This window comes from Psychrobacter sp. APC 3426 (assembly GCF_030408035.1).
GTDB lineage: Bacteria > Pseudomonadota > Gammaproteobacteria > Pseudomonadales > Moraxellaceae > Psychrobacter.
The window spans coordinates 403,701-461,371 of record NZ_JASDCF010000001.1 but is presented as its reverse complement, the minus strand read 5'-3'; the positions used below and the strand labels follow the sequence as shown (position 1 = coordinate 461,371).

The 57,671-nt window shown below is 43.0% G+C and carries 53 protein-coding genes (2 of these 53 cut by a window edge); 35 read left to right on the top strand and 18 right to left on the bottom strand.

Annotation, left to right across the window (positions count from 1 at the left end; genetic code table 11):
* The 5 genes from QL919_RS02045 to QL919_RS02025 form a co-directional block, all read right to left on the bottom strand.
* Window positions 1-587, bottom strand: the 5' portion of a protein-coding gene (locus QL919_RS02045) for an SDR family NAD(P)-dependent oxidoreductase (RefSeq protein ID WP_290187922.1). It extends 217 nt beyond the left edge of the window; the window shows 587 of its 804 coding nt (coding positions 1-587); its start codon is at window positions 585-587; the stop codon falls past the left edge of the window.
* Window positions 587-1,711, bottom strand: coding sequence for a hypothetical protein (locus QL919_RS02040; protein ID WP_290187921.1), 1,125 nt, complete (start codon window positions 1,709-1,711; stop codon window positions 587-589). The genes QL919_RS02045 and QL919_RS02040 overlap by 1 nt, the downstream gene beginning before the upstream one ends.
* A 107-nt stretch (window positions 1,712-1,818) precedes the next feature.
* Window positions 1,819-2,724 carry a LysR family transcriptional regulator gene (locus QL919_RS02035; protein ID WP_290187920.1) on the bottom strand — a complete coding sequence of 302 codons (906 nt, stop codon included), beginning with the start codon at window positions 2,722-2,724 and terminating at the stop codon, window positions 1,819-1,821.
* A gap of 220 nt (window positions 2,725-2,944) precedes the next feature.
* Window positions 2,945-3,553 (bottom strand): YceI family protein, encoded by a 609-nt coding sequence (locus tag QL919_RS02030; protein ID WP_290187919.1) that lies wholly within the window; start codon window positions 3,551-3,553, stop codon window positions 2,945-2,947.
* Window positions 3,554-4,150: 597 nt separating this feature from the next.
* Entirely contained in the window at window positions 4,151-4,852 is a 702-nt protein-coding gene (locus tag QL919_RS02025; RefSeq protein ID WP_290187918.1) for an IS1 family transposase, read from the bottom strand.
* 140 nt (window positions 4,853-4,992) lie between these two features.
* Between QL919_RS02025 and QL919_RS02020 the strand changes: the two genes are divergently transcribed.
* On the top strand, window positions 4,993-5,931 hold the full coding sequence (locus QL919_RS02020) for a pirin family protein (RefSeq protein ID WP_290187917.1): 939 nt from the start codon (window positions 4,993-4,995) through the stop codon (window positions 5,929-5,931).
* Between the two features lie 257 nt (window positions 5,932-6,188).
* Window positions 6,189-6,800, top strand: coding sequence for a nitroreductase family protein (locus tag QL919_RS02015; protein ID WP_290187916.1), 612 nt, complete (start codon window positions 6,189-6,191; stop codon window positions 6,798-6,800).
* A 314-nt stretch (window positions 6,801-7,114) separates the two neighbouring features.
* On the opposite strand, the gene QL919_RS02010 is transcribed toward QL919_RS02015, so the two are convergent.
* The 3 genes from QL919_RS02010 to nadR form a co-directional block, all read right to left on the bottom strand.
* The gene (locus QL919_RS02010) at window positions 7,115-7,561 is read right to left on the bottom strand and encodes an Mpo1-like protein (RefSeq protein WP_290187915.1); all 447 of its coding nucleotides are present in this window, start codon (window positions 7,559-7,561) and stop codon (window positions 7,115-7,117) included.
* A gap of 176 nt (window positions 7,562-7,737) precedes the next feature.
* Entirely contained in the window at window positions 7,738-8,469 is a 732-nt protein-coding gene (gene pnuC / locus QL919_RS02005) for a nicotinamide riboside transporter PnuC (RefSeq protein ID WP_290187914.1), read from the bottom strand.
* A gap of 71 nt (window positions 8,470-8,540) precedes the next feature.
* On the bottom strand, window positions 8,541-9,587 hold the full coding sequence (gene nadR, locus QL919_RS02000) for a multifunctional transcriptional regulator/nicotinamide-nucleotide adenylyltransferase/ribosylnicotinamide kinase NadR (RefSeq protein WP_290187913.1): 1,047 nt from the start codon (window positions 9,585-9,587) through the stop codon (window positions 8,541-8,543).
* 549 nt (window positions 9,588-10,136) lie between these two features.
* Here nadR and QL919_RS01995 point away from each other — a divergent pair.
* The 4 genes from QL919_RS01995 to QL919_RS01980 all read left to right on the top strand — a co-directional run bounded on the left by QL919_RS01995 (window position 10,137) and on the right by QL919_RS01980 (window position 14,451).
* Window positions 10,137-10,349 (top strand): PspC domain-containing protein, encoded by a 213-nt coding sequence (locus QL919_RS01995; RefSeq protein WP_290187912.1) that lies wholly within the window; start codon window positions 10,137-10,139, stop codon window positions 10,347-10,349.
* A gap of 518 nt (window positions 10,350-10,867) precedes the next feature.
* Window positions 10,868-11,863: a glycine--tRNA ligase subunit alpha gene (gene glyQ / locus QL919_RS01990; protein WP_290187978.1), complete on the top strand. Its 996-nt coding sequence runs from the start codon at window positions 10,868-10,870 to the stop codon at window positions 11,861-11,863.
* A 9-nt stretch (window positions 11,864-11,872) separates the two neighbouring features.
* Window positions 11,873-13,966 (top strand): glycine--tRNA ligase subunit beta, encoded by a 2,094-nt coding sequence (gene glyS / locus QL919_RS01985; protein WP_290187911.1) that lies wholly within the window; start codon window positions 11,873-11,875, stop codon window positions 13,964-13,966.
* 152 nt (window positions 13,967-14,118) lie between these two features.
* On the top strand, window positions 14,119-14,451 hold the full coding sequence (locus QL919_RS01980) for a hypothetical protein (protein ID WP_290187910.1): 333 nt from the start codon (window positions 14,119-14,121) through the stop codon (window positions 14,449-14,451).
* Between the two features lie 169 nt (window positions 14,452-14,620).
* Here QL919_RS01980 and QL919_RS01975 read toward each other — a convergent pair whose 3' ends face one another.
* Together QL919_RS01975 and QL919_RS01970 are read right to left on the bottom strand one after the other, a co-directional pair.
* Window positions 14,621-15,046, bottom strand: coding sequence for a cell division protein ZapA (locus tag QL919_RS01975; RefSeq protein WP_290187909.1), 426 nt, complete (start codon window positions 15,044-15,046; stop codon window positions 14,621-14,623).
* Window positions 15,047-15,217: 171 nt separating this feature from the next.
* Window positions 15,218-15,658 carry a hypothetical protein gene (locus tag QL919_RS01970; RefSeq protein ID WP_290187908.1) on the bottom strand — a complete coding sequence of 147 codons (441 nt, stop codon included), beginning with the start codon at window positions 15,656-15,658 and terminating at the stop codon, window positions 15,218-15,220.
* A gap of 231 nt (window positions 15,659-15,889) precedes the next feature.
* Here QL919_RS01970 and QL919_RS01965 point away from each other — a divergent pair, with 231 nt between their 5' ends.
* The 4 genes from QL919_RS01965 (at window position 15,890) to QL919_RS01950 (ending at window position 19,230) form a co-directional block, all read left to right on the top strand.
* A complete protein-coding gene (locus tag QL919_RS01965; protein WP_290187907.1) occupies window positions 15,890-16,543 on the top strand; it encodes a UPF0149 family protein in 654 nt (217 codons plus the stop codon).
* A gap of 84 nt (window positions 16,544-16,627) precedes the next feature.
* Entirely contained in the window at window positions 16,628-17,110 is a 483-nt protein-coding gene (locus QL919_RS01960; RefSeq protein WP_290187906.1) for a nucleoside deaminase, read from the top strand.
* A gap of 33 nt (window positions 17,111-17,143) precedes the next feature.
* The gene (gene argE / locus QL919_RS01955; protein WP_290187905.1) at window positions 17,144-18,364 is read left to right on the top strand and encodes an acetylornithine deacetylase; all 1,221 of its coding nucleotides are present in this window, start codon (window positions 17,144-17,146) and stop codon (window positions 18,362-18,364) included.
* A 134-nt stretch (window positions 18,365-18,498) separates the two neighbouring features.
* Window positions 18,499-19,230, top strand: a complete 732-nt coding sequence (locus tag QL919_RS01950) for a LysE family translocator (RefSeq protein ID WP_290187904.1) — start codon at window positions 18,499-18,501, stop codon at window positions 19,228-19,230.
* 99 nt (window positions 19,231-19,329) lie between these two features.
* On the opposite strand, the gene miaB is transcribed toward QL919_RS01950, so the two are convergent.
* Complete coding sequence (miaB, locus tag QL919_RS01945) at window positions 19,330-20,823, bottom strand: tRNA (N6-isopentenyl adenosine(37)-C2)-methylthiotransferase MiaB (RefSeq protein WP_290187903.1); 1,494 nt, start codon at window positions 20,821-20,823, stop codon at window positions 19,330-19,332.
* 347 nt (window positions 20,824-21,170) lie between these two features.
* Here miaB and QL919_RS01940 point away from each other — a divergent pair, with 347 nt between their 5' ends.
* The 4 genes from QL919_RS01940 to QL919_RS01925 all read left to right on the top strand — a co-directional run bounded on the left by QL919_RS01940 (window position 21,171) and on the right by QL919_RS01925 (window position 26,254).
* Entirely contained in the window at window positions 21,171-23,300 is a 2,130-nt protein-coding gene (locus QL919_RS01940; RefSeq protein ID WP_290187902.1) for a lytic transglycosylase domain-containing protein, read from the top strand.
* 407 nt (window positions 23,301-23,707) lie between these two features.
* On the top strand, window positions 23,708-24,439 hold the full coding sequence (locus QL919_RS01935) for a hypothetical protein (RefSeq protein WP_290187901.1): 732 nt from the start codon (window positions 23,708-23,710) through the stop codon (window positions 24,437-24,439).
* Between the two features lie 364 nt (window positions 24,440-24,803).
* The gene (locus QL919_RS01930) at window positions 24,804-25,793 is read left to right on the top strand and encodes a malate dehydrogenase (RefSeq protein ID WP_290187900.1); all 990 of its coding nucleotides are present in this window, start codon (window positions 24,804-24,806) and stop codon (window positions 25,791-25,793) included.
* A gap of 221 nt (window positions 25,794-26,014) precedes the next feature.
* The gene (locus QL919_RS01925) at window positions 26,015-26,254 is read left to right on the top strand and encodes a DUF2789 domain-containing protein (protein ID WP_290187899.1); all 240 of its coding nucleotides are present in this window, start codon (window positions 26,015-26,017) and stop codon (window positions 26,252-26,254) included.
* Window positions 26,255-26,371: 117 nt separating this feature from the next.
* Here QL919_RS01925 and ribF read toward each other — a convergent pair whose 3' ends face one another.
* Window positions 26,372-27,415, bottom strand: a complete 1,044-nt coding sequence (ribF, locus tag QL919_RS01920; RefSeq protein ID WP_290187898.1) for a riboflavin biosynthesis protein RibF — start codon at window positions 27,413-27,415, stop codon at window positions 26,372-26,374.
* A gap of 354 nt (window positions 27,416-27,769) precedes the next feature.
* On the opposite strand from ribF, the gene QL919_RS01915 reads away from it, so the two are divergent.
* Window positions 27,770-28,399, top strand: a complete 630-nt coding sequence (locus QL919_RS01915) for a GNAT family N-acetyltransferase (protein ID WP_290187897.1) — start codon at window positions 27,770-27,772, stop codon at window positions 28,397-28,399.
* 39 nt (window positions 28,400-28,438) lie between these two features.
* On the opposite strand, the gene QL919_RS01910 is transcribed toward QL919_RS01915, so the two are convergent.
* Entirely contained in the window at window positions 28,439-29,086 is a 648-nt protein-coding gene (locus QL919_RS01910; RefSeq protein ID WP_290187896.1) for a hypothetical protein, read from the bottom strand.
* A gap of 202 nt (window positions 29,087-29,288) precedes the next feature.
* Here QL919_RS01910 and tnpB point away from each other — a divergent pair, with 202 nt between their 5' ends.
* Window positions 29,289-30,437: an IS200/IS605 family element RNA-guided endonuclease TnpB gene (tnpB, locus tag QL919_RS01905; protein WP_290187895.1), complete on the top strand. Its 1,149-nt coding sequence runs from the start codon at window positions 29,289-29,291 to the stop codon at window positions 30,435-30,437.
* A 99-nt stretch (window positions 30,438-30,536) separates the two neighbouring features.
* Here the strand turns inward: tnpB and murJ are convergent, their stop codons facing one another.
* Together murJ and ampD are read right to left on the bottom strand one after the other, a co-directional pair.
* On the bottom strand, window positions 30,537-32,087 hold the full coding sequence (murJ, locus tag QL919_RS01900) for a murein biosynthesis integral membrane protein MurJ (RefSeq protein WP_290187894.1): 1,551 nt from the start codon (window positions 32,085-32,087) through the stop codon (window positions 30,537-30,539).
* A gap of 175 nt (window positions 32,088-32,262) precedes the next feature.
* Window positions 32,263-32,862, bottom strand: coding sequence for a 1,6-anhydro-N-acetylmuramyl-L-alanine amidase AmpD (gene ampD / locus QL919_RS01895; protein ID WP_290187893.1), 600 nt, complete (start codon window positions 32,860-32,862; stop codon window positions 32,263-32,265).
* Between the two features lie 222 nt (window positions 32,863-33,084).
* On the opposite strand from ampD, the gene QL919_RS01890 reads away from it, so the two are divergent.
* From QL919_RS01890 to lpxC, 13 genes are all read left to right on the top strand, one after another.
* A complete protein-coding gene (locus QL919_RS01890) occupies window positions 33,085-35,238 on the top strand; it encodes a DUF4105 domain-containing protein (RefSeq protein ID WP_290187892.1) in 2,154 nt (717 codons plus the stop codon).
* A 9-nt stretch (window positions 35,239-35,247) separates the two neighbouring features.
* The gene (locus QL919_RS01885) at window positions 35,248-36,087 is read left to right on the top strand and encodes an SDR family oxidoreductase (protein WP_290187891.1); all 840 of its coding nucleotides are present in this window, start codon (window positions 35,248-35,250) and stop codon (window positions 36,085-36,087) included.
* A gap of 57 nt (window positions 36,088-36,144) precedes the next feature.
* Entirely contained in the window at window positions 36,145-37,200 is a 1,056-nt protein-coding gene (locus QL919_RS01880) for a hypothetical protein (protein ID WP_290187890.1), read from the top strand.
* A gap of 76 nt (window positions 37,201-37,276) precedes the next feature.
* Entirely contained in the window at window positions 37,277-38,005 is a 729-nt protein-coding gene (gene pyrE / locus QL919_RS01875; RefSeq protein ID WP_290187977.1) for an orotate phosphoribosyltransferase, read from the top strand.
* 126 nt (window positions 38,006-38,131) lie between these two features.
* Window positions 38,132-39,103, top strand: a complete 972-nt coding sequence (gshB, locus tag QL919_RS01870) for a glutathione synthase (RefSeq protein ID WP_290187889.1) — start codon at window positions 38,132-38,134, stop codon at window positions 39,101-39,103.
* A 179-nt stretch (window positions 39,104-39,282) separates the two neighbouring features.
* Window positions 39,283-39,726, top strand: a complete 444-nt coding sequence (locus QL919_RS01865; protein ID WP_290187888.1) for a DUF2147 domain-containing protein — start codon at window positions 39,283-39,285, stop codon at window positions 39,724-39,726.
* A gap of 220 nt (window positions 39,727-39,946) precedes the next feature.
* Complete coding sequence (gene murG / locus QL919_RS01860; RefSeq protein ID WP_290187887.1) at window positions 39,947-41,032, top strand: undecaprenyldiphospho-muramoylpentapeptide beta-N-acetylglucosaminyltransferase; 1,086 nt, start codon at window positions 39,947-39,949, stop codon at window positions 41,030-41,032.
* A gap of 99 nt (window positions 41,033-41,131) precedes the next feature.
* Window positions 41,132-42,568, top strand: a complete 1,437-nt coding sequence (gene murC, locus QL919_RS01855; protein WP_290187886.1) for a UDP-N-acetylmuramate--L-alanine ligase — start codon at window positions 41,132-41,134, stop codon at window positions 42,566-42,568.
* A gap of 171 nt (window positions 42,569-42,739) precedes the next feature.
* Window positions 42,740-43,708, top strand: coding sequence for a D-alanine--D-alanine ligase (locus QL919_RS01850; protein WP_290187976.1), 969 nt, complete (start codon window positions 42,740-42,742; stop codon window positions 43,706-43,708).
* Window positions 43,709-44,256: 548 nt separating this feature from the next.
* Window positions 44,257-45,051, top strand: a complete 795-nt coding sequence (locus tag QL919_RS01845; RefSeq protein ID WP_290187885.1) for a cell division protein FtsQ/DivIB — start codon at window positions 44,257-44,259, stop codon at window positions 45,049-45,051.
* Window positions 45,052-45,246: 195 nt separating this feature from the next.
* Window positions 45,247-46,539, top strand: a complete 1,293-nt coding sequence (gene ftsA, locus QL919_RS01840; RefSeq protein WP_290187884.1) for a cell division protein FtsA — start codon at window positions 45,247-45,249, stop codon at window positions 46,537-46,539.
* Between the two features lie 302 nt (window positions 46,540-46,841).
* Window positions 46,842-48,041 carry a cell division protein FtsZ gene (ftsZ, locus tag QL919_RS01835; protein WP_290187883.1) on the top strand — a complete coding sequence of 400 codons (1,200 nt, stop codon included), beginning with the start codon at window positions 46,842-46,844 and terminating at the stop codon, window positions 48,039-48,041.
* Between the two features lie 423 nt (window positions 48,042-48,464).
* The gene (gene lpxC, locus QL919_RS01830) at window positions 48,465-49,382 is read left to right on the top strand and encodes a UDP-3-O-acyl-N-acetylglucosamine deacetylase (RefSeq protein WP_290187882.1); all 918 of its coding nucleotides are present in this window, start codon (window positions 48,465-48,467) and stop codon (window positions 49,380-49,382) included.
* A 298-nt stretch (window positions 49,383-49,680) separates the two neighbouring features.
* Here the strand turns inward: lpxC and QL919_RS01825 are convergent, their stop codons facing one another.
* Window positions 49,681-50,196, bottom strand: coding sequence for a hypothetical protein (locus QL919_RS01825; protein WP_290187881.1), 516 nt, complete (start codon window positions 50,194-50,196; stop codon window positions 49,681-49,683).
* A gap of 246 nt (window positions 50,197-50,442) precedes the next feature.
* On the opposite strand from QL919_RS01825, the gene QL919_RS01820 reads away from it, so the two are divergent.
* Window positions 50,443-51,171, top strand: a complete 729-nt coding sequence (locus QL919_RS01820) for a CHAP domain-containing protein (protein ID WP_290187880.1) — start codon at window positions 50,443-50,445, stop codon at window positions 51,169-51,171.
* A gap of 110 nt (window positions 51,172-51,281) precedes the next feature.
* On the opposite strand, the gene QL919_RS01815 is transcribed toward QL919_RS01820, so the two are convergent.
* Together QL919_RS01815 and QL919_RS01810 are read right to left on the bottom strand one after the other, a co-directional pair.
* Complete coding sequence (locus QL919_RS01815) at window positions 51,282-52,058, bottom strand: hypothetical protein (RefSeq protein ID WP_290187879.1); 777 nt, start codon at window positions 52,056-52,058, stop codon at window positions 51,282-51,284.
* A gap of 268 nt (window positions 52,059-52,326) precedes the next feature.
* A complete protein-coding gene (locus tag QL919_RS01810; RefSeq protein WP_290187878.1) occupies window positions 52,327-52,638 on the bottom strand; it encodes a YhbY family RNA-binding protein in 312 nt (103 codons plus the stop codon).
* A gap of 371 nt (window positions 52,639-53,009) precedes the next feature.
* Here QL919_RS01810 and QL919_RS01805 point away from each other — a divergent pair, with 371 nt between their 5' ends.
* The 5 genes from QL919_RS01805 to folP form a co-directional block, all read left to right on the top strand.
* On the top strand, window positions 53,010-53,642 hold the full coding sequence (locus tag QL919_RS01805) for an RlmE family RNA methyltransferase (RefSeq protein WP_290187877.1): 633 nt from the start codon (window positions 53,010-53,012) through the stop codon (window positions 53,640-53,642).
* Window positions 53,643-53,938: 296 nt separating this feature from the next.
* Window positions 53,939-55,834 (top strand): ATP-dependent zinc metalloprotease FtsH, encoded by a 1,896-nt coding sequence (gene ftsH / locus QL919_RS01800; protein ID WP_290187876.1) that lies wholly within the window; start codon window positions 53,939-53,941, stop codon window positions 55,832-55,834.
* A gap of 87 nt (window positions 55,835-55,921) precedes the next feature.
* Complete coding sequence (locus tag QL919_RS01795; protein ID WP_290187875.1) at window positions 55,922-56,440, top strand: helix-turn-helix domain-containing protein; 519 nt, start codon at window positions 55,922-55,924, stop codon at window positions 56,438-56,440.
* Window positions 56,428-57,279, top strand: coding sequence for an IS3 family transposase (locus QL919_RS01790; RefSeq protein ID WP_290187975.1), 852 nt, complete (start codon window positions 56,428-56,430; stop codon window positions 57,277-57,279). The genes QL919_RS01795 and QL919_RS01790 overlap by 13 nt, the downstream gene beginning before the upstream one ends.
* A gap of 170 nt (window positions 57,280-57,449) precedes the next feature.
* Window positions 57,450-57,671 carry the 5' portion of a dihydropteroate synthase gene (folP, locus tag QL919_RS01785; protein ID WP_290187874.1) on the top strand. It continues 681 nt past the right edge of the window, so 222 of the gene's 903 nt are visible here — the first part of the coding sequence; the start codon lies at window positions 57,450-57,452; its stop codon lies beyond the right edge, outside the window.

Below are 57,671 nucleotides of genomic sequence, written 5' to 3'. Positions count from 1 at the left end.
CCGACCTCAGCTTGTGTCAGGGGGGTATCTATCGGCGGCGGCGCAAAGACAGTGATATCGATACCCAATGGTTTCCATTCAAAGCTTATCGACTGCATCATGCCCCAGATGGCAAACTTCGACGCACTATAAGAGCTGTAACCATAACTGCCTGTAAAAGAGGCCATGGAAGCGGTGACCATGACCTGATCGCCACGTGATAAAAACGGACGTACGGCGGCCAATACGTTGCGAGTGCCGAATAAATTGATATTCATAACACGCTCAAACTGCTCTTGGCTCATATCATCGAATGTCCAAGGTCCTGTAATTCCTACAAAATGCATCAAGATGTCAGGCGATAGACTTTCAGCAGCTGTCGCCATCTGCTGGCTGGTCATATCAGCATCGGTCACATCTAACTGATAGGTTGCAATTGAAGCGTCATTTTTATTCATATCTTGCAAGGTTGATAGCACCTCAGCAAGCGATTGCACATCAAACAGTACCAGGTTTGAACCTTGTTTGATGAGCTGCTTGGCAGTTTCAAACCCGATGCCAGAAGCTGCGCCAGTGATGTAAACCGTCTTATTGCTAAAATAATCCATTAGGCACCTTCCTTCTGCAATGAGCGGCTTTTTGCCGATTTTTTCTGTAAGCTGCCAAACTTGGCTTCACCGATGAGATGGCTGACTTTATGACCAGGAATTAACCAGTAAGGGGTTGCTTCACTGCTTGAGGCACAGTTAGGAAAATCAGGATTTTTAGAAGGGCCGGCGATGGTTTTTTCAACGACCATCGAGATATATTGCTCATTGCTGCCTTCTAGTGTGTTGCCGTTTAGGATAACTTCCATACCTGTGTCTTTGGCATAGCGGCGGATTGCGTTTACTTTCGAATTCATCGGTGCATAAGCATCTGCGCCCACGCCATTCTCTGAAGTGACCCGTATGCCATCTGGTACGCGCGCGACTAGTGAGTGGTTGCCCTCGGTATGACCTGGGGTATGTACCAGTGCCAAACCTTCGCCTAACTGGATACTGCCAGTAAATTTAATCACTTTTCCAGGGTCGACACCTTCAATTCCGTTGGGGCAATACCAATCCGCTTGAACGGGCAGTAGAGCAGTGGTGCTTAACCATTCTTGTTCATGAACCAAGATTTTGGCATTAGGAAAGTAGGCAGCGGTATCTTTACCGCCTGTATTTTTAGTGCCAAGCCAGCGGCGTATATCTTGGGTATGTAGATGGTCGTAGCTGATATAGTCAACATCTTCTGGCGCCAATCCAACTTCGGCTAATGCGCCAGCCACATCACGAATGATGGGGGCGACTACATTTTCAAGAGGCGACCAGTTAGGCATCTTATCCGTTAAGCGTTTAAAAAAAGGTGTTTCTCGGTCTGCTTCGATATCAGAGGGAGAGAACAGCAAGGTTTTTAATTCACCCAAATAATCATGGTATTGGATGATAAAAATGCGATTGAGAATGTGGATATAAGGAAATTTATAGGTACTTTGCGTATAGACGCCACTATAAGCGTACCACGTTGGGTAGGGCACGCGCACCATATCTGCACTTTGGTAAAACTGTACAGGCGGCTCGTCCATAAAGCGTTCTCTGAAGGCGCTTGCTTGTTTGCGCGCCGCTTTTAGACGCTCTTGAGGTAATGGGCTTTGACGAATGTCATCGAACTCTTTGATGGCCTTCATACCTAACGATGATAAATCCATGATGCATTTCCTTATGACTGATGGATGTTTTAAAATAATACTAACAGTATTGTTTTAAGGTTTATAGCGACTTTAAAAAACTGCTCAGCTTTATAAATTAGGGCATATCAAAACTCATCCCAATAAGGGTTATCACCAAAGCGCTCAGCGATAAAGTCAATTAGATAACGGCAGCGCTGCGATAAAAATCGGTTTTTTGGATACACCGCATAGGCATTGAGTGTGGGTAATTGATACTGCTGAAGAATAGGCACCAGCTCACCTTTTGCCAGTCTTTTATAAGCGATAAAGGTTGGAATAAAAACAATACCTTGACCTTTTACAGCTAAGTCCACCAAGAACTCCCCATTGGTCGCTTTGATTTTGGCATCAATAGTATGGCTGTGTTTTTTCCCTTGCGCATCCGTTAGAGTCAGCGTGCTTGTTTTGCCGAGACCATATTGCAAGAACTCATGTTCTGTTAAGTCTTCTAAGGTTTCAGGTGTTCCTGTTTTTTTTAAATACTCGGGGCTGGCACAAAGTGCATAACGAATGAGAGCCAAGCGTTTGGCTTGATAACTGGAGTCTTGTAGCTCTCTGATACGAATGGCAAGCTCATATCCTTCTTCTATCAAATCAACATGCCGATCAGAAAAATCGAGCTCAAAGTTCAAGTTGGGATGCTGATTGGCATACTCATCGATGACGTCGTTGAGATGCATCAAACCAAATGACAGCGGTGCCGTCATCTTCAGCGTACCTTCTATACGTGTAGGTGCGCCACTGGCTTGCTCATTCAAGGCATCTACTTCGCTCAGTATATGAGTGACTTGCTGATAATACTGCTCACCAGCTTGGGTCAAGTTAGATTGGCGTGTGGTGCGGCTAATTAATTGGCTGCCCAAACGTGTTTCAAGCTCCTTAAGGCGACGGCTGACCGCTGACTTGGCAATATTTAGTTGCTCCGCAGCTTTGGTGATACTACCGGCTTCGACAATGCGTACAAACATTGCCATGTCTTCTAGTTGTCCCATCCTAGCTACCTTATTATTGACGTTCTGATATAGGGTGTTTTGAGCATTATATAAGACTATCATTTGCCAAATGCTCTATTTACTGCTTTTATTTGCCCAGTTTTCTATTTATAGCATTTCTGATGAGGCATAAATATAAAAAGCAGGCTAGGTTATAAAACCTAGCCTGCTTCTATTGAATAATAGGATATTCAAACTGTCTTAAGCGGATGACTGACCCTTATTTAAGAGCAGCCTTTTTGCTGCCTTCTACCTGAACGACCAGTTTGATGTTTTTCATCATACCGCCATCTGTAAAGGTATTGATACCCCATTTGGTTCTGTCAATAGTGGTTTCAAAATCGCCACCACAAGCTTCAGCCTTCAAAAGCGGGTTTTCATAGCAGTTAAACTTAGTAGCCGTTAACGTCACTGGGTGAGTTTTATCAAGCAGAGTCAAGTCACCTTTGATGGCCTTAACTTTATCGCCATCAAACTGCCATTCGGTAGATTTAAAATATGCCGTTGGGTATTTTTCTACATTAAAAAAGTCAGCAGATTTTAAATGGCCGTCAAAGGTTTTGAGGCCAGTGCTCAAGCTACCCATAGGAATGGTGATGCCCACAAAGCCTTTTTTCTTTTCAGGGGCATACTCAAGAATGCCAGAAAGATTATAAAAACCACCAGCGTTGGTAGAAGTACCAAAGTGATCGACAGAAAAGCGTACCGCAGTATGATGCGGGTCAAGCTGGTAAGTGGCAGCGTTACCTAGTGTACTAACCATGCCAAGTGCACCGATAGCAGCAAAAGCAAGCGCGCGATTTGCTTGTTTAATAGATTTTAAAGTCATTATAAATCATCCTTTTTTAGGTAATTGAATTCAATAGGTGGATAGAGGCAAATATAACGCCATTTATATATCAGCTCAAAGAGTGATGGTAGTTCAAAGTACTTTTTAAGTATTCTTGTTAAGTATGGCTTATCTATCAGAATGCTAAGTTTAGCAAAAAAATAGGGTGTTTGATGCTAAAAACCATCAAAAAATGTGTCTTTCCGTTGCTTTTTGTATTTTTTGTGCAATCGAAAAATCCCAATTATTAAGTCTTGATTGGTAGGGCTCGATATTTACAGCACCTTATGGTGATCTTATCACTTAAAACACTCATAGACTGTTCTCAAATAAAGAACTTACAATTGTAATTAACACTGTTTAACTATTTACAAGCAACGACTACAATATTGCCATTACCTAAATAAACAAAAGTCTTTTAAATGAACTTTCATATTATTGGAGAATAAACATGGACAAATTACAAGAAATCAGTGCCCCAATTGGTCGCCTATTTTATCAATGATTTCTCTGCACACGACAAAAAAATCATCCCCACCCTATTTTCATAGGTTTAGGGGTTAAAAAGCTGGTGGTGTTCTAAAAAGTATGCTGGCATCAGACATAGCCATAATTGATATAAAAGAACACCAAATCAAACACCTTAAAGTGATTATCGAGCTTCTTAGAGAAACAACAGGTTCTTCTAACGGCTCGTTTTAGTCGGTGTCTAAGACGGCAGTTATTACCTTCAATGCCTACGGTATGTTGTTTGCCAACTTGTTTGTTATCTGGTTTAAAGGCCGTTATGAAACTGTCCCAATTGTCCATACTAATAGAGTCATAGCTCACTTTAAGTTGCTTAAGACGGGCTCTTAGTTTCTGAGCCGTTTTTAGGTCACGTTTGCCCCAGACATAAGCGACAATCTCATTAGTAGCACGGTCATAAGCATAAATAAGCCAGACTTTACGCTTCTTGCGATACACGTAAGTCCAGAACTCATCAACCTCTAAGCGTTCATAATATCGCTTCTTAGGCGCGATCTTATAAACAGATGAGCCTATGGTGCTGAGCACTTTACCAATACTCACCGAGGTAATGATGGCTATGTCTCTAACACCGCAGCCTCTAACCGTCATTAGCCGTATGATGTCTTCTATTTGAGAGTGACAGCCTTGGTAGCTTAAGGCATGGTCGCCAATAAACTGACGTTTGCAGTCCTTACATTGGTAGTTCTGCTTGCCATAGCTTTTTATGCCATGTATCGAAAAACTGGGACTGTGACAGTCGGGGCAACTGATCTGTATTTGTGTCTTCATAACCTCAAATATATCATCTTGCTTCGGCTGTCACTCCTCCTTTTATTTCCTCAGCATACTTTTTGATACACCACCTGTGTTTTTTATAGCGTCATTTATACCGTATTGAATATCACATAATTGATAATAAGAGGTGAACCATGAGTATCAATATCCTAGAACCACGTTTAGCAGATGTTGGCGGCATTCCAATTGCTCGTCTTTTACCCAATACCGGTAAAAAGCCTATTGGCCCATGGTGCTTTTTAGATCATGCAGGTCCTGCTGAGTTTGGTCCAGATGAAACAGGTATGCAGGTTGGTCGTCATCCGCACACCAATTTGCAAACTTTTAGCTGGATGTTGGATGGCGAAGTGCTGCACAAAGACAGCTTAGGTAATGAGCAAGTCATCACCAAAAACCAAGTTAACGTCATGACGGCGGGTACAGGGCCGACTCGCGGCATCAGCCATACCGAACAAAGTGTCTTTCCAGATACTGGTGGCTCGCTAGATGCGGCACGCGCGCTGAGCATGGTACAGTTGTGGATTGCATTGCCTACCGATCAAGAGATTGAGCCAGGCTTCCATCATTATCCAGAGCTACCGACGTGGACGGAAGATAGCGTCGAGATGATACTGACCACTGGTAGCTATACGTCAGTGACCGGTGAGCACTATCAAGCGCCAACCATTCAATATTCAAAAATGGTTGGTATCGACGTGTACTGGCAGGAAGACGGCGAAGTGACACTGACGCTAGAGCCAGGTTTTGAGTACGGTATCTTAGTCAATGAGGGTGAGGTTGAGTCTGAGGGCAAAGTCTGCCCGCAAGATCAACTACTGCGCTTTCATGATCATGATGTTGCCAATAACGAGAGCATCAAACTGGTCGCCAAAAAAGGCACACGCGTGATGTTCATCGGTGGTGAGCCGTTGAATAACCAAGTATTACTATGGTGGAACTTTGTTGCAGACAATAAAGAAGAGATTGAGCTTGCAATCAAAGACTGGAATAACGGTCATGAGCGCTTTGGCAATGTCGACTCAGATATGAAGCGTCTGCCTGCACCAGAGTTACCAGAAGGCTTTAAAGGCTAGTTTTGGATACTTTTTCCCACCGATTTTGTTAGTTTTTATTGTTATAAATACAGATCTATTAAGTTTTTTTACAATTGATAAGTGGTGATTCGATGCTCATTTTCTTATAATGAGTATGTTGAAAAATAAATACATCGGTAGAGCTTGGAGTTCTAGAGTAGAACCTGATAAGTGCGACAACAGGTAACTAATAAAACCAGCAATCTTTGATAACTGTATTCATAAATTCACTAATTTTTTATAATTTGGAGACATTAATGTCAAATTTACAAGATCTGCAGCAACTGGCTGAAAACCGTCGTTCTGTTTATGCGTTAAACGATAATTTACCTGTATCAAAAGACGAAATCGTTAAGATGGTTGAACATGCTATCTTGCATACGCCGTCTGCGTTCAACTCACAATCAACGCGTATCGTTGTGCTATTCGATCAAGACCACAACAAGCTTTGGGATATAACCGAAGAGACTTTACGTGATATCGTCAACAATGACGAGCAGTTTGCATCAACCAAGCAGAAGATTGGTGGTTTTAGAGCAGCGGCAGGTACGATTCTATTCTTTGAAGATCAGAGAGTGGTTAGAAACTTACAAGAAGCGGCACCGCTATATGCTGATAGGTTCCCAATTTGGGCTGATCACACTAGCGCAATGCATCAGTATGTATTGTGGACTGGTCTTGCGAGTGCAAATGTTGGTGCCAACCTACAGCATTATAATCCTGTCATTGACAATAAAGTTTCTGAAACTTGGGGTATCGATGATCATTGGGATCTTATCGCACAGATGGTATTCGGCGGTATTGAGCAGCCAGCAGGTGATAAAGAGTTTCAGCCAGTTGAAGATCGTATGAAAGTATTTGGCAAATAAATGACTTTCTATTCGTTTAAAGTATCAAATGCGTGCTGAGTAATGGACCTGTTTGATGATTAAAGCGAATAAGTATTAAAGCCAAAAAAGCGCCACCCAACTAACAGTCGGGTGGCGCTTTTTGTATGGTACGTCATCAGTAGACATGCTTCTAAAGCAGAAGTTTTTAAATAATACCAAACCCAAAAAGCCCAATTAGCTTTGTCGAACTTGCTAAACCTACGAAGTGTCGTACTTGCGCAAGCTTTCCGCGTTACTCTCATTTTTGGAAATGGTATAACTTTTTAGAACGTGGCGGCATTACATCGTACGTACTAACTCTTTTTACGACCCATCAAGCTGTTGGCGACCCACGCTGGACCAATTAATAAGAACTGTAAATCTTCAAAAAACGAAGGTTTTTTGCCTTCAATCTTATGACCGATAAACTGTCCAATCCAAGCAACGATAAAAATACCTGCCCAGACTTTGAAGCCCCATGGTAACAGGGTCATGACTGACAAACATATTAAAATAAACATACCCATTGCTAAAAATAGTGGCGTGGACAAACGCATATAAAATAGCAAAACTAAGGCGCTAAGGACCAAGGTAAACCAGACGGATAGCGACATACCCATCCCTAATAAACTGACAAAAATGGTAGGAACGCATAGCCAATGGATTTGTTTGTTGATAAGGTTTTGGTGACTGACAGAATACTCACTGAGCCACTGCTCAAGTGTGCGTTTAGACATGCGTGGTTGACGATTACGAGACATACTAACCTCCCTGTTAGTAAGTGAAAAAAGATGAGCGTAGCTGCTTGCTCATAGTGTTCTTAATACCAGTTGTAGCACTAATTAAGCCAATCTACCATATTGTCTGATAGACGGCTCAGTCAAAACCGGCTGTAGCCCTTTTTTTGAGTGCTCATCGATTGAATTGAGGTTATGCTCTAGCCTTGTTCACTGCGATGCCATTCATAGAGACCAATAAAAGAGTTGACTTGATAAATCATGGTTTGGATGGCAAAGATATAGTTACCAGACATCAGGTTGACGATGAGCCAAACGAAATTGACGATAATCCATAACCACCAGTTGAATGAATAGCGCAGAATCATGGCAGCCTGTGCGGTGATGGATAGTACAAAGGCAATGACGTTAATCCAGAAAAATGAGATAAAACCTAGAAAAAGACTGTTGTCGTCTTCTACAACGGCATAACCATAGCTTGCCAACAAGTTGTTGACGGTAGGGAATAATGCAAGACCAATCACGATGAATGCTGCGGTAATCAGCCAAACGGCTTTGCTGGCAGACTTAGGTATCATATCCCCGTCAGGGTCGGTGTGCTTTGACCAATAAAAAATACCATAGACGTGGGTAAAAAAGTTGAAAAGCGGTGCGAGCATTAAGCCGACTGCACCAGAGGTTGCCTGAACCACCACTTCACCAGCGGTCGCACCCATGCCGAATCCATTACCCATAACATTTTTGCGAAAAGACAACGATACCACGCAAATCAATCCGATAAATGATACCGCCAAATAAAACCAATCAAGGGTGGTGTGGTCTGTGGTTAGCCAAAAACCTGCGGACAAGGCAATCACACCACAAATGAACCACGTGATAATCCATTGCATCGCCCATTTTCCGGTGATGTTGTCTAGTAGCTGAATGCGCATAAGTTTTTCCCTGAAAATGAATACGATTGACAATGTATATTAATACTTTTGGTGTTGTCGCATTTTTTGTCTTAGGCTTTTTTGCCATAGATATGCTGATTGATAAACAGTAATGCTTGCTGATAACGAGCATCATAATCAGGCTCATCAATCAAATGAGGCTCGATGTTATGACGGGCAAAAATATCAACGAGGCGCTGCTCAAAGCGTCCACGTGCCTCAGGTGTGCCTAATGAGCGCATGCCGTCATCTACCCACGGTGTATTATTATCTAGCATGATAGTATGGTCTAAGCGAAACTCATCAATACAAGCGGCTACAAATGGGTGAGCTCGACCTTCATACTCTTCACAGAAAGCCTGAGTGGTCACAAAATCTGTATCAACGATAGTGATAGGCGCAGTTGCTACTGCAGCCGCGTCACGGATAGCTTGTGCATGATTGAGTGCAATGGGCCCATAATCATTATACTGTAAGCCAATTTCACTACCACCCAAATCTGTTCCAACATACAGTCGACCCATCTCTAGCGCAAAACTGGCACCATAATAGTTAGCAAGCTTATGGACTAAGGTGGTCTTGCCTGAACTCTCTCCGCCAACGATGGCCACGGTTTTAGTATAGTCGCCGCGCGCTTGAGGATGAATCGCTGACCAATGCGCGACAGGATTGCGAGCGATAGCATAAGAGTCAAATTCAGGTTGTAGCGGAGTCGTGATGACTGACATCTGCAGTTGGTCTCGAATGCTGCTCTGCGCTAAGGGGTGATTCTCTGCGACAAATAATACGGTCTCTGCTGGCAATGCCAGTGCATCACTCAGCCGTTGCAACTTGGCATTGCTGGCAGGAATGTCGATAGTCACGTCATCAAAGCTGTCATGCAAAGGCAGCTCAATCTCATGAGTGGTGTGAATGTGAATGAATGGCAAGTCGGCACATGCCATCTGTAACCAACGTGCCTTGTCTTGCAACGTAATGGTAAAATCCGGATGCGGTGAAGGGTGTGCCATAATAACAATATGCAGGTTCTTTGCTTGTCCTGCTGCATCCAAGATACTGCGCATTTGACCCAAATGTAAGGGTTCAAAATGCCCAATCATTAAACCAGTATTGTACATAACTATCCTTATATTCTAAAAATCATTCATCGTCAGTCGTTGTTTTAGTTGTTTATCAGCATGGTATAAAGGTTTAAACAGATTTACAGGTAGGTTATTGTAAATTGGTAATGGTTTATGAGTTTTCTCTTGATAAGGATGTAACCAAGTTATTAATTTGCTTGTCATTTTTTAGATATCACACATTAAATATATAAAATTTACTTGTCTATTATAAATACCGAAAAGTGGGTTTGTAACAAGAAGTGTAAGATAAGCGCAACAAAGCTATTTATGAAACATTTTGAAATAATTATTTAAAATCAGGGGTTTACACGGTATTAGGACAGGTTAGGGCAAGTTTAGGTAGCATAAACTCACAAAGCACTGCTACATCTTCAACAGATAAAGCCTTAATAGTTGATATACTTATTTGTAAGTTAGAAAGATTAATAGATCTAAAGACAAATCTTGAATTCAGTAAGTCAAACGCACGTAAAAACCAAAAGAAATATATAAAAATAATTAGCAAATACTGATTAGTAAATATTAAATAGAGAGGTATTCGATTTGGCTAAGTTAGCAAAATTACATCGCTCACAGAATAGTCGCATGATAGCAGGTGTGATGGGCGGCATTGCAGAGTATGTCGGTTGGTCACCAACTTGGGTTAGATTGCTCTTCGTTATCGTTTCATCACTGAGTGCAGCTGTACCAGGTATTTTAATTTATATTATCTTATGGATAATTATGCCAAAGGCGACTAGTGAGTCTTATCAATAAGCTTAGATATTAGCTATGAAGGTTAGATTCTATATTGGTACTTTGGTAGTAGAATATGTTTTTATAAATAAATATAACCATCAAACTTCCTGACTAAAGGAAGTAAACTTAAGTAGTAACTCAAGCAAGTGTTTAATAAAAAAGCAGTTTAATTAAAAAACAAAAAGCCTGACTCATCAGGATACCAGCGACATACTTTTCCTCCTGCCCAGATGCTCACGCATTTGGGTATTTTTTTTGCGTCAGTGGTTGCGCTTACCAATTGCTTATACGGCAAAATTGACCAGTAAATGAGCCCACATGCTAAATGCATCACCATATATTATAAATTTAGTTGCGGTAAATATGGATAAAATCGTCAATTTTTAGTAAGGTGAGCAGGCAAATAGCGTCGTTGCCGAATAGGCAATACGAGCGCTATCAATATTTCATAATACTCATTCCACAGTGGCTTTATTAAGATGCCCCAAACTATGATAATCCAAACTATGACATCACAAGCGAAAGATTCTCAACCGATGACGTTTCAAGATCTCATCCTAACCTTGCAAAATTATTGGGCTGACAAGGGCTGCGTCATCTTGCAGCCTTATGATATGGAAGTCGGTGCGGGTACCTTTCACACCGCGACATTTTTACGTTCTTTAGGCCCCGAGCGTTGGAATGCCGCTTATGTGCAGCCATCACGTCGTCCAACCGATGGACGCTACGGTGATAACCCGAACCGTTTGCAGCATTACTATCAGTTTCAAGTAGTGCTCAAGCCCAATCCACCCAATATCCAAGAGCTGTATTTGGATTCATTAAGAGCGATTGGTATCGATCCGCTGGTGCACGATGTGCGTTTTGTGGAAGACAATTGGGAGTCGCCAACGCTAGGTGCGTGGGGGCTTGGCTGGGAGATTTGGCTCAATGGTATGGAAGTCACTCAGTTCACTTATTTCCAGCAAGTTGGCGGTATTGAATGTTTCCCAGTAACAGGTGAGATTACTTACGGTCTTGAGCGCTTGGCAATGTATGTACAAGGCGTCGATAGCGTTTATGATTTGGTCTGGGCAGATGGCGAGTTTGGTCGCGTGACTTATGGCGATGTCTTTCATCAAAACGAAGTTGAGCAATCTACCTATAACTTTGAGCATGCCGATGTGCCAATGATGGGTCAGATGTTCGACTTTTATGAGCAGCAAGCGGATAAGCTGGTTGCTGAAGGTCTGCCGCTGCCAGCCTATGAGATGGTGCTAAAAGCCTCGCATGCCTTTAACTTACTTGATGCTCGCGGTGCGATTTCGGTGACAGAACGTCAGCGTTTCATTTTACGTGTACGTACGCTGGCTCGTAAAGTTGCTGTTGGTTACGTCGAAGCACGCGCGAAATTAGGCTTCCCATTGGCAGATGAAGCGCATCGTCAAGCGGCGCTTGATAAGTATTTACCAAAAGAAGAATCGGTAACTGATGAGGTTGCAGATGCTAGTCAATCTACTGAAAACAATCAAACTACTAACAATAATAAATAGGAGCATCCCATGAGTACTATTCTATTTGAACTGGGGTGTGAAGAGCTACCTCCAAAAAGCCTAAAGCCTTTACGTGATGCGCTACAAGCAAGTGTCACTGAACAGTTAAATGAAGCTGATATCAGTTTCGATAGTATTAAATCCTTTGCTGCACCGCGTCGTTTAGCGATACAGATTCAGGGTATCAGCGATAAGCAGCCGGACCGTAGCGAGCAAAAGCGTGGACCGGCGATTAAAGCGGCATTTGATAGCGATGGCAATCCAACGCGTGCAGCGATGGGCTTTGCCAAGGGTTTGGGTATAGAAGCAAGCGAGCTGATAACGATTAACACCGATAAAGGTGACTATGTTGGTTATGAGCAAACTATTCAGGGTCAAGCGACGACTGAGCTACTACCTACCATTTTCCAAACCGCGCTTGATAATCTACCGATTGCCAAACGTATGCGCGCGGGTAGCAGTCGCAATGAGTTTGTGCGTCCGGTACAGTGGGCAGTATTGATGCAAGATGACGCTGTCATTGACGCTACTATCCAAGGACATCAAACCGGCACGCAAACTCGCGGTCATCGCTTCCATAGTCCTGATTATCACAATATTGCGCATGCCAATGACTATGAGAAACTGCTTGATGGATTAAAAGTTGTCGCTGATTTTGATAAGCGACAAATGCTCATCAAAAACCAAGTCAAAGCATTGGCAGATGAGGTTAATTCTGATGCCATCGTACCGCAAGATTTATTAGACGAAGTCACCGCATTGGTCGATTTTCCAATTGCGCTACGCGCAAGCTTTGAAGCACGCTTTTTACAAGTACCGCAAGAAGCGCTTATTTCGACTATGCAAGCGGATCAAAAGTATTTCTGCTTAACCGATAAAACTGGCAAATTGCAGCCGTACTTTATCTTTATCACCAATATTGAGTCAAAAGATCCTAACCAAATTATCGAAGGTAATGAAAAAGTTGTGCGTCCACGTTTGGCTGATGCAGAGTTTTTCTTCTTACAAGATCAAAAGCAGCCACTATTTGCATTGACTGAGAGCCTAAAAACTCGCGTCTTCCAAGACAAATTGGGTACGATTTGGGAAAAGTCTGAGCGTATTGCCAAGCTTGCCGCCTTTATTGCCACACTTATGCAGCAACAAGGCACAAAAATTGATATCGAGGAAACGGTACGTGCTGCGATGTTGGCAAAAGCAGATTTGGCCAGCTCACTGGTTGGTGAGTATCCTGAGTTGCAAGGTATCGCTGGGACTTATTATGCGCGCTTAAATGGCGAACCTGCTGCTGTTGCTGCAAGTTTAGAAGAGCAGTATTTGCCTAAGTTCAGTGGTGACGTATTACCGCAGACGCCGATTGGTATTTCCTTAGCATTGGCAGATCGCTTGGATACTTTGGTTGGTATTTTTGCCATTGATCAAGCCCCAACAGGTTCGAAAGATCCGTTTAGCTTGCGTCGTTCAGCGATTGGTGTTTTACGTATTTTGATTGAAAAACAATTACCGATTAATCTGGTGGCGCTCGTTGAGCAAGCGATTAAAGGTTATAGCACGAGCGATGGTAGCAAGATTGCTAAGATGGGCGATACCTTTACCCAAGTGATGGCGTTCTTAAACTCACGCTATCGTGCCATGTATACTGAGCAAGGCGTTAGCGTCGACACCATTCAGGCAGTGCAAGCGATTAATCCGCATATGCCGCTTGATTTTGATCAGCGTATCCGTGCTGTTCAAGCCTTTAGCGAGTTGCCACAAGCATCAATGCTAGCTGAATCAAACAAACGAGTTGCCAATATTTTAGCCAAGTCAGAAAGCGCGGTTGCTGATAAAGTCGATGAGTCATTGTTACATGAGTCTGCTGAGCAGGCATTGTATCAGGCTGTCCAGCAAGCGCAGACTGCAGTGAAACCTTTGCTTGAAACAGCTGACTATACGCGAATATTGCAAACACTGGTCAGTTTAGATGCGCCATTGACGCAGTTCTTTGCCGATGTCATGGTTAATAGTGAAGACGCAGCACTAAAGAACAATCGCTTAGCATTGCTCAAGCAAGTTCGTGCCTTATTCTTAACCGTGGCTGATATCAGTGAGCTACAGTTATAACTTGATAGTTATAGCCGAACGACAATCTGAGCCTGCATGCTACTCGCTTACTTATCGCGTAAAAAACTGGCAATATTGAGCCAGTTTTTTATGTGATTATGTTGAAGTGCTATGTTTATAATGTCTTAACCCATACTTGAAGGAGCACTGCTGTGTTAGCCGTTATCATTGTGATTCTTATTATCTGGGCTGTGATGTGGGCGTTTTACAGATTTATGTACCCACGCCCACCCAAAAGTATGATGCCAAAAAAAGGCGATGTCATTACGCCGCGTTTTTGCAATTTTTGTGGTAACAGTTTGGCTGAGTACCGCGGTGTACTTGAAGCCAAACCAGTTTCTGCAGAATCAGGCTTAATAGTAGAGAATGACAACGTAGAGAATGACAACCGTAATGAGGGTGAGAGTCATAAAGAATGGTTCTTTTGCAACTATGAGCATCAAGCGGATTTTCATGCCGGCAAAGTCTATAACCCTCATGCATAAGTAATACCAAACCTAAAAAATCGATGAATATTTAACACCGTTCCAATCACCATTCCATTTTTAATATAAAAAAGCGCTTAGCTTCAATGGGCTAGGCGCTTCTTATTTATGATTCAATATCTTATGAAACCATAATTTATGGGGCTATATTTCATGGAGAATTATCAGCTTACAGAATAGACTGAGCATCCTTCATAATTTTATTAATAAGCGCCTCAGACTGCTTATCTTGTTGCAATCGATCTTCTTCATTTCTTTGATTGGCATGGATTTTCTCATACAAATTCAAGCAGCAAAGCACTAAAATGCTTTCTTGACTGAGACTTGGCGCATCGCGTTTGAGATCTAACGCGTAGTTGTTGATATAAGAGACGGCTGAGTGTAGCTCTTCTTGCTCATGGACTGGGCAGTAGATGGGATAGGTCACGCCAGCAATGGCAACATCGACCTTCTTAATTTGCGGTTCAGCAGGTTTGGCTACAGTGCTTGAGGCGTTTGTGGCAGTTGATGTTACCTGTTGTGTTTTAGAGCTGGTACTCTGCAGCTGATTACTTTGAGACTGTTTGTCAGCAGATTTAGTGTGGTCATCGGTCATGATAAATCCTACAATATATGTCATTAAAATGAGTAATATAAGCTATTACAAGTATATGTCTGGCAGCTAATTAGCAGCTTAGAGAGGGATAAGTTTTATGATAAATAGGCCATCTAATAAAGATAAAATCTATTAAGACAGCTATCTATTATTATCATTGGTAGTTCTTTACTAACCCTCAGCTTGATCGATACGAGTTAAGCGCTTTAATACCACTTGTGTGCGCTCAGCTGCCAATTGGTTCTTTTTCTGCAACTCGCTGTTTTGCTGTTTGATATCGCTATACTGCTGTTTCAATTCATTATTATGCTGTTGCAGCTCGCTATTCTGTTGTTGTAATTGGCCAATTTGCTTGTGTAGTTTGTCTTGTTCTTCGCCAATCATATGATGCGCTTCTGCTAAGTTTTGATAGCGTTTGTCTAAATCGTTCAATTGTTTTTTAGCACCGTCACGTTCTGTGTGGCTGGTATCGAGCTTGCTCTGCAAAGCAGCTAGCTCCTTTGGATCGGTAACGGGATGCTGTTTGAGGCTGCTAAGTTCAGCACTGACAAGCTGATACTGTTTTTTGATGTCGAGTATCATTTTTTCTAATATTCTAAGTTGATCATACATAGTCAGTTTTTATCCTTAACAAGTAAGCGTGAATGAATTTTGTTCTGTGCGTTTAATAATGCCATAGGTGACCGCATAATATCTATATCAACAAAGTAATTACCTATATTAGACGTTGTTCGTTTATTTATATTGTTCGTGGCTTGATTGATTATATTTAGCCATGTCTATCAATTATTTTATTTATCTGCTTTTTTGTATAACTTATAACCAATCACTAGGACTTCTATTATGAATGATAATATCTCTGGCTGGAACACATGGCTCACTGCATTTGACGATTGGACGGACGTGTCTATCAGTGAGGTACATGGCTTGATGACGGGGCTGATGACCGCTTGTAATGCGCCTGATGAGCCAGTATGGGCAAAGGTGTTCGAGGAGCTGAGCTTTGCACCATTACCTGATGAGGCGTTGACTTTATTAACTGAAGAGGCGGAGGACACCGTTTTTCAGCTGAAAGACAAAGACGATGCTTATTCTTATACGCCGTTAGTGCCAGATGATGAACATGATTTATACGAGCGCGTGATGGCGTTGAAACAGTGGGCCAATGGCTTTATGACAGGCTTTGGTATTACCGATTGTGGTCTCACTGCTGAAGAGAATGAAATGTTGTCGGATTTGGCTAAAATTGGCGCGATTCGATTAGAAGACGATGAAGACTTTGAAGGTGGGGAAGAGTCTTACCTGTATATCTATGAGTTTGCGCGTATGGTGCCAGTCAGCTTTGCGACTCGCAAGCGTAAACCTGTCAAAGATATCGCTCTGATTTCTGGACTGGCTATTGATGCTAAGACGACCAAAGAGTTACAAGCAGAAGGTAAGCTGCCAAAACCGATGCCACCAGTGATAGATATCATGAATCAAAACAATCCGTCATAATTGAATCGCTATAATGAGCAGTGTGATAGGAGTGCTGATTTACAGTAAGCTTATAAGTTCTAAGCGATTCAAAAGGAGACTGTGATGATAACGGACAAAGACATGCAACACTTGCGTCGCTGCGTTGAGCTTGCTGCTGAAGCTTTAGAGGCGGGCGATGAGCCATTTGGTAGTGTACTGGTCGATGCGGATGGCAATATGATGAGGGAAGATCGTAACCGTGCCAATACGGTCGATGCGACTTACCATCCTGAAATTGCCGTCGCCAAATGGGCGGCAGAAAATATGACCCCTGAAGCGCGCGCAAAGTCGGTGGTTTATACTTCAGGTGAGCATTGTGCCATGTGCTCTGCTGCCCACGCTTGGGCAGGACTGGAGCGTATTGTTTACGTTAGCTCTTCAAAACAGTTAGGCGAATGGATGGCGGAGATGGGCGTTAAATCCTCATCTCCTATCAATACTTTGTCAATCCAAGAAGTGGCGCCGAACATACCAGTAGATGGTCCGATTGCAGGCTTGGATGAAGAAGTAAAAGAGTTACAACGACATTCATTGCAAAAATATTAGCCTTTTTATCTTGTATCGTGATAAGGATATTTCATGACTTCGAACAATAATAATCAGCTCAAAAACACGTCTTACCCCGCGCAGAGTATCGATTGGCTAACGCGCTTGATTGGTTTCGATACGGTCAGTCGGTATTCAAACTTAGCATTAATTGAAGATGTGCAAGCTTACTGTGAGCAGTTAGGTTTAACGGTAGATTTGACCTTTAATGAAGCCAAAAATAAAGCCAATCTGTTCGTTACTGTGCCAGCAGGGGCAAACGCTGACGAAGTCAATCACGGTCTCGTGCTATCTGGTCATACCGATGTCGTACCAGTTGATGGTCAAGACTGGACGTCAGAGCCGTTCACCGCGACCATTCGTGGTGACAAGCTATATGGACGCGGTGCTTGTGATATGAAAGGCTTTATCGCCTGTGCATTGACGTTATTGCCACAAGCGGTAAAGCTATCTAATGCAGGCCAACTGCGACGTCCGCTGCATTTGGCTTTATCATTTGATGAAGAAGTTGGTTGCTTAGGCGCGCCCTTAATATTGGCAGATTTAAAGGCACGCGGTATTACGCCTGATTATTGTATCGTTGGGGAGCCGACTAATATGACGATGGTGGTGGCACATAAAGGCATCGCTGTGTATCGTTGCCGTGTCCATGGCAAATCTGCGCATTCATCATTGACTGCGCAAGGCGTCAACGCCATTAGCTATGCCAGCCGTTTGATTGGTTATGTTGATGAGTTGGCAGAAGAGATAAGTTATCGCAGTGATAATGACGCGCTGTTTGATGTGCCTTATTCGACATTGTCTGTAGGCACGATAAAAGGTGGCACGGCGACCAATATTGTCCCCAATCTATGTGAGTTTACCTTTGACTATCGCAATCTGCCGCATATGACGCAAGATGATATCATCGCACCGATTCAGGCGAAGGTTGCAGAGCTCAGCGCCCAAATGCAAGCACGCGCTGCCGATACCGGTATTGAGCTGATGCAAGAAGAAAGCGTACCAGCAATGACCGATAGCGACAGCGCTGAGCTACAAGCGTTAATAGCTGCTCTGACGGGCGATGACAAACGGCATAAAGTAGCTTATGCCACTGAGGGCGGGCAATTTACCAATGCTGGCATACCAACGATTATCTGTGGTCCCGGTAGTATTGAGCAGGCTCATAAAGCCGATGAATATGTCGAGCTAAGTGAAATTGAGCGTTGTGATGGGTTTTTGCAGAAGTTGTTAGATAGCTGTACGGTTAATTAGTTTATTAGCTAGCAGACCATTTATATTTGATATGAATGAGCATAAAATACACCGTCTTTATGGCGGTGTTTGTTTTTTAGCAGCTTAGCATTAGGTATTTAAGTTTTCTATAACTAAGAATTAGGGGTTGGTTGATGTCTTGGCATCTGTTTGCGGTGTTTTTTGCAAGTACGTTTTTTATCTCAGCGACTCCTGGTCCTAATATGCTACTCGCATTCCAGTATGGCATGAACTATGGGGTGAGGCGGACGCTATGGACGTTAGCAGGATTAAGCCTTGGTTTGTTCATTCTATTGCTTTCAACCTTGCTTGGATTGGATGTGATTAGCCGCCAATCACCTTGGCTGCTCACTGTTATTAAAGCAGTAGGCGCAGCATATCTAATCTATTTGGGCATCAGTTCATGGCGCGATGCTGGTGATGGTAGCTTGATGAGCGACGCCCGTGAGATAAGCGAGGAGGTGGGAGCTGACTATCCCACTACTATGCAACCTACGGCTGATATGCCCAGACCGCGCTCGCTATCTAGCGCAGCAGTTAAGGTCTCTCCGAGCAACACGACCTTGTTTCGTACTGGTATTTGGGTGTCATTGTCCAATCCGAAAGCGATTTTATTCTTTGCCGCATTTTTCCCCAAATTCATTAATTTCAGTGCGCCGCTATGGCCACAATATATTTTATTAACGGCAGGATTGTTTTTAAGCGAGACAATTTGGCAGATTGTTTATACGCTAGGTGGTACAAAGCTAGCAAGCTGGCTAGATGTTGGCAGTCGCTTAGCGTGGTTAAATCGAGCGTGCGGGGTGATATTTATACTAATTGCGGCAGCTTTATTGGCTGAAGTGTTGAATGGTTTTTTGATATAAAAGACAAATACTATTTAAGATTAATATTAATTACAAAAGAGCCGTTCACTATTTGATAGCGAACGGCTCATTTATTTATTCAAGATTGCTTGCTAACGGTTACGCCAACATTTCGATTAGCTCACCCTTCACCATATGTGGACTCACAAAGTCAGTCACGCGCACGCTAACGATTTTGCCAAGTAGCTCATCCATTTTATCAACGTCATAAGGGAACATAACGGTGCGGGTATTATCAGCCGTGCCGATTAAGTAGTCTGGATGACGATTGGCAACTTGTTCGACCAAGACGCGAGTGGTGGTACCGACCATTTCATGCGTTTTAGCGAGTGTTGAGTCGATAATAACTTTTTGGAATTCTGCCAAGCGCTCTTTTTTAGTTTTGAAGCTCACATCGTCAGGTAACTCTGCCGCTGGCGTGCCTGGACGCTTCGAATAAATAAAGCTATAAGAATGATCGAAATTTAACTCTTTCGCCAAGTTCAACGTATCTTGGAAGTCTTGCTCAGTCTCACCTGGGAAGCCAATGATAAAGTCGCTCGACAAGTGAATATCAGGGCGAATGGCTTTTAGTTTATTAATCTGATTGATATAAACATCAATGGTATGGTTGCGTTTCATCGCTGCCAAGATAGCGTTTGAACCACTTTGAACCGGCAAATGCAAATGTGATACCAGCTCTGGCAATTGCGCATAAGCATCAATGATATCATCAGTAAACTCTAGTGGATGGCTGGTGGTATAACGGATACGCTCGACACCATCGACGTGCGATACATAGTGCAATAGCTCAGCGAAGCGGCAAATACTGCCATCGTCTTTTTCGCCGCGATAGCCATTGACGTTTTGACCCAACAGATTGATTTCGCGCACGCCTTGTTCAGCCAAGCTATCAATCTCTGCCAATACATCGTCAAGTGGACGTGATAATTCTTCGCCGCGCGTATAGGGAACGACGCAAAATGAGCAATATTTTGAGCAGCCTTCCATAATAGACACAAAAGCCTTATAACCTTCAACTCTTGGCTCAGGTAAGAAATCAAACTTCTCGATACTCGGGAATGACACGTCAATCGTACCAATGCGATTCTTAGGCGCGATTTCACGCTGCTCGTTTGATTGATCGTAGAGCTCAGGCAAACGGTGCAAGGTTTGCGGGCCAAATACCATATCGACATAAGGCGCACGTTTTTGAATGTTATCGCCTTCTTGCGAGGCCACGCAGCCACCGACACCGATGACCAAATCAGGGCGTTTTTCTTTTAGTTTGCGCCAGCGACCCAACTCTGAAAACACTTTTTCTTGTGCTTTTTCGCGAATAGAGCAGGTATTCATTAATAGTACATCGGCTTCATCGATATCGTGTGTAACTTCCATACCATGCGAGTCACCCAACACATCAAGCATTTTGCCAGAGTCATAGACGTTCATCTGACAGCCCTGAGTGGTCACAAACACCTTTTTAGTTGCCGCCTTATTGACAGGCGATTGGGCTGAACTTGCTTCGTTGAGTGCAGTAACGGTAGGCGTGCTAGCGATGGTATTAGCAACAGCAGCGTCATCAATGCGGGGATTAAATACAGTAACACTCATAAGGATAAGTCCATGATTGACTAAAAATATAGCAGGGTAGCCGATTAACAGGTGGCATATTTTATCACAACCCTTTGCCAAAGTGAAAAATTAGCATGGGCAATTGATGGTCATTATTATATATTATTTATAACAGTATCAATTATTTACTGGTATTAGCAGCAGTTTTGCTAAAAACCGCAAATTACTATCACTTCTATGTTACACCGTGCTGTCCTATTTATTAACAAAAGGTAAAGGTGATGGTTGAAAGTGCAACGGATATAGTATGATAAGCGCCATAACCTCAGCAGCATTTGCTAAACTGCTGTTCACACATTGGTAGATATATGATAAAGAGAGTCAGTATGACAAAGTTGCGTGTCGCTCAGAGCATCAAGGATAGAGAAGCTACCCATAGCAATGAGGGCTTAAAGCGCTCAAATCGATTGAAAGCAGGAACGCTACGAGTGAGCGCTATAAGCCTAGCGACTGCTTTGAGTGCGCTTGGTTTATCACAAGTTGCTTGTGCAGAGCTGACTTGGGGTGACAATAATAGCTATGAGCAAGACACTAACTATCAACAAGACAGCAGTGTTAACTCATTTACGGCAGCGGCAATCGCTGCCGACCGCGGTGATGTCAGCGCACTTTATAACTATGAGCAGGTCATGAGTGGTGGTTTGTTTGCCATGTATCCGACTTACTGGCGCATGAATTTGGATTTAAATTCACAAAGCTCGGCTGCAGTATCACAGTTTGTACGCCAGTATCCCAATACAGTGATGGCCGAAAAATTAGTCGCTGATTTTGCTGAAACCAAAGCAGGCTCCAACGATTATGCCTCAGTACGCCAAGTGGCGAACTTGATTACCAATGCTGATGCGAGTGAGCGCTGCGCGATTGCGCTTGGATTCAACAATGGCGGTGATACCATGCGCGCAATGGCAGCAAAATCTGATGTTTGGTTGACCACCAAAAAGCAGCCAGCCTTATGTGATCAGCTCGCGATGGAGATGAATAATAACGCGCTGATTAGTAATCAAGACCGAGCTGCTCGTCTTAAACGTATGCTTCGTAAAGGTAAAACTGGCGATATTATGGCATTGTCATCGCGTTTAGGAACACCTATTGCTTATTCAGCATTGAGCGAGATTCAGCTGAATCCATCTGCCTTCTTTAGTCGTTTTAGTCGCGAGCCTGTTAGCCAGACCAATCAATATCTATATCTATATGCGATGGGACGTGTCGCTGATAAATCCTATCGTGAGGCGGCGTTGCAATTAGATTTTGACGTTAAGCAAGACAACCAGCGTGCGGTCAAACTATTGAACGACGACACTCGTCGCTATGCGTATCGTATTCTTGGTGTGCAACGTATGAATCATAATACGGATGATGGTTTTAATGCTGAGGCAGTGGATTGGTTCCGCAATAGTCTAGATGACGACTTTAACTTTGAAGAAGCCGAAGATTATGCCATGGCGGCGATTCGTTTTGGTCGTTGGGACGATGTGGTCGAAGCCATCTCAAAAATGGATGGCGAAACCCAAAAAGGTAGCCAGTGGCAGTATTGGTTGGCTCGTGCTTATGAGCAATCGAGTGATGCCAATAAACGCAACTTAGCCAAAAAAATGTATCAGAACATCGCCAAAAGTAATGACTACTATGGTCTGATGGCAAAAGATAAAATCGGACAGCGTTTTGATGCCAGCCGTTTAGGTGGCAACAACTTACCCAATGTCAGTGCCGCTGATCGCGCACGCGTCATGCAAAACCCACATTTTGCTCGTGCTTTTGCGCTATACAACGCTGATGCTAGCCGTGCCTATGCCAACCGTGAGTGGAATTGGGCAGTAAAGCAAGCTCGTGACAATCGTGATGATAATTTGATTATTGCTGCCGCTCGTCAAGCCTATGACATGGGCTGGCTCGATCGCGCGATTTATGCAGTTGATAATACCGATAGAGTAGACAGCTTGGCGTTATCGCATCCGATGCCGCACCAAGATGCTGTGGTGCGCTATAGTCAATCAGCAGGTATCGATCCCGCTTGGGCGTATGGCATTATGCGTCAAGAGAGCCGCTTTGTCACCTCGGCGCGCTCGAACGTAGGTGCCAGTGGACTGATGCAAGTCATGCCTGATACTGCAAAGTATATTGCTCGTAATTTGGGTGAAACCTATAGTGCCAGTCGCGCCAATAGTGGTGATACCAACATTCGTTATGGTACTTGGTATATGGGCGATATCTTGGGTAAGCTCAATTATCAGCCAGTATTGGCCACCGCAGGATATAACGCTGGCCCTAATAATGCCAAGCGCTGGCAGCCAGTATATGGCTCGATTGCTGCTGACCAATACGTTGAGTCAATCGCCTTTCCTGAGACGCGTAATTATGTGAAGCATGTCATGGAAAACGCGACTATCTATAGCAGCCTGCTAGGTCGTAGCCAGCCAATTAGTCAGCGTATGGGTACAGTACCTCCCGCATTCTAGTAGGATTATTCATCCATTAAAAAACCATTAATGAGCAATCGTTAATGGTTTTTGTCTATTGATGGTCTGCAATCCTTACGAATAATCTGACAACATTGCTGTGTTACTTCTGCAGTATCTCCCTTATGTTTACGTTTCTGCTATAGATTAATAAAAGCGTTTTGCTACCATTACATAAATTAGTGTGTCTAATTGGCACCCATATTTTTTGCGAGTTCTATTCTTAGTTTTATGAATATTGGTATATCACATTTATTGATATTTTGAACGCCTAATCTAAGTAATAGCCCATGTTTTGTCATTGCTAGATGCCTGCAGCCCCTATGATCAAAAAATATTTTAATCTGTCTCTATTATCTAAAACTAGGCATCAGTCATCTGCTAAGATGCAGATGCGCCTGCCATTGATGACTACTTCAAAAGTTGTTACGTCACAAGCTCTAACGTTGAGCTTTCTCTCAGCAAAACTGAGACCGAACAAAGCATCATTAAATCGACAAGCAACCATAAATACAGCTAAGAAGCTGGCTGCATTGGTGATGTTGCAAGGTGTGATACTGCTGCCTGTGCATGCTGCAAGCGCGGCCAAAACAGGACAGCGCGTGTTAATGATTGAGATGACTCCCGCACTATGCAGCATACAGCCGACACGTGCTCGTATGCGTCAATGCTTAGAAGGCTATTCGTTAACTGTATCAGGTTTGGATATGGGCTATGGTGAGCGCTGCGGTGTTGGTAGTGAGCCGCGTTTAACACCGTTACAGCTAAAAGTCGTCAACCGTGTCATGCCTGATACTACCGTGCGTAGCCAAGCGTGGCAGCGTTACGGAGCTTGTAGTCCGCTCAGTGATGGTAGCTACTTCCGTCAAATTACTAATTATGCCGGAGCGCTAAAGCTACCAAATGAGTTGAATACTGGTAATAGTTATACCGTTTCTAAATCGCGTTTTATCAGTCAGATGACCCGTCTGAATAGTGGTATGACTTCAAGCAGTATTGATTTGATTTGCCAAGCGGGTAGTCGTCGCCAATTAACATTGACTGATGTGCATGTCTGTTATGAAGGTAGCGAATTTGGTACTTGTCATAATGTCGTCGATAACTGTGGCAGCAAGTTTGTCATTTCAGGTGGTAAATAGTTTATTTATAGGCACTCAATTGCTTTAATTGTCTCAAGTTCTACTAGGGCGTGTCTTCAATTCATTTTACAATGAATGATAGTACACGCCAGATAGAGCACTGACCAATGCTGTTGCTCGTCACTTTTCATAGTCCTTTATCTCTTTACTCACCTACGTTTTACGCCATATTAAAACGCTCTCGTATAAAATGTAACAATATAATATTAATGGGCGTCTTGTAGCGTCTAGACGGTTTATAGCATGAAGTGCTACACTAACCCTCGGTTTATGGCTGCTATTAGGCAGCAAATCAGTCGATATCTAAAATGATAATCATCTATTACAATCATGAATTATCTAATCATCAATTAGGGAGTATTCAATGTCAATGAAACAGCCTTTACGTGTTGCCGTCACTGGTGCCGCTGGTAATATCAGCTACGCGATGCTATTTCGTATTGCATCTGGCGAGATGCTAGGTAAAGATCAGCCAGTTATTTTACAACTGCTTGAAATTACGCCAGCTCTTGACGCCCTAAAGGGTGTGGTCATGGAATTAGAAGATTGTGCATTCCCATTATTGGCCGGTATCGTCCAAACTGATGATGCTAACGTTGCATTCAAAGATATCGACTATGCATTACTTGTTGGCGCACGTCCGCGTGGCCCAGGTATGGAGCGTAAAGATTTGCTAGAAGCCAATGCTGCGATTTTCTCAGCACAAGGTAAAGCATTGAACGATGTTGCAAGCCGTGATGTAAAAGTATTGGTCGTGGGTAACCCTGCAAACACCAACGCGCTTATCGCTCAACGTAATGCGCCAGATCTTGATCCACGCAACTTTACTGCCATGACTCGCCTAGATCACAACCGTGCAATGGCACAGTTGGCTGACAAGACAGACAGCACTGTTAATGACATCAAAAACATGACTATCTGGGGCAATCACTCATCAACTCAGTATCCAGACTTAACAGCTTGTACGGTAAACGGTAAGCCTGCGCTAGATTTGGTTGATCGTGACTGGTACGAAAATACTTATATCCCAGAAGTACAACAGCGCGGTGCTGCGATTATTAAAGCTCGCGGTGCTTCATCTGCCGCTTCTGCTGCCAACGCTGCCATTGCACATATGCGCACGTGGGCACTAGGTACTGATGAGAACGACTGGGTATCTATGGGCGTTTACTCAAACGGCGAATACGGTATTGCTGAAGGCTTAATTTACTCATTCCCAGTGACTTGCGCAAACGGCGACTGGTCTATCGTAGATGGCGTTGATGTATCATCAGATTTCTCAAAAGAGAAAATGGCAGCCACTGAGCAAGAGCTTAGCGAAGAGCGTGATGCAGTTGCTCATCTGCTTCCATAAGCAGACATTCTGTTAATGCTGTTATAAACAGTAGTATAGAAGAAGCCCTCTTATATAGAGGGCTTCTTTGTCTCTAAATATCGTAGACGACTGGCTATTAACACAATTGATAACGTTAGATAAACGTTGGTTAACAGCTATTATTATAAAGCTTGCTACAATAAATATGTTCGTTGAAATAATAATCACAATTAAATCTGCACCATTTAAGGAGAAAGAGTATGTTGGGTGAGCCAGAATATAACATGAATGAATTATTTGCTCAGTTGGGTCTTGATAATTCTGATGAGGCTATCGATAGCTTTATCGAAAATAATCAATTGGCAAAAGAAGAAAAGTTAACAGAGTCTGATGTTTGGACTGACAGTCAGCGTATGTTTTTGCAAGAAGAATGGAAAAAAGATGCGGCATGGGTCGAGGTTATCGATGACTTAAATGTGCGCATGCATCCAGATGCTTAAACACAGATAAAACTTGATGAAAAGAAAAACCCACAGACGTGATTTACGCTGTGGGTTTTTTCTGCCTATAAATCAGACATGCTTTAAGTTAGGTGTACTTGACATTAGAAAATATTTCTAACCAATGTTCTGCTTATCTCGCCACACAACCAAGTCTTTAACATCATTATGAATGCCTTTTTTCAATGCCTCTAAGCTTTCATAATGGCGTTCACCATGCAGATAATGTAAAAAGCGCACCTGTAATGTCAAGCCGTATAAGTCGGCTTGCAATTTTGGAAAGTGAACCTCTAAACGCCATTCATGTCCTTTGTTTACAGAGGGTCTAGTGCCAATACTGGCTGTACCAAATAAACTGTCCGGACGTAAGCCTTCGATGCCTGATTTATTATTAATGGCAAATGCCGATAAACCATTAGGTATTACTTTTCCATCATTATCTAAACTGACCACATCGACTGCAAAGATACCGTGTAGGGCGGGCTTCAAGCGTTTTAATTCTATATTGGCAGTTGGGAAATCCATGGTGCGACCGATTTTATCACCACCGATGACCAATCCTGTCATCATATAATCGCGACCAAGTAGCGCGTTGGCAGCGTCGAGGTCACCAGCCAATAATAAGTCACGAACACGGGTAGAGCTGATGCGTGCGGCTTTACCACTATCATCTATGACGGTATGCAGATTGGTTACATCTAAGCCATAGTCACGCAAAAACTGGCTGTCACCGGTACGGTCATGACCGAATTTAAAGTCATCACCCAATACCAATGATTTTACGTTTAAGCGCAGAGCTAATATATCAGCAAATGCTTGCGCTGCTAACGAGCGAAAATCGCTATCAAAGCTTGCTACAATTAGCGTCTCAATGCCGTATTCTGCAAGCAAGGCTTGTTTTTCGGCTAGATTGGTCAGACGAGCGGGCGCAGTCGTTGGCGCAAAAAACTCACGTGGCTGTGGCTCAAATATCATCACGGCAGAGCCAAGATTTTGCGCGTTAGCAATATCACGAACTTGGGCTAGCATCGCTTGATGACCCAAATGCACACCGTCGAAGTTACCAATAGTCAGCACACAGGGTGCCAAATCTACTGGGCTGGTATTTGCAGGCAAGGTGCTTGGCGATGCAATCAGTTGCTCAAGAAAATAGGTGTTCATAAGTTTTCAGCTATGATAGATAAGAACAGATAAAAAATAAAAAACACACCTCTATTAAAGATTGATGTGTCTAAAACCAGTCATTATAAAGTAAAATAACCATACTAACATCCTATAGTCTGCTGATAATACAAGTATAGTCAATCCATTATAAAAGAATGACAGCAATAATCTCGCCTAAAGTCTCCCGTATAAATTTGCACTTGATAGCGCCTTGTGTCTGTCTCAATTTAAATCAGCCATATCAGGCTGTCATTCTCGCTGAAAACAGTGACTATGACCGCATGTTGACTATAACTGATGCCTAATTGCTTATCACTTATCACAAACTCTACCATTAGCTATGGAAATCCTATGACTAACGTTGCCTTGAATGCTATACCATCTGTTTCATCAATGCATAATCTGAACGCTCAGTTTATTGTGCAGCGTGCTAGTAAGGCAGACTTGTCAGAGATTTTAGCAATCTATAATCAGAGTATTCCAGGCAAACAGGCAACTGCCAATCTTGCTCCAGTAACTCTTGAGGAGCGTACAGAGTGGTTTGATGAGCATATACATAGTTCAACGCGCCCTATTTACGTGGTTAGAGCTGTTGTTAAATTGATGGATGAAGCTAACGAAAGCACAGCGCAAGCCGAGTCGCCAATTGTCGCGTGGGGCAGTTTCAGTGATTTATACGCACGACCGGCTTATCATATTAGCACTGAGATCAGTATCTACTTACATCAGGATTATCAAGGGAAAGGCTTGGGTAGCTTACTTGCGCGTTGGATGCTTACGCAAGCGCCAAGTCTAGGTATTCACAATATCGTCGCGCTTGTCTTTGCCCATAATAAACCAAGCTTAGGATTGTTCCGTAAGCTTGGCTTTGAGCAGTGGGGATATATGCCAAAAGTTTGCGATATGGATATGCAAGGTTTCATCGCAGATGTTGTGATGCTTGGTAAGGCAATGATGTTAGACAATGACGTAGATGAATAAGTTTAGACAATGGTAGTCACATAACGGAAGTCAAATGCTCTAACCTAAAATCTTCCATTGATTATCTATCTTCTGCAATTCATAGGTCAGTGGCGCAGGCTCACTTTGATTTTTTAGCATCAGCTCACCAGTGATAGTGGCACGAGTTTTATCATCATTGTATTTAGTATCAGTAATAGTGACGCCTTCGACCGTTTGCTGAAAAGCAGCCTGCGTATTGGCTAACTCTTCTTCGAAGTTTGCCATATCTACTTCATAATAAGAGGCAGATTTCTTCGCGTCGCCATAATACAAGCTGTTTAGCGCTTTCTTAACGGTATCTTCTGGTGTACCAGCCTTGGTTGGATTGGTAACTAGGCTGTTTTGCTCGGCAGAGGAGGTAACTGGATTGATATTATCACTATCGATAATGGTTTCTTCTTCAGCGCTATTCGCTATCTGCTCACTTTCAACATCATTATCAGCATCAGTTAATTCTGCGCCAGCTGTGTCATCCTCAGATGTTTCAACAACAGCTGCGGTGTCTTCAGGATTACTAGCAGTATCACTGGCAGCTGTCTCTGCATTATCGTTGTCGCTGCAACCACTTAAAAGCAATCCAGTGCTTAGCAAGCCTACAGTTAGTATGGTTGGCAAGCGTAACAATGTAGGTCGTGAAGCTTGTAATGCTGAATTTTTAGTTGTCATAATAGTCCTCAATAGCCATTTATTCATTAAAGAACAATTATGGCAACTATCAGCATCCTTCACTGTCAATTCTCATACTAAGCTTGTTTTGGTTTCGTAAGTTTGTACGCTACTTATTTTTTAACATTTTCAGCGCAGAATTCCTCTACTTCTAAAGTAGAGGGATGAATGCGTCAGACTTTTGGTATGGTACAATAGCTTCATGCCAAAACAAATCCTAAAAGCCTATAAAGTAAGATTATACCCTAATGAGGGTCAGCAAATATTCTTTGCCAAATCATTCGGCTGTACACGCTTTATCTGGAATAGGATGCTTAGTGACAAGATTGATCATTACAACGAGCATAAGACCGAGCTTAAAAACACCCCTGCTCACTATAAAAAAGAATTTGAATGGCTCAAAGACGTCGATAGCTTAGCACTGGCTAACGTCCAGCAAAACCTAAGAGCCGCTTATAGTAAATTCTTCAAAGGCTCAGGCTTCCCTAAGTTCAAGAAAAAAGGCCATCGTGACAGCTACACCACCAATAACCAAAAGGGCACAGTAGCGGTCACAAACAATACCGTTAAACTGCCTAAAATTGGTCATATCCCCGCTAAGTTCCCAAGTAAGGTAAGTGGCTTAATCAAGTCAGCGACAGTATCCAAGACCACATCAGGCAAATACTACGTCAGCCTATTGGTTGAAACTATCGTAGAGCCGTTGCTAAAAACCCACTCTAACATCGGCATTGATTTAGGACTGACAGACTTTATCGCCCTATCGGACGGTACAAAAGTTGCCAATCCTAAGTTTCTATCGAGGCTACAAGATAAGCTTGCACGTGAACAGAAAATACTGGCCAAGCGTAGAGCAGTGGCCAAAGCGAATCAACGCAAGCTGTCTGACAGCCGCAACTACCAAAAGCAAAAAATCAAAGTCGCCAAAGTCTACGAGCGTATCACGAATTGCCGAAAAGACTTTCTACACAAACTCTCATTCACTCTCATCAAAAACCACGATGTGATTGCCATTGAGGACTTAAACATCAAAGGCATGGTTAAGAATAGAAAGTTATCTAAAGCCATATCAGATAGCTCATGGTCAACCTTCACCACCATGCTGAACTACAAGGCTGAATGGTACGGCAAAACGCTTGTCAAAATAGACCGATGGTATCCATCGTCTAAGACCTGCTCAGGCTGTGGTCACTTACTCACTAAGGCTGAGCTACCATTACAGGTGAGATCATGGAATTGCCCCAGCTGCTTGCAATCCAACGATAGAGACATAAATGCCAGTATCAATATCCTAAACGAAGGATTGAAGTTGGCAACACTCAAAACCGTCGGTGCGACGGGGTTAGCTTAGTCCATTTGCCTAACCGCTGATACAAAACATCGTATCAAGTATGGGTATTACCTAAGAAACCGCCACCTCTTTAGGTGGTCGGTAGTTCATCACTTAGTTTTAACCATGTTTTAGCTGACGAGGACGGAAGCCTGTTGCTAACAACACCACGCCATAAACTACCGCACCAACCGCACACATAATGAGCAAAGCTGCTATACGTCGCCATTGAGCATCATCAGTTGGGAAGTAGGGCAGCATGACATAAAGCACGGCAACCATAGCGCTTGTAGAAATCACAAATTGAGCAAACAGTTTTTTCCAGTGACTGCCAAAACGGAATATCTCACGCTTATGTAAGAAATAATACAACAAGCCTGCGTTTACAAAGGCTGCTCCCGTCGTTGCTAATGCTAAGCCGCCATGCAACGGCATGTCAAAGAAGTAAAATATGCCGATAAATATGACACTAAATATCATATTGGCAAAAACGGAAACGATACCGATTTTTACCGGTGTTCTGGTATCTTGGCGGGCAAAAAATGCTGGTGCAAAGATTTTAATCAGCATAAAGCCTAAAATACCACCTGCCATACTGCGTAACGCTAGCGCACTCATCTGCGCATCACGTAAGGTGAATTCACCACGTAAGAACAGCGCCTGCATCAACGTATCTGCCAGTATAAACAGAGCTGCTGATGCTGGAACACCAACCAAAATGATTAGCCGCGCTGCCCAATCAATGGTCTTTTTAAAGCTAACATCATCTTTTTGCGCTTCACTTTTTGACAAGCTTGGCAGAATAACCGTACCAATAGCCACACCGATTAGTCCTAGTGGTAGCTCGCTCATACGTTCGGCAGCATATAACCAAGAGACTGAACCGCCTATCATGAGAGAGGCAAAGATAGTATTTAGTAGCAGGTTAATTTGAGTGACAGAGACGCCAAAGATAGCCGGCAGCATGAGTTTTAGGATACGTCTAACGCCTTCGTGCTTGAAATCAACTTTGGGTGCGACAAGCAGTTTTTGTTGCCATAACTGCGGCAGCTGTATCAGAAACTGTAACAAACCAGCGATAGCAACCGCATAACCGAGCGCCATAATCGGCGTATCAAACATTGGGGCGAAAATCAGCGCACCGCCAATCATACACAAGTTTAATAATACTGGTGCAAAGGCTGGCGCAGCAAAACGACCATAACTTTGCAGAATACCGCTGGCAAAAGCGGTCATAGAAATGAAGAGCAAGTAGGGGAAGGTCAGACGGAGCAGCTCAGCAGTAATTGCAAATTTATCGGGCTGATCGGCAAAGCCAGGCGCAAATAATGTCACCACCCAAGGCGCGATCAAAATAACAACCACTGTCAGCATGGATAAAACTAGCAACAACGCCCCTGAGGTACGACTGACCAAAATCTGTACCTGTTGCAGGCTGTATTTTTCTTTATATTCGGACAGTACAGGAACGAAAGCTTGGCTAAACGCGCCTTCTGCAAATAAACGCCGCAAAAAGTTTGGTATCTTAAAGGCGACCAAAAAGGCATCCATCAGGCCACCTGCGCCGAAGACACCTAATAATACAATATCGCGTACCAAACCCAAAATACGCGACAGCATGGTCATGCTACTGACCACCATGGTTGAACGAAATAACCGACTTTTTGCCATGAGAACCTATTCTGCTAATTTGTTTAGGGATGGTTGTTTGCTTATTTACTGTTGTCAAAAAACTGACGGATTATAGCATTTTCATGGCATATCTATAGCATAGATAAATGAATTGGATGTGGAATTGGATGCTGCTGTTATTATGAGTAATCGCTATCTTGCTAATTGTCATAAGTTAGTCGTTCAGCTTTCGCGCTACCAGCCCGCGCAACTTTGCCCATTCAAAATAATCACCGGGATCTGTCTTACGTCCCGGCGCGATATCACTGTGTCCGGTTAGGTGTCGGCGGGTTTTTGGATAGGCGGCGTATATAGCGGCGACTACTGCTGCAAGCGTGTCGTATTGAGCGGTGGTGAAGGACACAAAATCTGACCCTTCAAGCTCGATGCCAATGCTATAATCGTTACATTCAGGTCGGCCAAGGTAGCTTGACCTGCCCGCATGCCACGCGCGTTCATTGAAGTTTACAAATTGAGTAATAGTGCCATCACGTTCGATAAATAGGTGCGCTGATACTTCTGCGCCTTTAATGGTTTGAAAATAAGGATGGGCATCCCAGTCTAATTGATTGGTAAATAGCGCTTTTACATAATGTACGCCGTCAGTGCCACAGGCGCCAAACTCATTGGGTGGTAGGCTAATATTATGAATGACGATAGTATCAATAGTCGTATTGTCAGGTCGTTTATTATAATTCGGTGATGCAAGCCATGTTGCGTTGGATAATAGGCCATCTTTGATAGTCATTGACGATGGGGTAGCTGAACTGAGCATAATGTTCTCTTTATATAATGGTATTAACAAGTATGCAGCTAAAGCATGTATCTAATAAGTTTTCGTAAAATAATAACAAACATAACTTATATGCTTAAGAACCAAATAATTTAGTTCCAAGATAACTTTTGAGATATTTAAGTCAACAGCCTAGCAGAACTTGTTGATTAGACCTTAGCAGCGCTACCAGCGTATCAATAATAACGTGCGAGATTTTACCTCATGTTTATAAAGCCGTCTTCTATATCTGTAGATTGTACCTTAAGCGCAATTAGCCTGCGAGCTTGCAGTCATCGAGCACGTTTGCCACTTGTTATTGCTGGGCTACTACTCTCTGCAAATGCGCAGGCTTTTCTGCCAACACCAGCATCACTAATGACGACAGGCGAACTAGCTCTTTCACCGCAAACTGCCACGACAAAATCGACTGCCAAGACCGTTGTGCAGAACACGTCAGATAGAAATGTGAAAAGCAAACAGAATATCCAAGATGTACAAAACAACCAAGCTAATTTACTAGAGGCCGAACAATTACTAGCCAAGTGGCGCAAGCAAGTACAGTCAGACAACCTAGCCGAACATACAACTTGGCGACGGTTATTATATTTTTTAGATGATAAAAAGTCGCTCTTTGATAAAGGTGCGCCTAAAAGCTTAATCGATAGTCCAGAGTTTTTTCTCAGTGCGAATGGTCAACAGGATGCCAGTGCTGAGCTTGATGCAATGCTCGTGGCATTTGCCAATCAAATTGCAGCCTCTCAAACCACACAGTCTACCAATAACTCAAACTCAGCCATTTGTCGTTTTCCAGCACGCACGCATTGGCTTACTGAGACTTTGGGCATTGATAGTTCGAGCTTGCAAGCTGACTGCCCTGAGTTTAAAGAGTGGATGGCCATGCTGAACCCCAAGCAGCTGTCGATTATGTTTGCTGAGGAGTATTTGGACAATCCTATCTCCGCTTTTGCTCATACCTTGCTGCGTATTGACTCGCCAGCAAGCGCGGCAGATCCTAGCCAAATTCATCATGCTTACGCGCTCAATGATACCGTCGATGGTAATCCTGACGATGCTTTTGCCGTTTATGCTGTCAAGGCTACCAGTGGCGGCTATGATAATAGGATTGAAATTGATCCTTATCCAGAAAAGCTGGCCAAGTACCTCAAAGACGATGAGCGCGACGCTTGGACGTATCAGTTGGGTTTAACACCCGCAGAAGTACAGCAGATTATATTGCATGTATGGGAAACCAAGGATTTAGATATTCCTTATTATTTCACCACAGACAACTGTGCTTCTGAGATTTTACGGTTGATTGATGTCGTGCGCCCTGAGCAGGATTTGCTCAGTCAATTGCCCTATGTCGTCATTCCCTCTGATGTGATTCAACTGCTAAATAACGAAGGTATATTAGCAGATGCTCGTTCCACGCCATCTGACAGTACCGTACGTCAAGCCGAGCTGAATAAAGCTAAGGCAGCAGCGGCGCTTGGTTATCAGAAATTGTCTAAAGATGACGCTCGTGATATTAAATCAGCAGAGCACAATTTGGCATCAAGTATATCTGATGCTGACCCAAAAACGATTATAGATCACGGTATTGTCGCCTCGGATAATAACCCTATCGATAGGCATCCTTTGCAAGTGGCTCAAATTGGTATTGGTCAGCGCGGTGACAACAGCTATGTCGATGTTGGATTACGTCTAGGCTTTCATGACACCCTTGATCGGGCGTCAGGATTTTCACAGTTCTTTAATTTAGAAGCGCTCGCCACTACGCTGCGCTTTTATGATACTGATAGCAGTAAGGACAATGAACCTGACAGCGTGGTGTTAGAAAACTTCACTGTGCTGCGCGGACGCTCTTTTAATCCGGTCAATACTGCCAAGCAAGGCAAGACTTGGGGCGCAAGTGTTGAAGCGACGCGCGTGAATGATGGCTCGCAAGCAGAGGGTCGGGATCATTTAGTTGGGAGCGTTGGCTATGAAACTGGCTGGTCATGGGCGTTCGGTACACCTAGTGCTGGTACTGGTGAGATGCCGCCACAGCTATGCTACGCCTTGTTATCAGGGAAGGGGCAAGCGGGACGCGGGATTAATAAAGGTTTTCGCGTAGGCGCAGGCGTGAATGCTGGCTGTCGTTATCAGATTAACAATCAGTTACGCGCGCAGGCTGAATTGCAATTGCCATATTGGTATCATGGCAGCAGTGATGACTCTAACGTTCGCGGTCATTACTGGCAGCCGATTTCAAGCTTAGGTCTGCAATACGATATCGATAAAAAACAAGCACTACGCATCAATGCCAACTACGATTGGCAAGATCGCGTCGATGCCAATGACGATGTGCAATTGTCATATAGACGCTATTTTTAAGGATATAAAATGAGTACGCAAAATTTACTGATTATCGGACAAGGTGATATTGGTCTGCCAGTCACCAATAAACTTGCTGAGGACGGTTTATCGGTCACAGGTCTTGCCCGTAGTAAACGCGAACATTATGATTTGAATAGTAATGCAAAGTTTATGCAAGCTGATGCGTTGACACTTACCGCTGAGCAGCTGCAAGACTTTACTCATATTGCAATTATCGTCACTCCTGATGAGTATTCGACCAGCGGCTATCACGACAGTTACTTGGCGATTAATCAACACTTAGCAGAGTTTGCGGATAAGCTAACCAGCCTTGTGCGCGTGGTTTTTATTTCCTCAACGGGTGTTTATGGGCAGGATAGTGGCGAATGGATTGATGAAAATACTGCGCCTGTTACGCCTGAGCGTGAAGCTTCCAAAGTGATATTGCAAGCAGAACAAGCGTTGCAACAAGGTTTTGGTAATAGAGCCATTATCATTCGTCCGAGCGGAATTTACGGACGCGAGCGTCTCATGCGCCTACGTAAAGCCCGTGAGCCACAAAAAGAGCCAGTGGCAGCAGCGCACTGGAGTAATCGTATTATGGATCGTGATTTGGTCAATATTATCGCCAATGTACTGACTACAGGGGCGCCAAAGCCCCTTTATATCGCCACTGACTATGCGCCGGTCACGACTTTTGAGCTAGGCGTTTGGCTAAGTGAGCAGATAGGAGAGACGCCTCCTGCTATTGATGATAAAAAAACAGCGGTTACCGGGAAACGCTTACATAGCAACATTCCGTTAGCTTGGCTCAATTATCCTGATTGGCAAGCAGGTTATCGTGATATTTTGAGTTATCAAGAGTAAGATGACAGTTTGATTTAATTAGAATTGATTTTATGTTTTATAGTTTATGGAGATTTCATGACCCAGCCTTCTACTTCTGATGACCGTTTGTCTCATGCTAATCTGGCAGCAGAAGGCGATAAGCTGGCAGAAAACCATGTGCAAAAAAAGGCTGAGCAATCGTCTCTGCTAGCTGATTCACAGCAGCCTGCAATCGTGCACCCAAACTTTGATCCGAGCCAATCGCCACTTGATCCTGCACGGCCTTTAAGTGATATCCCAGAGCCTGCTCGACGCCTAAATGGTCAATTGCGACGGCTCTATGGGAATTCTGCGCGGTTTTATCAGCCTAATGAGGACAGTTTGTCGAAATGGGAGTTGGTTGCGTCAGAGGCATTGGCTGAGCATTTGTCATTATTAAATGCGGCAAAGCTTGTCGAATTTCCTGATAATTTTTATCAAAATCATAGCGAACAGCCATTATTATCGCCGCTAAGCGACATGACCCTATTAGATATGTCGGATATTCAGCAGGCGATTCGCGCTCATCCAAAACTGAATCGTTATGGTTTTGCGCTTGCTGATAGTCCGGTCAAAATCGATAAAAATGATGGTGGTTCTAATAACAATCATAGTGGCTCTAATAACGATTTTAATAAAGATAATACTAAAGCGTCTTCTGCCTCGTTACGTGCGTTGACCAAACGTTATAATCCTGATGAGTTACTCAACAGTCTTTATGCTGATGACTGGCAAGTGGTTTTACAGCCGCAGCAGTTTGAGACAGGCGAGGGCAGTTTGGCGACAGATATTATGGCTTGTAGTGTCGCTGTCCATGCTTTAAAGCAATGTAGTACGCGTAAAACTATCAATCATAGCTATAGCGCGGCACAAATCTGTCAGCATGTCCGTAGCTATTTGCTCAGCCAGATTGATCTTGAGCCAGCACAGCGTTATCAGTATCGTCAGATTCGGCTATTTGCAGGGCATATCATAGTTGCGGCTTATCATTTAGGCTGGGACATACAAGTGAGCCATGATGGTCAATGCTATTTTAATCTCTCATCGCGTAGTGGCCTGTTGACTCGTTATCCCAATATGCAGGATTACGACATCAATGGTTGGTCAAGCTGATCAATAATGCGTACAATAATGCAAATTTTTTGCCCTTTATTTTGCTGATAGGAATGCCATAATGCTCAATGCCTCAATGACTAATGCTCAACCTGCCCAAAACGTTTCTTTCTCATCGCATCGATTTATTCAATTGGCTTTAGACAATCAGGTTTTAAAGTTTGGTGAGTTTGTGCTTAAGTCTGGTCGTATCAGTCCGTATTTTTTTAATGCAGGCTTGCTAGCGACAGGTGAGATGTTATCGTTACTAGCGCGCGGTTATGCAGATGCTTTGGCTGAGAAAATGGCCGAACAGATGGCAGCTAGCAATAACGGTGCAGAGCAGCAAGAGCTGGTCATTTTTGGTGCGGCTTATAAAGGTATTCCATTTGTAGCGGCAACCGCCCAAGCGTTATGGCTACATCATGGCATCAATGCGAAATGGGGTTATAACCGTAAAGAAGCCAAAACTCATGGTGAAGGTGGTAACTTAGTGGGTGCTGATGTCAGTGGCAAAGCTGTCTGGGTACTTGACGACGTGATTACTGCTGGCACTGCGATGCGCGAAGTGGTGGAAATATTAGAGCAAGCGGGCGCAAGTGTGGCGGGTATTATTGTCGCTCTTGATCGCAAAGAAAAAGGACAAAGCGATCATTCTGCTATTCAAGAGCTCGCAGCGACGCTAAAAGTACCGGTGCGTGCACTCGTCGATATTGACGATTTAATCAGTTATTTGGCAGACGACCATGGTGCAAAAAACGGCCAACATAAAGACGCGACCCAACTTGCAAAAATGCAGCATTACCGTGAGCAGTACGGCGTATAGTTTGCCGTAAAAGTTTATTGTTAGAACTTTGCTAGCTTTCATATGTTTGTAAATAAGTGCCTGTAAATAAGTGCCTGTAATTTCCTATAACTGCCTATTCATAATATAACGTAAGTGAGCCTTATCATGAGCCAAGAAAATCAAAAAAAATCTTTAAAAATACTCGTCATCATGGATCCTATTGAGCAGGTTAACTATAAAAAAGACACCACTTTAGCAATGATGTGGGCAGCTCAAGATCGTGGTCACACGCTTGGTTATTGTCAGATTCATGATCTTTGGTTGGATCGTGGGCAGTTGATGGTCGATACGCAGCCAGTAACGGTAAAGCGTGACCCTGAAAATTTCTATACGTTAGGTGATAAGTCGACAGGTCCAGTCAGCGACTATAACGTGATTTTGATGCGTAAAGATCCTCCGTTTGACATGCGCTTTGTTTATGCAACCTACATGCTTGATTATGCCAAAGCGGCAGGCGTGCTAGTAGTGAATGACCCACAAGCAATTCGCGACTGTAATGAGAAATTATTTGCGACCTGGTTTAGCGATTATATGAGTCCAACGATTGTGACTAGCAAACAAGCGCATATTCGCAAATTTATCGCTGAGCAACAAGATGTCATCGTCAAGCCATTAGACGGCATGGGCGGTACTGGTATTTTTCGTCTGACTGCTGATAGCCCAAACATAGGGGTGACGCTGGAAATATTAACTGAGCTTGAGACCTTGCCAATTATGGCACAGCGTTATTTACCAGAGATTAAAGAGGGTGACAAGCGCGTGTTAATCGTCGATGGGGTAGTAGTCGATTACAGCTTGGCACGTATTCCAGTCAAGGGTGAGACCCGTGGTAATCTAGCTGCAGGTGGTAGCGGAGTGGCCATGCCGCTTACCGATATTGAACGCCAAGTGGCAGAAGTGGTTGCCCCAATTGTCAAAGAAAAAGGCCTTATGTTCGTTGGTTTAGATCTAATCGGTGGCCGTATTACCGAGATTAACGTCACCAGTCCAACTTGTGTACGCGAGATTGATGACCAATGTGGTACGGATATTGCGACAGACTTTATGATAGCGATAGAAAAAAAGCTGGCTATTTAATAGAAAATTGAGCCGGTAATAAAAGCGTGATGAATAGTGAAGTTAGCAGCACAAGTACATAAAAGTAGTTATTCTAAGCTAGGTTTGCGTACGTTAACCGTTATTGGTAGCTTGTCGATATTAGAAAATATCAATAAAGATAAGCACCATTCAAGCCACTCATAATACAAGGAAGTTATATGAACGCATTGGCAAAATCACTCATACTCACTGTCGGCTTAGTATTTGGCTTTAACGCCAGTGCAGCGGATCAGCTGAACAACACCAAATGGACGACCTACAATGATAATGGACAGCCCGATGCGGTATTAAGGTTCTCTGAGAGTAACGGTAAGCTTTCGGCAAAGATCGTTGAGATATTAGATCCACGTGCCAAAGGTCAAAAAGTCTGTGGTGAGTGTAAAGGCAAATTTAAGAATAAGCCTTTTATTGGTGCCACTGTACTTTGGGATCTGGAATCAGACTCTAAGGATGCCAATAAATATATCAATGGTTCAGGTATCGAGCCAGAAACAGGCAGAACGTTTTCTGGAAAAGCCGAGCTGACAGGTGATACGCTGAAACTTCGTGGCTATAAAGGTATCTCGTTACTGGGTAAAACTCGTATTTTAAAGCGCCGTTAAGCCTTGTTGTTCTGTCATTATCTATTAGCCAGTTATGCTACCAAGCCATGATTATTCATGGCTTGGGTTTTTGTTATTTACGTTGCATAAAGTGCTATATATCGGACAGAGATTTACTCTATACTATGCGAGATTTTATAGAGTGATTATGTCTTGAGAGTGGCAAGGCGACAAGATGGTAAACCCTTCATATTAATAAAGTAAAGATAGGCAGGCGTTCATGAAAGCACCGCATATATTGATGATGGCAGCTGGTACCGGCGGGCATGTTTTTCCAGCGCTGGCAGTTGCTGAGGAATTGACGCAACGCGGTGCTATTATTCACTGGCTAGGTACGCCAAATGGCATGGAAAATGGTTTGGTTGAGCCGACAGGTTATCTTTTTCATGCTATTAATATGCAAGGGCTTCGTGGCAAAGGTGTTGGTCGACTATTAAAGTTACCAATGACTCTGCTAGCTGCGACGATGGCAGCCGTAAAAGTGATTCGCAGTAATCAGATTGATGTGGTCGTTGGATTCGGCGGTTATGTGAGTGCACCTGGCGGTATCGCTGCGCGTATGACTAATACGCCGTTGATTATCCATGAGCAAAATGCCATCGCTGGCATGAGTAACCGCTACTTATCCAAGCTATCGACCAAAACGTTACAGGCGTTTGAGAATACCTTTGCTAATAGTCAGCAAGGTGCCAAGCTTGAGACAGTGGGCAATCCTGTGCGTAATGCCATCACTGGTGTTGCAGAGCCAACGGTACGCTACGATGTAAATGACAGTTCACCGCTTAAACTGTTGGTAGTCGGCGGTTCACTTGGCGCTCAGGTATTAAATGATACAGTACCAAAAGCGTTAGCATTACTAGATCAACCATTTGAAGTCCTACACCAGTGTGGACGCAACAATGAAGCAGCCACGCAAGCGGCTTATAGCGAGCAAAATCTAAACAACCATCAGTTTACTGTACAGCCTTTTATTGATGATATGGCTGCAGCTTACAACTGGGCAGATATCATCGTTTGCCGAGCTGGCGCGTTGACAGTTACTGAAATTCAAAATGTCGGTATCGCCGCGATTTTTGTACCGCTACCGCATGCGGTTGATGACCATCAGACTGCTAATGCTCGCACCTTAACGTCACACGATGCCGCAATTCTACTGCCACAGTCTGAGCTAACAGCGCAGCGCTTGCGTGATGAGCTTGCAGTGCTTGATCGCCGCGCTTGCCTAGAAATGGCAAAAAAAGGCCATGCCCTTGCCAATCGTAGCGCGACTAAACAGGTTGCTGATATTATTTGGCAGACGTTATAGCCTCTCCCATTGCAATCAGCAATTTTACGACTGACTATTTTTATATTCCCTTATTTTGTTTCATCATATTTTATTAGCCTTTAATAAAGAGAACTCCTTATGTCTACCTCTGCGAAAGCTCTACCTAAGCGTTTGATTGAGATACCAGAAATGCGCCGCATCCAGCACTTGCATTTTATTGGTATTGGCGGTTCAGGGATGTGCGGTATCGCTGAAGTTATGAATAATCAAGGCTATCAAGTCAGTGGCTCTGATATCGCTGATAGCGTGGTTACTCGACGTCTAGAGCAGATTGGGATTAATATATCAATTGGTCATGATTCTAAAAATATCGCCAATGCGGATGTCATCGTTGTATCATCAGCGATTGATCGTAGCAACCCTGAAGTAAAAGCTGCGTTAGAGGCGCGTCTGCCAGTGGTACGCCGCGCTGATATGCTTGGCGAGCTAATGCGCTACCGTCATGGAATTGCGGTTGCTGGCGCGCATGGCAAGACTACAACGACCAGTTTGCTGACTACTATGATGGCAGAAGGGCAACTCGATCCTACCTACGTCATCGGCGGTAAGCTCAACGCGTCTGGAAAAAATGCCGCGCTTGGTAGTAGTCGTTATTTGGTTGCTGAAGCGGATGAGTCGGATGCGTCGTTCTTATCATTGCACCCGATGGCAGCGATTGTCACCAATATCGACCAAGACCATATGGAAACCTATGAAAACAGCTTTGATAAATTAAAAGCGGCTTACATTCAGTTTTTACAAAACATGCCTTTTTATGGCTTGGCTGTGGTGTGTGGTGACGACCCTGAACTATATGCGATGATTGATGACATTGGCCGTCCCGTACTGACTTTTGGTCTGGAGCCTTTCAACGATGTACAGGCAGTTGACTTAGTGACAGAGGGTACCAAAACTCACTTTACCGTACTGCGCCGTGACCGTGAGCCACTTCGTTTGACATTGAATATTCCTGGTACTCATAATGTCTACAATGCCCTTGCTGCTATCACTATGGCGACCGATGAAGGCGTCGATGATGAAGCGATTAAGCGAGCACTGCAAAAATTTGAAGGGGTCGGTCGCCGCTTTGAGCAGCATGCATCTGTGAATATTGATGATGGTAATGTCCTGTTGATTGATGATTATGGTCATCATCCAAAAGAAGTTGATGCGACTATTAAGGCCGCGCGTCAAAGTTTCCCTGATCGTCGACTCGTGATGCTGTTTCAGCCGCATCGTTATAGCCGTACGCGTGACTGCTATGATGATTTTGTCGAAGTACTCTCAAGCGTGGATGAGCTGTTATTATTAGAGGTTTATCCAGCAGGTGAAGCTTTAATCATAGGGGCAGACACGAAGTCATTAGCGCGCAGTATTCGTTTGCGTGGTGAGGTTGAGCCAACGATTATTGACAAGGATAATCTAGCACCAGTCATGCAGCGTTTGCTAAAAGCGAATGACATGCTTATCACTCAAGGTGCTGGTAATGTGGGGCAAATAGCCATCGACTTGGCCGCAAACAATCTTTATATCTAATAAGCCAAAAGAATATTAGGAACCATCCTCATGACCAATGACAATCAAAACCTTAATAATCAAGGCAATGCAAACAGCCTTAATAACAGCACTGGTGCCACTGAGGATAACACTACCATTATCAATCCAGAGACAGCCTTAGCAGCAGCTGCAAAAGCAGAGAAAAAAGATATGGAAAATAATCAATCAAGCATAGATTCACCACTAGAAGTTGCGACGAGCAAAGTTAGAAATGCGAGTGAGTTTGGTAAAGTAGCGGTCGTCTACGGTGGCAGTAGCAATGAGCGCAGCGTGTCATTAGATAGTGGCGCAGCAGTCTTGCAAGCGCTACAAAACCAAGGCGTTGATGCGACTCATTTTGATCCTAAGCACCAAGACATTACTGAGCTCCGTGATTATGACCGGGTGTTTAACGTGTTGCATGGTCGCGGCGGGGAAGATGGCTTACTACAAGGTGTGTTGCAGTGGTTTGATATTCCGCAGACAGGTTCGGGGATTTTAGCGTCAGCGTTGGGCATGGATAAAGTTCGTACTAAGCAATTGTGGCAAGGTTGTGGATTATCGACCGCGCCATTCTCGTTACTAACGGCTGATACTGACTGGCAGCAAGTAGTCAATATGCTAGGACTGCCGCTGATTATTAAGCCCGTGCATGAAGGTTCAAGTATTGGCATGACAAAGGTTAATAACTTGGACGAGTTGCCTGCTGCCTATGCAACGGCGGTACAGTGCGGTGATGTAGTGATGGCTGAGCGTTGGATTACCGGTCGTGAATTTACGATTGTCATTATTGATGACGAAGCTTACCCGGTCATTCGCCTTGAACCTGCTGATATTACCAACTTTTATGATTTTGAAGCCAAGTATAATCGTAATGATACTAGCTACTATATCCCTTGTGGTCTGAGCGATGCCGATGAAAAGCATTTACAAGAGCTGAGCCTTGCCGCGTTCCGTGCCGTTGATGCAAAAGGGTGGGGACGTATCGATGCCATGCAGGATGAGGCGGGCAACTTTTGGTTACTTGAAATCAATACGGTACCAGGTATGACCAGTCATAGTTTAGTGCCTATGGCAGCTAAAGCAAGAGGTATGGATTTTGAGCGCTTATGCTGGCATATCTTGGCACAGACGTTATAGTGTAAAAGATTTTAGTTGCTCAAAGACAGTTAGATAACGGATTTATCAAGAAACTTGGTTGTAAAAAAGGCATTTATTGAAATAATCCAACTTTTTGGCTACTAAGTTTTTCAGATAAATGTCCAGTTACTTTCCACAAGCTATAACGATAGAAAGTCATAATTATTGGAATATGATCAGTTATGAGTATGGGTAAATGTGTCACTAGACCTGCTATACCATAGCGTCATGTAAACTTGTGTAAATTCGTTGTCACGACCTAGGGTTAGGCTATTGTTTGACCGCGAAATGCGTTAATATTGTAATTATTGAACCATTTTAGTGATATTTATGTTGTTTTATGAGTATATGTTATAAGTTATTCATAAAATGAGAAAAATGTTACGTTTTAGATGGAGATACAATGTTATAACGCTCGTTTTCAGCATAGATTTTGATAACATATCTGTTTAGCAGGCTCTTACAAAAATAAGCAGGTTTATTTCTAACAATAGGCACTATCGGCTTCACGTCAATAGCTTTTAGCAAATATAGGGACACAGGTTATTATGGCTCAAACTGTCAACGAGGTAACTGACTTGATGAGTGATAAAACCGGTCGCCCAAAATCTAATTTCCAAGTACCAACTTCAGTCAAGTATTTTTTTATGGTATTGGTGTTAGGCTTGCTTGTGCTTATATTGATAATGGGTGGCAAAGCGCTACGAGATGCACCGCCAGCGGCTATTCATGTTAGCAATCAAGGTTTGACAGTTACTCAATATCGCGCACTGCAACAAATCATGAATCAGCAAAAGGTAAGTAGCTTTTTTACCTCTGACTTGCAAGCGTTGCGAGACATAACGACTGGGCTAGCTTGGGTTGACCAAGTGAGCGTCTCTCGTGATTGGCAACGTGGTATTGTAGTGACTGCACTGCCTAAACAGGCAGTGGCCAACTTTGGCACAGAGCGTTTGGTTGATGCAAAGGGAGCTGTTTTTGTCCCTGCTGATAGTAGAGACTTGACGCAAGCGCACTTTGCGACATTGCAAGGTGAGATAGCTCAAGCGCCTGTCATCATGCAGCAGATGCAGCAAGTCAATGATTGGTATGCGCCACTCGGTATACAAGTTGAGGATATTATTTTGTCACCCAGAATGACATGGTTGATTCGTTTCGACAATGGGCTGCGTGTCATTGTCGATAACGAGAATACGGCACAAAAACTGCTTAACCTAAGTCAGTTGCTTGGTAATCAATTAAGTAATCGACGAGATGAAATACAGTCTGTGGACTTGCGTTATAAAAATGGTTTTACCATCTCTTGGAATATGGCGCACTCACAAGCTGAAGAGTTAAAATAGTTGTAAGCATAAGCAATACTTGATTAGTAATGACTCTCAATCTTTCACTTTAGATGATTATTTACAATAAAGAATACGATAAAGAATACGATAAAGAATAAATGCATAATACGATAGCGTAATAATAGCGCTTTTTTTAATGATTTAATGGGGGCGTCATTTGGCCTCCTGTTTAGCGATAATTTGTCTGGTACCATGAAAAATACTGAAAATCTGGTTGTTGTCCATTTAAGTGCCACGGCAGTATATGTCGTCATAGGCAATGTTGTCTCTGCAAAAGACATCCGTATATTGGGCGTTGGGCAAGTTAAAAACAGCGATTTTTATCAAGGTCAAATTAAGCATCGTGAACGTTTGCAAGGTGCTATTAAGCAAGCCATTCAAGAAGCAGAAGATACCGCTAACTGCCGTGTGCACAGCGTATGGTTGACACTTGCCACTCCAGAGCTACTCAGTAGAAACAGTGCAGGGGAAGTGCGAGTCGAGGATGACGTCGTACGCGCCAAAGATATGGTGCAAGCCTTATCCAATGCTAAGTCACGTGATTTGTCATCAGACTATTACTTAATGCACTGTTGCCAGCAAGGCATTTACGTCGATGATCAGGACTTTATGGTTGACGATGCAATCGAGATGATGGCGCACAACATCACTGTCATGTATCACATGATGATGATGCCGGTTTCTAGTCGCCAAAATATTCAAAAACTATTGCAAAGCTGTGATGTTGGTATCGATCATATTGTATTTGATGCTGTGACCAGTGCTGAATATAGTCTGATGAGTGATGAGCGCCAGCAGGGCGTTTGCTTGGTAGATATTGGTGCTAGCACCACAAGTATCTGTGTTTACAAAGAAAATAAACTGATATTTACGCATTGCATTGCCACTGGCAGCCATGAAGTCACCATGGATATCTCAGCGGATTTTGGCATTTCCATGATAGAGGCTGAAAAGCTTAAAAAGACTCATGGTACTGTAGATGTCAATAGCGTTGATCCCAGCTCATTCTTTATCTTTAAGCCGCAAGGCACAAACGATGAGATTAATATTGGCACATACAACTTAGCACGCATCATCGAAGCACGCTATATTCAGATATTTACAGAAGTTGCTCGTCAACTGCATGAAGCTGATTTAGTAGGTTATATTGATAAAGGTATCGTGCTGACAGGTGGCGGCACTGTTATCAAAGGAATGATACCTTTTGCTAAAAAATTACTTAAAATGCCAGTGGTATTGACCAATACGCACCCTGCAATCAGTGCTTATAATCATTTTGATAATGATGAGTCGTTTAAACAGCTAAACATTCAAGTCAATGACCGAGCTTACCAAACCGCATTTGGTACACTGTTATATAGTCAAAGCGAACAATTTCGCCGCAGTGAAAAAAGTGAACCTGAAGCGATTCAAAAAAGTCGCGTAACGGGCGTTTTTCAGAGTGCTGGGCAACGCTTTGCTAGTGTGTTAAAAAAGATACTATAACGCTTCAACTTAGGTTAGTAAGACATACTGGCCAGATATTTAACAACGTAGCGGATGAGTATCCTATAAACTATACTCAAGTTTTTAGATGGTTTTATGACTCATTGAGTAATATGCGATTAACTAAATAACATTAAATTAATACCCTGAGCAATGATGACCTATTTTGTCTAAGCTGAATTATTTCAGCCGTTGCCCTGTTTTATTTAAATACATTTATATATAGTATGTCGATAGCGCGCCATATAAGTGCGTTACTACGTATCGACCATTACGCTATCTGCAACTGGAGAATCTTTTTTATGTCAAAATACACCATGCCAGATGATAACCAGCCTCAAAATAACGGCCAAGCAAGCTTCACTGTATTCGGTGTAGGTGGCGGCGGCGGTAATGCGGTTGAACATATGGTACAACAAGGGATTAGAGGTGTAACGTTCGTCTGTGCTAATACGGATAAGCAAGCACTCGATCGTTTGACAGCACCGCATAAATTACAACTTGGTGCAAAAACAAACCGTGGTCTTGGTGCAGGCGCTAACCCAGAAGTGGGTCGCGAAGCAGCAGAAAGCGAAGAAGAGGCCATTCGTGCCCTGCTTGAACACTCAGACATGGTGTTTATCACCGCTGGGATGGGCGGTGGTACGGGTACGGGTGCAGCGCCAGTTGTCGCTCGTATTGCCAAAGAAATGGAAGTATTAACGGTCGCCGTTGTGACCACACCATTTAAGTTTGAGGGTGGTAAACGTATCAAGGCTGCTAAAGCAGGTATCGAGCAGTTGACTAATTTCGTTGACTCTATTATTACTATTCCTAATGATAAGCTAATGAGTGTTTACGGCAATATTTCTATGCAGGACGCTTTCAAAAAAGCCGATGATGTTCTATTGCATGCGGTTCAAGGTATTGCTGAAACCATCGCTAGCGAGGGTATGATCAATATTGACTTTAACGATATTCGCACAGCGATGACTGCTAAAGGTCACGCAATGATGGGTATCGGTCGTGCAAGTGGTGATGATCGTGCACGTCAAGCAACCGAAAAAGCCATTAGATCTCCATTACTAGATGATTTACGTCTAGAAAATGCCAAAGGCTTGCTAGTGAACGTCATTTCATCTGAATCTCTGTCATTAGATGAGATGAGCAAAATCAGTGTTATAGTCGAAGAAATTACAGATATCGACGATGCACATATTTTCTATGGTTCGGTTATCGATGAGAAAATGGGTGATGACTTGCATGTTACTGTTATCGCAACTGGTCTGACGCTAGATGAAAATGCTGGTCAAGAACCAGAAGTAGTGGAGCAGCCTGTGCCTTCTGTTAACAGTACGCAGCCTGTTGACCCTAATTTGCATACCAGTGCTTTGAACAGTCAGAAGCAGTCTCAAGCTCAGATGTATCAAGAAAGTGCTGCACGTTCAAGCGCACCGCAAGAGCAACCTAAAACTAAAACCAACAGCATTCAAGACTATCTAAAGCGTCAACAGAACAAATAGTCATTGTTAAATGCATGTAGTCAAAAAAGCCAGCGCTCAGTTGCTGGCTTTTTTATGCGTTGAGATAAAGCACATTGCGCTTATTGAAGCGAACTCAAAATAGCGATTGGAAAGTGCTCATACTATAAAGCTTCTCGTTTTTTAACGGATTTTTGATTAAAACAGTCTATATAAAATATAAAAACAATCGATAATATAGTTATACCATTCCCAAAAATTAGAGTAACGTGGAAAACTTGCGCAAGTACTACACCTAGTAGGCTTAGCAAATTTGACAACGTTCATCGCACTTTTTGGGTTTGGTATTATGATAAGTGTTATCAATCAAAGAGATAAGGAAATTAGCAAGTTTTAACTATGGCGAACTAGGGGTAGGTAATGATACACTATGGCAATTGTAACAAAATATGTGAGAGGACAGCCATGAACCAAAGAACCATAAAAACAGCGATAGCCGTTACGGGTACTGGTCTCCATAGTGGTCAGCCTGTTGACTTAGAATTTCATCCGCAACCAGCTGATACAGGTATTGTTTTCGAGCGCTCAGATATCGAAGGCAGTCAGCCGATTCCTGCCAGTGCCTTTTTGGTACAGGACACAATGATGTCGTCAAACCTGGTGTTTGGTGGCACTCGTGTCGGTACAGTAGAGCACTTGCTTAGTGCCATTGCTGGACTTGGCGTTGATAACCTATTGATTCGCGTGTCTGCATCAGAGATACCTATTATGGATGGTAGTGCTGCTCCTTTCGTTGCTTTACTACTTGATGCAGGGTTCCGTGAGCAGGATGCACTCAAAAAATTCATCAAAATTGTACGACCAGTACGAGTAAAAGTAGATGATAAGTGGGCAGAGCTGCGTCCTTATGATGGTTTTGAGCTAAATTTTGAGATTGATTTTGATCATCCTGCTATCGACAAAGATTTCCAGCATGCACAATTGCAGTTTTCGACGCAAAACTTCATTGAGCAACTAAGCTCAGCCCGTACCTTTGGGTTTTTACGAGATATTGAGGCCATGCGTCAGAATAATTTGGCCTTAGGTGGCAGTATGGACAATGCTATTGTCATTGATGATGCCAATATTCTTAACGAAGAAGGCTTACGTTTCAATGACGAGTTCGTCCGCCATAAAATTTTGGATGCTTTGGGCGATTTATATTTGATTGGTTATCCGATTTTGGGTCGTTTTAATGCGTACAAATCCGGTCATGCATTAAATAATTTGTTAGTACGTGAGATATTATCAGACCATGATAACTTTGAAATTGTAACATTTGATGACAACGTAACCTGTCCTATCGAATATTTGCCCTTAAATGGGCTAGTGGTTGAAGGATGAATACAGGAATATACACGAAGTATCGAAACATTTACGCAATATTACATAATCTGGTTATAATTACATTGGTATAATATGCAATTTTTTGGATATATTGTTTAGTTAAGTTTAACAATTCTGCTCTAGGGTAGAGAATATAAAAGCTGTGGATAATTTTATAATCATCTCTTGATGACGTTCATAACCTGAACCGAATCAACAGATGATTTTTTTCGTTTACTGAATTACAAAATCGCAGCGTTACTCTCGTTATTTTATGGTTTTATTTACATAACTTTACATAGAAGTGGCTGGGTTTTTAGTGATTTGCGAGGCGCAAAAGTGCCTTTTTGAGGTTTTCATCGGTGGTGACATGCTCTGCAGCCTGTGATATAGTCCGCTTTGTGTTTTGGCTAAGAGCCTGATTTTCATTGGCTTTACACGGTTTTAATGAAGTTGCTAATAACGCTGAGGATTGTTTAGATAAATAATTATCAGCAGATGTCTTGGCTACAACGACGCGAATTTGCTTGAGTTGTTTAAATGTAATTGACTGCTCTGTTAATACCTGCAAATAAGCGCTCTGTAAGTAGCGAATATGATTAGCCGCTGTCATAGAGCCAACACTGAGTATAAGTTGCTCAGGAGTGAAGCCTACGACCCAACAGGTATTGAGGATTTCCTCAGGTAGACAATCTACCAATAGCTCTTTTACCTCATTGGTCGCTTCTATATATAGCCGCATGTTATCAGCAAGAGTTTGAGGTAGTGCGCTACCAGCAAATGCTTGATGATCAATAAGCTGGGCAAGCCGATTAGGCTGTTTTTTTGACATCGTAATGACTCATCTAGTAGGTGACAAAATCGATATTCATAACAGACATGCTAAAAGCAATATGTAGCAAACGATTTACGAGGCAGTTGACTAAGCCAAGGATGATATCGGCGTTAGTCACTATAGAAAGAGCGAGCTGTTGTACTAAGGATTTTATCATGTTTGTTTAATGATTATATCCCCAAATTAATTGATGCTTCGTTACGGATGACGGGCGTTCTTGTATTAACAATAGGTAGTAAATTTATGAAACAAGCTTTATTAATTTTGTCAGTACTGGGAATGGGTGTAGCACAAACGAGTGGTGCTGCCGAAACGACCTTTCAATCAAATAATACCTTGACTCATACCATCACGAATATCTCAGCATCAAACAATTATGGCTCTAGCCGTAATATCTATAGCACCAACAGTGGTGCCCATGTCTTTAGCAACGACGAGATTAGTCAAGCTATCGATAATTTGAGTGCTCATGCTAAGCAAAAAGAATATCAGCTTGCATCGCTAACCAGTCGTTTGTCTTACGAGCAGCGTCAACAGCAAGCCAGTCGCATTCCTGATAGTAACTCTGCACCTGCTATCGCCGCTGCCCGTGCATCACGTGTCGCGCTATCTAGAAGCTCTGGTTATTGTGCTCGCTATGTACGTAAAGCGCTACAATCAGCTGGTTACGAATTTACCCCGAATCCTTCAGCGTACCAGTATGCCTCTCGTGGCACATTATCCCAAGCAGGCTTTACTAAAATCAGTAATGATATGCAGCCACAAGTAGGTGATGTTGTTGTCTTTGATCGTACATCAAGACGTCCTCATGGCCATATCCAAATCTTTGATGGTAATAACTGGGTATCAGATTTCCGTCAAAACAGCATCAATCCTTATAGTGGCACCCATAACTATACAACATGGCGTGATTCGCAATATGTTGATGATGCATCAAACCGTGGTATCTACCTTGCAATGGCTGATAAATAAAAGTCAGACAATCAATCTATTAGTTTGATTTACCGTTTTCTCCAAACTCAGTGATGCTCTTTATGACATTACTGAGTTTTTTTTGCGTGCTAAATGGTGAGCTGGTAGAGCTAAAGCTCAAATTTGGACCAATACTGGCGATTGTGAAAATCGGGTGGAGAGGCATGACGGGCTGCAAAGTATAGAGCGGTCTTACCAAATAATAAAATAACGCATGGATGTATGTGCTCGATGACAGTACCATACATAGAATGCTGTTTATTGACCAGTTGGGTCAAGGGTACACTAAAGCTTCGTTTGAAATGACTTCTCTCGGAATGACTGGGCTCGGAATGAATAGGTTTAGATATGATTAGTGGATGGTGAGATAACTTGCCTGCTTCTTGTGTTGGCATTTTTGCTGTTGTTGGTGTTAAAGATAGTCCGCTGCTTTCTTGCCAATCAATACAGGCACGCGTCTGGCGATCTGTTTGTGATAGCGGTGTCGGTGGTAGAGTCGCAGGGCTACGATAGCTGTCAAACTGATAAAGCGCGTAACGGCCATCGGGGCTGGCATTGATTTCAACGTAAGGTGCCACACTGTTATCAAAGGCATCTTTATGAGATAGATGACTTGCGACAAAGCACTCAAGGCAAGTCGCCTCCCATAGATAATCTGCAAAACCGACCTGCTTTGATTGCCACGTTGGCCAATTGAGTTGGTCTATCAGAGACTGTGTGGGTAAGGCTATTTGATAGGTGAGCTGCAAGTACAAGGTTGGCTGGTTGATAATGTCAGCGCTAACAATGACGGAGATGTTATTTAGCTCTTTTACGGTCACACCAAGCTGCTTTGCATCCTCTACTATCGTATCAGTTGCTAAGCGTAAGTGAAAAGTTTGGCTCATAGTTCAGCAGACCCTAATGATATTTAAAAATGAGAGTCATAAGGACTTATCGACTGGCTAACTTAGCATAATAACGACACTAAGTTGTCAAAAGTCATTACATAAAGAATAGAAAGCAGATAGTATAAAAGCCGCGAGCAATTGCGTCGCGGCTTTTATTTGTCATATAGTGCTTGAACATGACACCTATATAAAGAAACTGGATGATTTATCGCATAGAGAAGTCATTAGGCTATGTTCAAAAGTAAATCACGCTAACACAGACGAATTATTGCGCGTGACGAGATAGGTTTGATAGCTTTGGGTTGGCATTCGGATTTTTACGTAGTAGCAATGCCATACGGCCGATAGAGTGCACAAGAGAGGCATTTGCCGCTGCAGCAAGTTCAGCACCAACGATATCGCGCTCTTCTTTAGTGCCAGCAGGTAGCTTTACTTTAATAAGCTCATGATCTGATAGTGCGCGATCAATCTCTTCAGTGATGGTTGGGGTGATGCCTTTATTGCCAATCATAACGATAGGTTTTAGCTCGTGGCCAATGCCTTTTAGACGTTTGATGGTAGCGTTATCGAGTTGCATATAATTCCTAGGTATTGATAAAAATAAAAAATGGTACTGTCAAAAACAGTTATTGATCATTATAGATAATCTGTGACTATCTTGCATGAGATCAGCAGGATTTTGCACGATTTTACGTGACGAAAATGTTAAACTGAATGTTTGGTCATATTATAAACGCAACTGCCTTATAAAACAGTTATTTAACCAATAGAATTTGTTCATTTAAGATCATTAACGAATAAACATCCTAAATAATAATTCATTCTAAAATAATCGAACACTCATTAGGTGAAGTTGCTAATGGATAACATGAGTGGGTAACGCTCAAAATTGAGTATTGCTTGAATAGGAAGTAGTTAGGTTTTTTTAGAGTAACAGGAGCAAGTATTTTGGCCACGCGTATCGAAAACAAAAAATTGTCAAAGAGCAGCAGTGCTTGGATGAAAGAGCATATTGATGATCATTATGTACAAAAGGCCCAAAAAGACGGCTATCGTGCCCGCGCTGCTTACAAGCTGTTAGAGATAAATGAAAAAACCAGTCTGATTAAAAAAGGCATGACTGTCGTAGATTTGGGCAGTGCCCCTGGTAGTTGGTCGCAAGTGGCGGGGCAATTGGTGGGTGATAAAGGTATTTTAATTGCTTCTGACATCTTAGCTATGGATACTTTGCCTGATGTCACTTTTATCCAAGGTGATTTTCGTGAAGCAGAAGTGTTTGACGCTATCATGGCTGAAGTGGGCAACAGGCAGGTCGATGTGGTGCTTTCCGATATGGCGCCCAATACCGCTGGTAATAGCGCTATTGATCAGCCGCGTATGATGTACTTATGCGAGCTGGCTGTGGACTTCGCACTTGCAACCTTACCAGAAGGTGGCGCGCTTATTATGAAAGTGTTTCAGGGCGAGGGTACACAAGAATTACGCAAGCAGATGCAGGATGATTTTAGTAAAATCCGTAGCATTAAACCTGCTGCCTCAAGACCTCGGTCAAAAGAGATGTTTTGGATAGCGATTAAATAGCTTTAACTTCAATAGGTTGCTGCTATTGCAAGTGAGCGAGAGTGCCATCATAAAGCACAGTCATTGTAGGATAAAAACTGCTACAATCGTTAACTGAATAAAAGCGAAACCTGCTTGAATTATGCAGGTTAGCACCACATATCATGGTATATTAACTTTGTTTTAGGCAAAGTCGTCTGATAATAAACGCTTGATAAGCTCTTTATAAATGATTTATATATTGTTAAATGAGCAGTACGTTTATGGACGTCACGTGTTTAGTAAACACACCAATAAGTAAGGGATGGGAATAACTAGTGAGCGACATGGTAAAAAATACCTTATTGTGGCTGGTGGTAATCGGCATTTTGGTGCTGGTGTTTAGCGGCTTTGATCAATCTTCTGAGCCGGATAGCCTTAACTACTCTGAGTTTGTGACCGCTGTGTCAGAAAACCAAGTAGCCAGTGTTGAAATCGATGGTGAGCAAATCACCGGTGAAAAGAAAAATGGCTCATCTTTTGAGACCATTAGACCAGCTGTGTCAGATGACGAGCTGATGCCGATGCTGCGTGAAAACCAAGTTGAAGTCCAAGGGACTGCACCGAAGCGCCAAAGCGTACTAATGCAGTTACTGATAGCCAGTTTCCCAATTCTATTGATTATTGGTCTGTTTTTATTCTTTATGCGTAATATGCAGGGCGGCGCAGGTGGTAAAGGTGGCGGCCCGATGAGCTTTGGTAAATCTAAAGCCAAAATGCTGACTGAAGACCAAATTAACGTCAATTTCGAAGATGTGGCTGGTTGTGAAGAAGCCAAAGAAGAAGTCGTCGAAGTGGTTGAGTTCTTACGTGATCCTGATAAATTTACCAAGCTTGGCGCGACCATCCCACGTGGTATTTTGATGGTAGGTCCTCCTGGTACTGGTAAAACACTATTAGCAAGAGCCATTGCTGGTGAAGCTAAAGTACCGTTCTTCTCAATTTCAGGTTCTGATTTTGTAGAAATGTTCGTTGGTGTTGGTGCATCGCGTGTACGTGACATGTTCGAACAAGCCAAGAAAAGTGCGCCTTGTATCATCTTTATCGATGAGATTGATGCAGTCGGTCGTCATCGTGGCTCCGGTATGGGCGGTGGTAATGACGAGCGTGAGCAAACATTGAACCAATTGTTGGTAGAAATGGATGGTTTTGAAGGCAATGAAGGTGTTATCGTCATTGCTGCGACCAACCGTGCAGATGTTCTTGATAAAGCATTATTACGTCCAGGTCGTTTTGACCGTCAAGTACAAGTCGGCTTACCAGATATCAAAGGCCGTGAACAAATCTTAAAAGTGCATTTGAGAAAGCTACCAAATACCATTGGTGTGGATGCAAACTCACTTGCTCGTGGTACGCCTGGATTCAGTGGCGCACAGCTTGCCAACTTGGTTAACGAAGCGGCATTATTTGCAGCACGTCGTAATAAAACTAGCGTCGATATGAATGATTTTGAAGATGCTAAAGACAAGCTATATATGGGTCCTGAGCGTAAATCGATGGTGATACGTGAAGAAGAGCGCCGTGCGACTGCTTATCATGAAGCAGGCCATGCCTTAGTCGCTGAATTGCTACCTGGTACAGATCCTGTGCATAAAGTAACCATTATGCCGCGTGGTTTTGCGCTTGGTGTTACCTGGCAGCTGCCTGAGCATGATCAGACCAGTATGTATAAGTCAAAAATGCTCAATGATATTGCTATTTTGTTTGGTGGTCGTATCGCCGAAGAAGTATTTATCAATCAGATGTCTACAGGTGCCTCAAACGACTTTGAACGTGCAACCAAAATGGCACGGGCGATGGTCACCAAATACGGTATGTCTGACGCGCTTGGTATTATGGTGTATGAAGATGAAGATAGCTCACAAGGCTACTTTGGCTCTAGCAGCCGTACCATTTCAGAAGCCACACAGCAAAAAGTGGATGAAGAAGTACGCCGTATGTTAGAAGAGCAATACGATATCGCTCGTGAGCTAATCGAAGGTAACCAAGATAAAATGCATGCAATGGTTGATGCCTTGATGAAATGGGAAACGATTGACCGCGATCAGTTGCAGGATATCTTAGCTGGTGAAGACCCACGACCACCAAGAGTCTATCAGCATAATGAAGTGAACTTATCAAAAAATGATGTTAAAACAACTGGATCCACACCGCCACCATTACCAGCGATGTAGTCCTACGGTTAGCCAATATTGAATATGAAGAGCCCGTTATTTTGAACTGACCCCCATAAGTTGGACACAACTTTTGGGGGTTATTTTATGAAATACGACATAGACTTTAAGATAAGAGTGATCGCCTATTATCAGCAAGGTCATTCTGCTTATGCTACTGCCAAGCACTTTAATATTGATGATAAAGATGTTGTTAAATGGGTCAACCAGTATCAAGCTGGAGGCGTCCTTGCCATCAAACCTAAAACTCGTAAAGCTATATACAGTTGTGATTTTAAGCTTCAAGTTCTCACCACTATGGCAGATGAAGGTTTAAGTCAATCACAAGCCGCTTTAAAGTTCAACATCAGCTCACCTGCTTTAATCAGTGCTTGGCGCAGCTCCTATGCTTGTCATGGTATGCTAGGCTTAACCGCCAAAGCCAAAGGACGACTTACTATGAAGCACCCTTACCTTACTGACAAACCTGACCATGAGAAAAGTGTAGAAGAAATCAAACGCGAGAATGAGTATTTGCGTGCGGAGAACGCTTATCTAAAAAAGCTCGATGCCTTGCTCAGGGAAAAGGAACAAGCCGCGACAAAGCAAGGCTCATCGAAGGACTAAGGAATCAGCATCCCTTAGCTTTACTACTACTTATTGCAGGTATACCAAGAAGTAGCTTTTACTATCACCTAAACTTGCTGACGGCTGATGATAAGTATGCCGATCTTAAACAGCGTATCAGTGATATCTACCATCACCATAAAGGTCGGTACGGCTATCGCCGCATAACTCAAACGCTTAAGAATGAATATCTAAAACACAATCATAAGCTGATTGCCAGACTCATGGGTGAGCTTAAACTTAATGCTAAAATCAGACGACAAAGGTATCGCTCCTATAAAGGGCAGTGCGGTGTGATCGCCAAGAACTTAGTCAAACGCAAGTTTAGAGCGAAAGCGCCCAATCGCAGGTGGTTTACTGACATTACAGAGTTTAAAGTCGGTGATGACAAGCTATATCTATCCCCAATACTTGACTGCTTCAACAATGAGATCATCAGTTATACGCTCTCAAGACGACCCGTATATGACTTGGTGAAACAGATGCTAGAGCGCGCGGTTGAAAACATATCATCAAAGCGCAAGGGTAAGGAGGAGCTAACACTGCACTCAGATCAAGGGTGGCACTATCAGATGAAACCGTTTGCAAATACGCTTAAAGAGAATCATATTAAGCAAAGTATGAGCCGAAAAGGGAACTGTTTAGATAATGCGTTGATGGAAAGCTTCTTTGGGTCTTTGAAGTGTGAGACTATCTACATTGAGAAGCCTAAAACGATTGAGGCTTTGGAAAAACAGATTCATGACTATATTCACTACTATAATCATGAGAGAATTCAGCTTAAACTAAAAGGACTGAGCCCTGTTAAGTACAGAGCTCAGTCCTTGATGCAAACTTAAACTGTCTAAGTTTAGGGGGTCAGTTCATTTATAAAGGGCTTTTTTATTGTCATTATTTTATCAAGGCTTTAGTTTTAGGACAGCATAGAATTTACTGGTATCATAAGCACAGGTAGCAAGAACGAAAGCTATATTATAAATTTTATCTTTTTATCTATAATGGATTGCTCATGTCATTATTCCAACCTCTTCCCAGTTACGAAGTATCGAGCCGCGATAAGACTCTAAATTTGTCGCAGCCACATATTATGGGTATTCTCAACGTAACGCCAGATTCTTTTTCAGATGGTGGGCAATTCAATGCGGTTAACAAAGCCATCCAACACTGTCAGCAGATGATGAATGAGGGCGCAACGATTATTGATATTGGTGGCGAATCTACCCGTCCAAAT

Excerpts from the sequence above, each read along its gene's own strand:
- QL919_RS02040 (WP_290187921.1), bottom strand. The coding sequence starts at position 1,711 with ATGGATTTATCATCGTTAGGTATGAAGGCCATCAAAGAGTTCGATGAC.
- QL919_RS02035 (WP_290187920.1), bottom strand. The coding sequence starts at position 2,724 with ATGGGACAACTAGAAGACATGGCAATGTTTGTACGCATTGTCGAAGCC.
- QL919_RS02030 (WP_290187919.1), bottom strand. The coding sequence starts at position 3,553 with ATGACTTTAAAATCTATTAAACAAGCAAATCGCGCGCTTGCTTTTGCT.
- QL919_RS02025 (WP_290187918.1), bottom strand. The coding sequence starts at position 4,852 with ATGAAGACACAAATACAGATCAGTTGCCCCGACTGTCACAGTCCCAGT.
- QL919_RS02020 (WP_290187917.1), top strand. The coding sequence starts at position 4,993 with ATGAGTATCAATATCCTAGAACCACGTTTAGCAGATGTTGGCGGCATT.
- QL919_RS02015 (WP_290187916.1), top strand. The coding sequence starts at position 6,189 with ATGTCAAATTTACAAGATCTGCAGCAACTGGCTGAAAACCGTCGTTCT.
- QL919_RS02010 (WP_290187915.1), bottom strand. The coding sequence starts at position 7,561 with ATGTCTCGTAATCGTCAACCACGCATGTCTAAACGCACACTTGAGCAG.
- pnuC (WP_290187914.1), bottom strand. The coding sequence starts at position 8,469 with ATGCGCATTCAGCTACTAGACAACATCACCGGAAAATGGGCGATGCAA.
- nadR (WP_290187913.1), bottom strand. The coding sequence starts at position 9,587 with ATGTACAATACTGGTTTAATGATTGGGCATTTTGAACCCTTACATTTG.
- glyQ (WP_290187978.1), top strand. The coding sequence starts at position 10,868 with ATGACGTTTCAAGATCTCATCCTAACCTTGCAAAATTATTGGGCTGAC.
- glyS (WP_290187911.1), top strand. The coding sequence starts at position 11,873 with ATGAGTACTATTCTATTTGAACTGGGGTGTGAAGAGCTACCTCCAAAA.
- QL919_RS01975 (WP_290187909.1), bottom strand. The coding sequence starts at position 15,046 with ATGACCGATGACCACACTAAATCTGCTGACAAACAGTCTCAAAGTAAT.
- QL919_RS01970 (WP_290187908.1), bottom strand. The coding sequence starts at position 15,658 with ATGTATGATCAACTTAGAATATTAGAAAAAATGATACTCGACATCAAA.
- QL919_RS01965 (WP_290187907.1), top strand. The coding sequence starts at position 15,890 with ATGAATGATAATATCTCTGGCTGGAACACATGGCTCACTGCATTTGAC.
- QL919_RS01960 (WP_290187906.1), top strand. The coding sequence starts at position 16,628 with ATGATAACGGACAAAGACATGCAACACTTGCGTCGCTGCGTTGAGCTT.
- argE (WP_290187905.1), top strand. The coding sequence starts at position 17,144 with ATGACTTCGAACAATAATAATCAGCTCAAAAACACGTCTTACCCCGCG.
- QL919_RS01950 (WP_290187904.1), top strand. The coding sequence starts at position 18,499 with ATGTCTTGGCATCTGTTTGCGGTGTTTTTTGCAAGTACGTTTTTTATC.
- miaB (WP_290187903.1), bottom strand. The coding sequence starts at position 20,823 with ATGAGTGTTACTGTATTTAATCCCCGCATTGATGACGCTGCTGTTGCT.
- QL919_RS01940 (WP_290187902.1), top strand. The coding sequence starts at position 21,171 with ATGACAAAGTTGCGTGTCGCTCAGAGCATCAAGGATAGAGAAGCTACC.
- QL919_RS01935 (WP_290187901.1), top strand. The coding sequence starts at position 23,708 with ATGACTACTTCAAAAGTTGTTACGTCACAAGCTCTAACGTTGAGCTTT.
- QL919_RS01930 (WP_290187900.1), top strand. The coding sequence starts at position 24,804 with ATGTCAATGAAACAGCCTTTACGTGTTGCCGTCACTGGTGCCGCTGGT.
- QL919_RS01925 (WP_290187899.1), top strand. The coding sequence starts at position 26,015 with ATGTTGGGTGAGCCAGAATATAACATGAATGAATTATTTGCTCAGTTG.
- ribF (WP_290187898.1), bottom strand. The coding sequence starts at position 27,415 with ATGAACACCTATTTTCTTGAGCAACTGATTGCATCGCCAAGCACCTTG.
- QL919_RS01915 (WP_290187897.1), top strand. The coding sequence starts at position 27,770 with ATGACTAACGTTGCCTTGAATGCTATACCATCTGTTTCATCAATGCAT.
- QL919_RS01910 (WP_290187896.1), bottom strand. The coding sequence starts at position 29,086 with ATGACAACTAAAAATTCAGCATTACAAGCTTCACGACCTACATTGTTA.
- tnpB (WP_290187895.1), top strand. The coding sequence starts at position 29,289 with ATGCCAAAACAAATCCTAAAAGCCTATAAAGTAAGATTATACCCTAAT.
- murJ (WP_290187894.1), bottom strand. The coding sequence starts at position 32,087 with ATGGCAAAAAGTCGGTTATTTCGTTCAACCATGGTGGTCAGTAGCATG.
- ampD (WP_290187893.1), bottom strand. The coding sequence starts at position 32,862 with ATGCTCAGTTCAGCTACCCCATCGTCAATGACTATCAAAGATGGCCTA.
- QL919_RS01890 (WP_290187892.1), top strand. The coding sequence starts at position 33,085 with ATGTTTATAAAGCCGTCTTCTATATCTGTAGATTGTACCTTAAGCGCA.
- QL919_RS01885 (WP_290187891.1), top strand. The coding sequence starts at position 35,248 with ATGAGTACGCAAAATTTACTGATTATCGGACAAGGTGATATTGGTCTG.
- QL919_RS01880 (WP_290187890.1), top strand. The coding sequence starts at position 36,145 with ATGACCCAGCCTTCTACTTCTGATGACCGTTTGTCTCATGCTAATCTG.
- pyrE (WP_290187977.1), top strand. The coding sequence starts at position 37,277 with ATGACTAATGCTCAACCTGCCCAAAACGTTTCTTTCTCATCGCATCGA.
- gshB (WP_290187889.1), top strand. The coding sequence starts at position 38,132 with ATGAGCCAAGAAAATCAAAAAAAATCTTTAAAAATACTCGTCATCATG.
- QL919_RS01865 (WP_290187888.1), top strand. The coding sequence starts at position 39,283 with ATGAACGCATTGGCAAAATCACTCATACTCACTGTCGGCTTAGTATTT.
- murG (WP_290187887.1), top strand. The coding sequence starts at position 39,947 with ATGAAAGCACCGCATATATTGATGATGGCAGCTGGTACCGGCGGGCAT.
- murC (WP_290187886.1), top strand. The coding sequence starts at position 41,132 with ATGTCTACCTCTGCGAAAGCTCTACCTAAGCGTTTGATTGAGATACCA.
- QL919_RS01850 (WP_290187976.1), top strand. The coding sequence starts at position 42,740 with ATGGAAAATAATCAATCAAGCATAGATTCACCACTAGAAGTTGCGACG.
- QL919_RS01845 (WP_290187885.1), top strand. The coding sequence starts at position 44,257 with ATGGCTCAAACTGTCAACGAGGTAACTGACTTGATGAGTGATAAAACC.
- ftsA (WP_290187884.1), top strand. The coding sequence starts at position 45,247 with ATGAAAAATACTGAAAATCTGGTTGTTGTCCATTTAAGTGCCACGGCA.
- ftsZ (WP_290187883.1), top strand. The coding sequence starts at position 46,842 with ATGTCAAAATACACCATGCCAGATGATAACCAGCCTCAAAATAACGGC.
- lpxC (WP_290187882.1), top strand. The coding sequence starts at position 48,465 with ATGAACCAAAGAACCATAAAAACAGCGATAGCCGTTACGGGTACTGGT.
- QL919_RS01825 (WP_290187881.1), bottom strand. The coding sequence starts at position 50,196 with ATGTCAAAAAAACAGCCTAATCGGCTTGCCCAGCTTATTGATCATCAA.
- QL919_RS01820 (WP_290187880.1), top strand. The coding sequence starts at position 50,443 with ATGAAACAAGCTTTATTAATTTTGTCAGTACTGGGAATGGGTGTAGCA.
- QL919_RS01815 (WP_290187879.1), bottom strand. The coding sequence starts at position 52,058 with ATGAGCCAAACTTTTCACTTACGCTTAGCAACTGATACGATAGTAGAG.
- QL919_RS01810 (WP_290187878.1), bottom strand. The coding sequence starts at position 52,638 with ATGCAACTCGATAACGCTACCATCAAACGTCTAAAAGGCATTGGCCAC.
- QL919_RS01795 (WP_290187875.1), top strand. The coding sequence starts at position 55,922 with ATGAAATACGACATAGACTTTAAGATAAGAGTGATCGCCTATTATCAG.